This window comes from Spongiibacter sp. UBA1325, from assembly GCF_002306875.1.
Taxonomy (GTDB): Bacteria; Pseudomonadota; Gammaproteobacteria; order Pseudomonadales; family Spongiibacteraceae; genus Spongiibacter; species Spongiibacter marinus.
This window is the reverse complement of sequence record NZ_DBTD01000004.1, coordinates 75847-133517: the sequence shown is the minus strand read 5'-3', so window position 1 is coordinate 133517 and position 57671 is coordinate 75847. Positions and strand designations below refer to the sequence as shown.

Sequence of the window (57671 nt, the reverse complement as noted above, 5' to 3'; positions counted from 1 at the left end):
TGGCGCTGAGCGCACGGTCGATGGCCAACAATAACCCAAACGCGATTATGTTTGATCGGGAAATGACACGCGACGACTACTTCAACGCGCGCTGGATATCTCGCCCTTTGTGTCTGTTCGACAATTGCCTTGAGTCCGACGGTGCGGTGGCCGTTGTCATGATGTCTGCAGAACGCGCAAAAGATTGCGCGCAAAAACCGGTGTATGTTCACGCATTCGGTCAGGGTTGCGCGCAGCAATCGCACAGCATGGTGGATTTTTACTCTGAGGACCCAACGAAAAACAGCTCCCACGCCTGCGCGCGCAGCCTGTACAAACACTCAGACATCCGCGCCGCCGATATCGACACCGCTCAAATCTACGATGCTTTCACACCGCTTGTACTGTTTTCGTTAGAGGCATACGGCTTTTGCGGCCTCGGCGAAGCGCCCGGTTATATTGATGATCACGGTCTGGGTATGAATAGCCCACTACCGATTAACACCGCGGGTGGCGGCCTCTCCGAAGCTTACATACATGGCTTTAACCTGATCAGCGAAGGGGTTCGTCAAATGCGTGGTAATGCCACCAACCAAGTCAGCAACGCCTCCAGTTGCCTGGTCACCGGTGGCGGTTGCTCTCCCACCAGCGCGATTATCCTGAGGAATTAACCATGAGCAGTGATAGCTTGTTACCGACTCTCGACGACACGACCACGCCCTTCTGGGAAGGCTGCAAACAGCACAAACTACTGATACAACGCTGTGTTAACAGCGGCCGCCTCATCCATCCACCACGTTATAACAGCCCCTGGCATACCACCGGAGAGCTAGACTGGGTGGAAGTGTCCGGACGGGGGAAAGTCTGGTCAATCATCGAACCCCACCCACCACTAACCGCGCAGTTTGCCGCACTAGCGCCCTATAATTGTGTGATCGTTGAGCTGGACGAAGATCCGACAGTTCGGCTGGTGGGAAACCTGATTGCCTCAGCTAACAGCGCCATCAATTCTATATCCTTCGACGAGATTTCAATTGGCGACGCTGTCCGCGTGGTTTTTCAGAAGGAGGAGGACGGCCTGGTAATGCCTCGCTGGGTAAAAAGCGAAACCTAGCTGGCTAACGGCAAAATAACGTTAGTAAGAAAAAAGATCGGCTTGAATCCTTCAAGCCGTCAACAACGAAAGTAAGCGCGGCTTCACCACCTTGCCGCTGGCATTGCGGGGAATTTCGTCAACAAACTCTATGCGTTCGGGACATTCCTGCTTGAGCAACCCCTGCTGCAGGCAGTGATTCGCCAGTTCACCGAGGTCGAAGCCCTCGCACCCTGCCCGCAACACAATAACGGCGCAGGCGAGCTCGCCTCGCTCGTCATCGGGCACGCCCACCACGGTGACTTCAGCCACGACAGGATGAGAGGCGATAGCATCTTCCACTTTTTTCGCTGAAATATTCTCACCCTTGCGAATAATAACGTCCTTCAGACGTCCCGTTACGGTAAGCCAGCCATCGCTGTCGAGAACACCGAGATCGCCGCTGCGCAAATAGCCTTCACTATCAAACGCAGTTTTATCCAATTCGCTATCGATATAACCCAGGCACAGGTGGGGGCCCTTAAGGCATATTTCGCCCTGCTCACCAGCATTGAGCCGCTCGCCATCGGCATTAACGATCTTGACCAGCATACCCGGCATTGCCCGCCCCTCTGTCGCCGCCAGCCGACCGTCAGGATCGCGCACCGTGCCCATGGTCGCGATGGGGCACTCTGTCATACCGTATCCCGACACCATACCCACGCCGCCCAATTCCGCCTTTACCTGGGCATGCAGTTGTGGCGGCTTCGTCGAGCCACCTCCCGTGGCACAGCGTAAGCGGGGGAATAATGGCTGTTCTGGCTGCTGCCGCTGTACTTTTAGATAGGCCTGAATAAAGGTCGTCCCCGCGCCGGCAACACTGATACCAGCAGCCGCCATGGAGGCAAATTTATCTTCAGAGAAGCGCTCAAGCAGCAGCGCTTCGCCGCCACAAAGAACCAGGCTGGCTAACCACACCCCCCCGCCAATATGAGTGAAGGGAAATACCATGGGTACGACATCCTCGCCGCACAGCTCCAGAGCCGCGACCATACCAAATGCCGTGGACAGGATCGCATCATCGCAATGGCGCGCGCCCTTTGGATCAGAGGTTGTGCCTGAGGTATAAAAAATCCAGCTAACATGCTCAGGCGCAGCAGGTGCGATATACTCGGCCAGCGCGTCAACGCCATCTATCGCCGAGTCCGCCGGCATGACTTGTAAGCGCAAATTGGCATTGTGCTGAAGCAGGACTTCACCCATCTCTGCATAATCAAAGCCTCCCCACACACCGGGCAGCAACAGCAAATCAACCCGAGATTGCTGACAAATAAAGCCCACTTCCCGCTCTCGCAAAAACGGCAGTATGGGTACCTGTACTGCCCCCAAGCGACAGAGGGCAGCCGCCACAATCACCGATTGCAGGTTCGTGGGTAGTTGCCAGGCCACGCGGCTGTTACAACCAATCCCCAGTGACTGTAACCAGCTGGCGTAACGCTCGGTCGCTGAGTGGTAGTTGGCAAAAGTGAGGCACTTGCCGTGTTCATCGCGGAGAAAAATTTTATCGGGGGTTTGCTGGCAACGGGCGTCAATACGCTGCCATAACGTCGGCTGTCTGTTCGCACTCAACATATTCACACCCGACTTCACAGATAAAGTAGCGACATATTGTAGACCAGCGAGGGCTTGTCATTACCGACCGCATGAATGGCCATTTCGCTTGTCAGTAACGTGCCCTTTGGATGCTCCTCGACGGCGATCAGTTTTTGACGGGAGTGGATGCTTGAACCGGCCAGCACCGGCGCCAAAAATCGCAGCCCCTTGGAGCCGTAATTGGCCACACTCCTGTGATTGACCACTTCAAATGCCTGTGGCGGCCTCACCTGCGGCATTACCGCTAATAACAAGAAGCCGTGGGCGATAGTTGAGCCATAGGGGCCCGACTTGGCACGCTCAATATCGGTATGAATCCACTGCCTGTCGCCCGACAGATCCGCGAACTGGTCAATCACCTCTTGCGATACGACAAACGGTGATGACCACTCCCCGTATTCGTCGCCGATTTGGGCACGCAGTGCGGTTAAATCCTTGTAATCAATCTTGTTCATAAATGCTGTTCCGGTCGGTCTCTTCATGTGATGAGGCCAGTATCGCTGTTCCCGCACACCAGTAAATGGCTATATCAACCAAACGCGCTTGACGGATACTTCTTTGTCCAACTATGACGCTGCACTTGGATATACCCCTCCGAAAGATTCGCCAACACTGTAGAAAATAATGAACGTTGCGAGACCTACTCATGGATTACAAAGACATTCAGATCAGCCGGCAAAATACCACGACGGTGATCACACTGAACCGACCAAAAAAGCTCAATGCGTATACAGTGAGAATGGGCGAGGAAATTGTCGATGCTTTCGAGAAGCTGCGAGGGGATGACGATTGCCGGGTCATTATTATTACCGGCGCCGGCAGAGGGTTTTGCGCAGGGGTTGATTTAGAAAAATTGAAAAGCGGCCCCACAGAAGAAGACCGCGACTTACCGCCATTAGGTAAAGAACGACTGGTTCAGGACTTTGCCGACACGTTGCTCAACTATCCAAAACCTGTGATCGCAGCCATCAACGGCGCCGCTATTGGTGTGGGTGTCACGCTGAGTTTGCCCTGCGACATCCGCATTGCCTCCGAGACCGCAAAGCTGGGTATCCCCTTCGCTAAACTCGGCATCGTGCCGGGGCTTGGCAGCACCTGGTTGCTTCCGCGCCTGATGGGGCCAGGTAGAGCAAAATTACTGGCGTTAACTGGCCGCACATTAACCGCCCCCGAAGCAGAGCAATACGGTCTGGTGGACGGTGTGGTAGCCGCCGAATCACTGCTGCCGAGCGCATTGGCTATTGCGGAAGAGATGGCGCAAAGCAAGCCCGCGATTCTCAGCCTGATTAAGGAAGCTCTCAATTTCGGACTGGGCGCCACAGCAATACGTGAGTCCATGACCTTCGAGCACGAACAAAACGCGCGGCGCTAGCGCTGCCCTGTGTCAAAAATAGTCTTTCCAGGTGGGCGTGACGCGCCTTCTGTGTATGAGTGATATCAACGTTGTGAGCGCTTTAAAATGAATAAAAATTTTTCGCACGGCTGGGCTCAGGTGTTTGTCGCCCTGCTTGTTCAGGGTGTCAGTATCGGTGCCGTTTACTTCACTTACGGATTGGTGGCCGTCTCTTTCGGCGAAACCTTCCAGGCCGACCGCATGGTGCTGATGCTGGGTGTTACCTGCATTATGATTACCTCGGGCATCATTTCACCCTGGGCTGGCGTTTGGCTGGACCGCTATCCGATCAAACGGCTGATGCTTATTGGCGTGCTGTGTCTTTCCGGTGGATATCTGGCGTTATCTTTCGTTACCGCCATGTGGCAAGTCCTTATTATTTACGGAAGCCTGATTGCGGTGGCGACCACGTTGGCGGGCCCGCTAGCCGCCAATACATTGCTGGTGCGCTGGTTCCACCAACGCCGCACCCTGGCACTGGGCATAGCCGCTGCGGGCACCTCTTTGGGAGGCCTCGCCTTCCCGCTTCTGTTGCAATGGTTAATTGATAGTTTCGAATGGCGGGCGGCTTTCCAGATCCTGAGCGCGATTATCCTCGTTTGCAGCGCACCGTGGATCATCCTGCTGATTGTTAACCACCCCGCCGACCGCGACCTGCATCCCGATGGCGCGGCTGCCCCGGTTAGCCAGGACTCGCTGCAACAGCACCAGGCATTACACTTCTCAAATACCAAGGCATTTATGAGAAGCAAGAGCTTTTGGGCAATCGCGTTTGTCGCCGGGGCCTTAACCGCAGTACAAACCGCCATGCTGGCCAACCTGGTGCCCTTCGTTACAGACAGCGGCGCCACGGCCAGCAGTGCCGCACTGCTGCTGTCACTGCTGGCCGCAACCAGTGTGCTGGGTAAACTGCTGTTTGGTATTGTCGGTGACCGTATCGATCTACGAGTGGCTTTCGCCGGAACACTGATTGTTCAATGCATTGCGCTAGGTTGTTTTCTCAGCAATCAGCAATTTGCCGTTCTCGCGCTGGGCACGGTGCTTCTCGGGCTCGCGTCAGGCGGTATGCTGCCTATCTGGGGCGGTATCGTAGGGCAGGTGTTCGGAGCCGATAACTATGGCCGGGCAATGGGCCTGATGACCCCGATCATCACCCTTCTGGCGCTTACCGCGCCGCCGCTTGCTGGCTACGCGTACGACGTAAGCGGGAACTACTCACTCGCGTTTTCGGGTTTCATCGTCGTATTGGCGCTGGCCACACTAACACTGCCACTGATTCGCATTAAACACCGCGAGCCGGAAGGCACTGAGCTAAGTGAGGCAACCACAGCCTGAAGCGCAGTATGGCTGAAATAAAACCACAGATACGAAAAACCCCAGGCAATAACCACCTGGGGTTTTTTGTGCAGACTAAAAAGGCCTGCAACGTTTAGCTGGATGACTAGGCGGTTTCCGCGGCGACTTTTTCCTGCACAAAAAAGTAGTCTTCGCTATTGCCGATAGCGGGCAGGTAATCCCAAGCCACTTTCTGCTGGTAAAGCGCTTCGACCTCCGCGTCGGAATAGCCTAACTCCTGCAAGATTACACGAGTATGCTGGCCGACTTTCGGCGCCGGTTGTAGTTTTCGGTAGTGCCGATTATCACCGCAGCGCACCCACGATGGCAGCGGTAATACCAGCGGCTGGCCACAGGGGTGATAGCGGTGGCACACAACATCGAAGGTGGCTTCCCTGGAGATGGTCGCGGCGTGATTGTTAAGTTCTGCGAGAGGCTCGGCATGACAGATCTCATCGATATCCACCACGATGTGGCAACCGATATCAGCACGCTGAAGCAGGCGGCACCAGTGCTGCGCCTCCTTACTCGCAAACGCGTGCGCCAGATCCGCTTCACTCGCTGTGGAGCCTCCGGCCACCAATTCACAGAGATGCGACTCGTCACCGGGGCGCACACCAACGAATATCCACCGTTGATCGGCGCAGGCATACATGCGCTGCCCCAGGGATTCGCCCACCGCAAACCAACCCGAGTGCCTTGTGCTCTGTTCATCACGACCGAGAATCATCTGCGGCATCTGGTAGTAATTACAGCCGCGCGCCAGCGAGCCCGTGGCAAAACCGGAGAAGCCAGTCTCATCGCGCTGACGCAATGCCACCAGTGCGCCAAAAGCCAGGCTTAATCCCCCCATCAAATCGGTAAGGACCTCCATCATCTGGCTGGGTGATTCCACACTGCCACGCGAGGCCTCCAGCCCACTGGTCATATTCGGGTTGGGGTCATATCCCGGCTGCTGTTCCCAGGCATTGTTCAGGCTTGCGCCAAACGCACTGACCTGGCAGACAATAACTGCAGGGTTAATGCGTTTAAGCTGCGTCTCTGATAACCCCAACTGTGCGGCGACGTCGTCCAAACGGTTATGAAGCACAATATCGGCATCTCGAACCAAGCGGTCAAAGACGGCTTTACCCGCTTGGCTTTCAATATCCAAAACCATACTGCGCTTGCCCTGGTTCACCTCGAGCGTCCAGCTAAGGTGCATGGGTAAATTAAAGCTCTTAGGGGGTTCGACACGAATGACCTCGGCACCGTATTGCGCAAGCGTGTATGCCGCATTTGGCCCCGCCACGACATTGCACAGGTCCAGAACTTTTACCCCTGCAAGCAGCTGATGTTTTTCCCGCGCAGTGGCCGCCGATAGCCGGCTCGCCGGCGCGAGATCCGTCTCTGCGGTCAGTTGCTCCCAGGTCAGTGATCTCGCTTCGCGAAATGCGGAATCATCCAGCGCCATCTGGCCGTCCGGCCCGGTCACATCGACTACCCGCCCCGGCGCACGCAGAACTCTGTCATCGCTGCCCATGTCGACAAACATACCCGCTCGCACAAGCGCTGCGATATTCATCCATTCATCGCGGGTACGCACGTACGAGAAGGGAATGCGGGCCTCAAGCATCGCCTTTTGGCATTCCTCTGCGGTCATCTCACCAACTAATGCCTGAATATGATCTATTACCGACTTATTGTGTTCACCCAGCTCCCACGCATTGGCGAGATTCTTAACATTCGCTGGCACCGGGGATTGCCACGGCGAAAGAATTTCATAACCCTCTGAAACCAGGGTTTGAGTTAAGCCGAGGTAATCAAAAAAGCGCTGCGCCATTTCGGGCTTAATGGGCATAAACATCATTAGCCGCTGATCTTTCGACCGGTAGGCATGTGTCACGAAATTGTTTGGCAAGAACTGATACAAGCCCGCCAATTTCTTTTCACTAATCTCCGCAGAATCAGACTCGTCAAAGGCCATTACTTTCATGGAATCCGGCAAGGGCTTATTGGACAGCACAACATCGCCAGTGCGAATTTTTTCACCGCGAAACACGAAACTGCGCGCACATGTAGACAGCCCCGCCGCCGCTAACGGCGCTTCGATAAGCTGGCCAGCCGCACCGCTCTGACGTGCATGCAATGCCGCTAATACCGCGACGGCACCATGCATGGCACCAAACGTGGAGCAGGGAGCCAAAGACATATAGTGCGGCGGGAAATTAAACTTATCCCGCAGCATATCCATCCGATACAAACTCGTTGCCGCACACAGCACGCCCTCCCAGGCTTGTATCTCGCGACGTGCGACGTCGGCTGCTGAAAACCCCGGCAAGGAAAGGTAGATCAAGGATGGATTGACCGCTTTTAACGATGCCCAACCCAGGCCCAGACGGTCCATCACCCCCGGCCGAAAATTCTCGATAACAACATCTGCCGCTGTTGCTAACTGCCGTGCTCGGGCTTTACCCTGCGCGCTTTTCAGGTCGAGCTCGATCAGCGTTTTATTGCGATTAACGACGCGATACTGCTCGTCCGGCAACTCTGGCGACCCCGGCTGGGTCACGCGAATTACCCGTGCTCCCTGGTCAGCTAACAGCATTGCCGCCAGCGGTCCCGCATAGTAATGCCCAAAGTCCACAACGGTCAGGCCGACCAAGGGGCCACTATTGGTGCTTGTACGATTCATCAGCTGTCCAAATAAGGTGTTTATCAGTAGGGAAAATAGCTGCGGGTTTCGAACTTCCAGGACTCGCCGTCATGCAGATAGCGGTCCTCGTAGTAACCGCCATTTTTACTGGACAGCGCGTCCGGCAAGCCACGAATCTCCACTGAGCAACGCCCGGTCGCTCTGTCGCCATCAATGTCGATCAGGTGGTTGTGGATGAATGGTTTGGGCGCCAGCGCGACCATATCCTTATAGAAGGCTCGCATGGCTTCCCTGCCTTCCACTTTGCCAAAACTGCCTTTGCCATCATCAACATTTACATTGATGTAGGCCTGTTCGGCAAACAACTGCATCAGGCTATCCAGATCGGCGGCTGCAATCGCATGGCAGTAGCTAGCCACCAGATCGCGAATTTCCTCTTTCGCCTGCAGCCGCGCCAATATCGCGTTATCACTCATACATACTCTCCCCTGTTATGCATCGAGCATAACAAGTTGGCCCTACCACGCTGTATGGGCTAAAACGTCGAGATTTCCTGTCATATGGAACCAGAGCCAGCCGAACGAAATACCTGACCAGTGCTAACCGTGCGTGATACCGGGCTCGCCGACTCAATTGGGTATACCCGGGCCGTCCGTTTACCTGCCGACACATACCGCGCCCGATACTCGCTTGGCGCTAACCCCGTCCAGCGCTTGAATGAACGTGTAAACGCACTCGGGTCATCAAAACCCATTAAAAAGGCGCTGGTGGTTACGCTTAGATCACTGCGTTTTAAATACGCCATTGCCGCTTCTCGGCGCGCATCGTCTTTAATTTTTTGGTAGGTGGTTCCTTCACGCTTTAACTTGCGGCGCAAGGTGGACGCGGACGTATGCAAGCGATCGATAATTTCATCGAAGCTTGGCATCGGACGGGTAAAGTCTGAACCGATTAGATAGCGAATCTTGGCAGTGATGCTGTCATCCTTATCCTGCGGAGCCAGTAACAGCTCGTAGGGGGCCGTTTCCACAAAATCCATCAAGGCTTGTTCGGAGTGCACCATTGGCGCATCGAGATAACTACTATCAAATACCAGGCTATTCTCCTGCTGATTAAACCGGATCTCGCAGTCAAATAGTTCACGGTAGGCATCCAGGCTATGGCAGGGATTCCTCACCAGGTTTACCTCGCGCAAATCCATGTACTGACCACTAAGCCATGCCCAGAACCGATGCAGAATGTACATGTAGTGGACGGTTTTAAATTGCGGAGCCGTCCCCATATCCTGGGTACATATACTCAGCGTTGCACGGTCGCCGTCGCGGCGAAGAGTAAAACCCCAGCCCGGCAAACCATACAGGCTGTAAAATTCTGTCGCACGCGCAATGGCTTGCTCCAGCGTTCGGCAGTGGGCGACTATCCGGCACAGCATACGGAACCCGCCGACGGGGTCGCGCTCAGTGCCCGGTAGCCCGAACCAATGTTTATGAGTGGCGTAGGCGACTTTTTGCAGCAGCTTACAGTAAAGGTCTGCGGGCACCGCCAAATCATGGGGGTGCAGCTCATCTTGCCTGGGCAATATAAGCCCCGTTGATTCCAGCAACTCATCAACATCGGCGCCATATTTGTGTGCAGATGCGAGCAATTTTTGCGCTTGCTCAGCAGGCATAGTTCTTATAGACATTATCTACCTCCCGACTTTTTTATTTTGTGCCGTCGTCCCGTAAATTCTCCCGTTTACTACTTATACTTTGTGAAACAATCGGTTCTCGATTAGCATCACGAAGATATTGATCGCTTTTTCCGCCGAGCCAACCTGGCGCCCTCTCTGCCGCCAAATAATTCCCATCAATGCCCCCAGGAATGCCGAGGCGATGTCCTCGCTGTCGAGCTCGCGCGGTAATTCACCGCGTTGTTTTGCCGATTCAAATACGCTCACGAGCCTGTCGTTCAGCGTACCGTTGCGATGTGAAAACATTTCACGCAGCTCGCTGTCCCGGACAATATCGATTGTTGCGCCAGCGAGGAAAGGCGAATACTCCGGGTGCGATGCATAGCTATCCAGTGTCTCTGTCATCAAATTGCACAGCTGATCCCGCAAGTGGCCCCGCTGTGAGAACACACGTTCGTAGCGCGGCCTTAGGTCATCAAAAATTTCATCAAACAACGACACATACAGCGCGAGCTTCGAATCAAAGTACTGATACAGCGTGGCCGGCGTTACATGAATGTCTTTGGCAATGTCCTTAAAGGAGGTCGCGGCATAGCCTTTCGCCGTAAAAATATGCATCGCACTGTGTCGAATACGCGCAATGGTTTCCTCTCGTCGACTGCCCGCCGGGCGCCCCACTCGGCGCCCTTTCGGGGCGGGGTCGCGCTGGCCAGCGGTCTGCGTATCAGTCGTTTTATTCAATGCTTCGGCTACCTAATTACGTGACTCATTCTCGTGTCGCCACCGGTTAATTTCATAACGACACTTATATAACTTACACGTTAGTTAGTTTTTTGCAAGTTAACTTTCACGCCTCCACAGGGGAGCATCGAAAATAGCGTGAACACGCTTATACAGGCGTTGAAATTTCGCTACGACACACAAAAAGCCCCGCCTGACGGCATGCCAGGCGGGGAATCGCAGGAATAGAGGGGCGGGGAATCAGGCGTACTGAGATTCCCGCGCATTGACGAATAAATAGCAGCCAGAGTCTTTGGGAATCTCTTTTAGTGGCTGGTTAATCATCTCCGCGGTTGGGCCGTATTTCTGAGCGAGCGGCTTCAGTTTTTCAAGATCGAACTTGTACAAGCGCGCCGCGTTTTCAGCAAAAATTTTCCGGCGGTCGCTTTCCGATACCTCAGGGAAGGTCAGCTGCAACGATTCAATGTTGTAGGGGAAAGTACCCTCGTAATGCGGATAGTCGTTGCCCCAACAGATTTGATCAACAGTGACATGCTCGCTGCCCTGTAGCTCTTCAATACTGGGGAAGCTGGCGCCGTAATAACAATTGCGTTGCGCGTAATAGCTGGGCGGCTCTTTAAGTACCCAATCTTCTGACTTGAACTCCACCTCGCCAAGCGACCCCGCCTTCGCACCGTAATGTATCTTGTCCAAAAGGCTCAGTACGGCCGGCGCCCATGAGCAACCGGATTCGGTCAATATATACTTCAGGTTAGGGTAGCGCTCGAACACACCGCTAAGCAGAAGGTGGCTGTAACCGCGCTTGCCGAAGTAGGCCACTTCAGACATCCACACGGCACTGGCCACAGCGCCCTTACCATAGTTCGGCAAACCCTGGCCTGAGTGCTGGTTCATAACCAAATCACAGTCCTGGATTGCAGCGAACAAGGGGTCCCAATCCGGGTGATAGAGTGGCTTCAACCAGGTACAGTCCTCGGGAATTAACGGCAGCAGAATACCGCCACGCAAACCCGCTTTTGCAATCCACTCTACGTCTTTGATTGCCTCTTCAATACTGTTCGGCAATATCAAACCCACGCCCGCTCTGCGATCTGGGTCTTCATCACAAAAGTCTTTCAGCCAGCGGTTATGGGCACGGATACCCTGCAGGCAGTACTCGAAGTTTTCTGGGCGCGGCGGCTGCGCGGTAACAATACTCTCACGGAAAAAGGGTGGCAGCGTATTTGGATAAATTACCTCGCCAACAACGCCCTGCCCGTTTTGGTCGGCGTTACGCTCCTCGCCGTCCCAGTTTTTGTTTTTCTTTTTCCCAACGTGGTTACGCGACGGGTTTTTATAGCCACTCCGCCACTCATCGAATGCCTTTTGATATTTCGGCTCAAGGTATTCTCGGTATTGATCTATGCTGCCACCCGCGTGGCTGTCTGCAGTAATGAGGGTATACGGCTCAAGACTCATCTTCGTACTCCTGGTTTAAATGGTTGACCACGCGTAGTGGCTCGTCGAGCCACTGCCGGAAACAGGTCTATTAAAAAACTTTTCTGAATTCGATCCCGTAAACGCGTGGTTCACCGGGGGTAACAACAAAATTACCGAGGGTTTCTGCTGTCGCCGAACCTCCCTCGGGGTAGGCTTCATCAGTGAAGTTGCGAACATAACCCGTGACGCTAAAGTCACCGCTATCAGAGAACCAAGTAACCATGGCATTGGCTACGGTACTAGATGGGACGCCTCCGCGACTCTCGTCACGCTTGTAGGCCTCCCAGGACTTACGGTCTATGCCGTAATAAATTTTATCTTTGTAGCTAACATCAACCCTTGGCACGATGCGGCCGTAGTCCGTCTTAAATTCGTACTGAACACCGAAGTACGCCGTCTGCTCGGGCACAATTGCAAAACTTTCGTCGGAGCGGTCGACAGGCACTCTGGTACCATTAATTGCCAGGGGAATTAATTCAAGGTCGGTGAACTCGTCGTAGCTATAGTCATTACGACTGTAGCTAAACTGCATCATCAGTCGCGGTGTCGGCAGCCAGGTCATCTCCAGCTCCACGCCTTTGATCGTCGCCGCACCGGCATTGTCCATGGTGACTTGAAGGTTGTTATTTCTATCGGTGGAAATCTGCAGCAACTGAATCTGCTTGTAATCCATATTGTAAATCGACAAGTTGCTGCGCAAGCGACGACCAAACCAGTCAGACTTAATGCCCAACTCAATATTCTCCACTTCCTCTGGCTCGATAAATTTCAAACCGTCGGCGCCTTTAGGCTCGAAGAAGCCCGACTTAAATCCGTTACTCCATGTCGCGTATGCCATCAGAGAGTCGACGACAGAATCTTCCATCCATTCTCCGTCGAACACATAGGACAGTGACGTCATCGGCGAGAACTCCCGGAAGGTGACTTTCTCTTTTTGCACTACGGCATTGTCCCGATCCATTGGGAAGTCGATGATTCCATCGCCGTCCTCATCAGTGAACAATGACGCGGCGATGCTGACAGGATCTTGCGCCCACGACCCCAAAAACGGATGGAAGCCCGGCGCAACGGCTGGGCCAAATTGCGGTGAAAGCGCAATACGCGCACTGATGGCATCTATGTCTGAGCCGGTGAATACCTGGTCAGTAGAGCGGGTTTCAACGGTATAGCGGCCACCAAATGTCCACTGGATGTTCTCTGTTACATCAAAAACACCTTGAAAATAAGCGCCATAGGTCTGGTTATCTAATTCAAAGACAGACTCAGCAAGCGGGCCCGCCAGCACACCGACAACGGGCACCGTTCCCATAGGCGTGGGCTGTGATGGACGCTGCCCCAGCCCCATTGCGCCGAGTGTTTGGAGATCAAGGCCAACCAGGCTAGTGAAATTAACAAAGCTGTCGTTGAGAGACTCGACCATCGCGTAAAGCCCAGTCGAGTAACTCATGCGCTCGTCAAACATGGTGCCTGTTAGCTGTAACTCGAGGCTGTTTACGTAACGCTCACTATCATCAATAGTGAATGCTTCAAGGAACTCCGCTGGCCCCGCGTCGGAATCACTGACCTGGTGAGGCTCCTCTACCGAGTATTGGCTACCGAGAATAAACTTGAGCACATCTCCAGAGTCGAGCTCTAACTCCAGAGTGTTCCCGAGCATCACAGAACGGAAGCGATATTCATTGGGCGCATCACCCAGCGACACCGTGTCGCGCCCCAAACGGTCAATCGAATTTTCCAAACAATTTTCATTCCAGGCGGTGGGGTTACTTGGGTCTGTGTCGCCGGGGAACATGACATACAGGCCGCGAATAAAGAGGCCGTTATCATCAGACAAATTACAGTGCCGGCCAGGCCGGGTTTCATTGATATTGCCGAAGTACAAGAAAGTGTCGTTCAGAAGATTATCAGCCGGTGTCCAGCGAAGCTGGCCAATAAGCGACTGACGATTATTCGTGGAAAACTTCTGGCCGTTAACATCTTTCAGGTAGCCATCGTCGGTAATGGCCGACAAGGCTAGGCGGGCGTGAAGGTTTTCCGACAAGGTAAAGCCATTGACCACCTTGCCTTGCACGCGCCGGTGGGAGGCCGCACCAAGTTCAACAATGGTTTCATCTTCGTCACTGGGCTTGGCGAGCGTCAACAACATCGCTCCGCCGGTGGTGTTCTTACCAAATAGCGTACCCTGGGGTCCGCGCAATACCTGAATGCCGCCGAGCTCAACGGCATCGAACAGCTGGCCGTCTACCCGTGGGATATAAACGCCATCCAAATACACCCCGACACTTGGATCAACACGGGAAAACCCCGTTCGCTCGCCGATACCGCGAATGTATATTTGTACCGAGCCCGCCTTTCCTATTTGCAAGCTAGGAATACTGCGGGTCAGGTCTTTGGTATTTTTGATACCCTGCTCACGCATGCTTTCGGCGCTTACTGCACTCACTGCAATGGGCGTTTCCTGCATATTTTCCGAGCGGTGACGCGCTGTCACTATCACCTCTTCTAAGGCGCCAGCCTGCGCCAAAGTGTCGCCCGCTATCATGGCCATCCCGGTTCCCATCAATATGCGGCCAGCCTGTCCGATTCGCATGCAAAGGTTCATAATCTTTCTCTCACTGTCGTATTTTTATATTTCTTAATTTTTTTTATTGAAAGGTAATCACGCCGCGCGCATTTACCCCACTTTTCATATCTTCGAAAGCCTGAGGCGCTTCATCGATGGTGTACCGCTTGGTCACCATGTCGTCTAGATTCAGCTTGCCAGCGGTGTATAAATTGATCAGCCGGGGAAAATCGACAGGAGGGTTGGCATCACCGTAAAAGCAGCCCTTCAGCGTTTTTGCACCCATGGAAAGCATTAGTGCATTCAGTGAGACATTCTCAGTCAGCGATCCAACACCAACAATAACGGCCATACCACCGCGTCTTACACAGGCATTCGCTTGCTCCATCAATTTGGCGATACCGACAGCTTCGAAAGCATAATCGGCACCACCGCCTGTTAGCGCTTGAATGGTGGCCACGGGATCGTCGCTGGCACTGCAGACACCGTGAGTCGCGCCGAACTTTTTCGCCATTTCGAGTTTGCTCTCTGAGAGATCCACCGCGATGATTTTTTCTGCGCCAGCGAGACGTGCACCCTGAATCACGGACAGACCAACACCGCCACAGCCGAACACAGCAACACTCGAACCCGGCACAATCTTCGCGGTATTAATCGCGGCGCCAACACCGGTCATTACCCCACAACCGACCAAAGCGGCTTTATCCAGCGGGATAGACTTATCAATCTTAATTGCACTTGCCTGAGGAATAACGGCATACTCCGCCATGCAACCGAGATACTGCATAACATCGATATCCTCGTCGCCAGCGTGCACGCGGGTGGTGCCGTCGAGCATTTTGCCCATGCGCAATCCGGTGTCACACAGCGATGGCCGATGATTGTGGCAATGGCTGCATTCACCGCAAGCAGGCACAAAGGACATGACAACGTGATCACCGGCTTGCAGATGCGTAACGCCCTCGCCCACTTCTTCCACCACGCCGGCGCCCTCGTGACCGAGGACAATGGGCATCGCAACCGGGAATCCGCCATTGATTATCGAGAGATCGGAATGGCACACGCCCGTCGCCACCATACGCACCTTTACCTCTCCCGCTTTGGGAGGGTCCAGGGTTACCTCTTCTACAGCGATCTCTTCTATTCCTCTACAGACGACTGCTCGCATTGCCAACTCCCCACCTCGTAAATGTTCGAATTCCAGCTTAGTCAACCGTGCCAGCACTGAACATGTAATAACCTCTCAATAGTTCCTAACATTTCACTCCACCCGCAAACGTCTAGCCAAGTTGGCGGAAAATGCCCTGTGGATGGGAGATACAGCGCTCTAACATAGCCTGCGAAAATCGATTCAGAGGACCATATTGTGCAAACCGAACTATGTAAAAAGCTGGGGATAGACCTGCCGATCTTTGCCTTCACTCACTGCCGGGATGTGGTAGTAGAAGTCTCCAAAGCTGGCGGCATTGGTGTATTTGGCGCAGTCGGCCTCTCCCCCGAGATGTTAAAAATTGAACTTGACTGGATTGATGAACATATCGGCGACAAACCTTACGGTCTCGATATTGTTATTCCGGCCAAGTATGAAGGCCAAGGCGAAATGGACCCGGAAAAGCTCGAACAGCAACTGCGAGCCATGGTGCCCCAGGAACACTACGAGTTTGCCGACAAGGTGCTAGCCGAGCACGGCGTACCCGAGCTGCCAGAGAAGCAAGAAGCTAGGCTGCTAAGCTGGAATGAGGCCATTGGTTCACAGTTGGTTGAGCAGGCGCTACATCGCCCAAACTGTCGCCTGGTTGCAAACGCTCTGGGCACCCCACCAGCAGACCTGGTTAAACGCATTCAGGACAGCGGTCGCCTTGTCGGCGCGCTGTGCGGCCGCATTAAACAAGTAGAGGCCCATCGCGATGCGGGCCTGGACTTTATTGTTGCACAGGGCGGTGAAGGCGGTGGACATACCGGCGATGTCGGTTCGATCGTCTTTTGGCCACAGGCCGTGGACGCGGCGGGAGATGTTCCAGTACTGGCCGCCGGCGGTATCGGTAATGGCCGACAAATGCTCTCCGCGATGGCAACCGGCGTTCAGGGCGTGTGGACAGGCTCGCTATGGCTGGCCGTTGAAGAAGCCCATGCCCAGCCTGCGCAAAAGCAATCCTATTTTGATGCGAGCTCCGAGGATACCGTGCGCTCTAAATCGTGGACGGGAAAACCCTGCCGCATGATCAAGAACGACTGGACCGAAGCATGGGGCTCGTCCGATACGCCGGACCCACTGCCTATGCCACTGCAGGGCCTGGTGTCTTACAACGCCATGATCCGTACAAATCAATATGCCGACAAAGGTGATTGCCAGAAGGTGGCATTCAATCCGGCGGGACAGGTTATCGGCCAGGTCACCCATGTTGAGTCGTCCCGGAATTTGATTATGCGTCTACTCAATGAATACGTGGAAGCCCTCGAGTACATCAACAATCTTACGGCGGACTGACCCCACCCCACTTGCGCCTCTGCGATTTAACCGTCAAGCTTTACCGGTTGGATCGTAGAGGCCTACCGTGAAAAGAAAAAGCAGCCATACAGCCCCGGATAAAACTATCGGTCGACCGGTCGGTAGCAAGCGCGAAGATACGATTGCCAGAATTCTCGACAGCGCACTGGCCTGTTTCACATCCCATGGCTACGCCAGTACAAAATTCAAGGATATAGCGGTTGGGGCAAATATCACCAGCGCAGCGATCTATCAGTACTTTGACTCCAAACCCGCGCTATACATCGCCGTCGTCGACCATATTTATCAAGACATCTACCCGCGCTTTCAACAGGCAATTGAATCATCGACCCGTCTTAAGGAACGTATACGCAACCTGGTAGAGGCCATGGTTAGCCTGCACGAACAGTCTCCATTAAAAAGTGGATTCCTGTCATCCATTCCACTGGAAACTCAGCGCCACGAAACACTCAAAGAAATATTCAGCCACCGGGAAAATGAAATGCGCGCCTTACAGGCCCGCATATTTGAAGACGCCATAAAGAATGGTGAAATCAACCCTGAATGGAAAGTCGACAACCTGGTAATGATGTTCTTTGGCAGTATGTCGGGCATGGCTAACTACCAATTAAGTGTGGAAGGCACCTCATTGCGCCAGGCTGCCGACATTTATCTGAGCATGATGGAATCGCACCTACTGCGTTAATGCCTTCACTAACGCGCCGAATTTTTCTCGCCGACAATACCCGCCTTTGGCATCTGGTCGTTACACTCTTCTAACGACCTCACCGCCGTAAAAACCTCTCGCGCCTACCCAAAGAGGTGCAGGTTTAATCAATCGAATACGGATTGAAATGACATTTATTGCGTCAATCTGTCTCTCCTACAATGGTTTTGCTGTGAAGCCAGCCACACGTTTGGCCGTTGCATTGAGGCCATCGCTCTGTCCGTATTCGCTTCGCTTAAAGACCCCGGGAGAATCTAATGACAAATATCGGCTTTTGGCACTATGCAGAAAAGGACCCCGCTCCACTCGCATTGGTCGCACCAAATGGCGATGAAATTACCCGTGGGGCACTTTTAAAAGAGTGTAACCAACTGGTACACGGCTTACGCCAGCTAGGTATGGAACCTGGCGACGTTGTTGCGGTGATCATGCCCAACTGCAAAGAAATGATCGCTATCAACCTGGCGATACTTCAAGCCGGCTTTTACATGGTGCCCATCAACTGGCACCTGGCAGGTTCTGAGGTTGCCTACATTCTGGAGGATAGCGGCGCGAAGGTATTTATCAGCCACGAGCGCATCAAAGACGCTGCAACACAAGCGGTGGCCGAGGCGAACTTCGATACCCAGCGCGCTTTCGCTATTGGTGACATTCCGGGCTGGCGCCCCTATTCGGACATTATTGCCGAGCAACCTCATACGCTGCCAGACAACCGCAGCGCTGGCGCCGTAATGAACTACACCTCTGGCACCACTGGCAAACCCAAGGGCGTACGACGACCACTCACCGGCCTGTCACCGGAAGTGGGAGCACAAATGAGCTCAGGGATTTTGTTAATGCTGGGCACGCTGCCGGAGGACAATAATGTCAACATCACTGGCTCGCCGCTTTATCACACCGCGGTAATGGCCTGGGCCAGCGGCTCTCTGCATTTAGGCCACGCCGTGGTCTTGATGGACAAGTGGGAACCGGAAGAGATGTTGCGCTTGATCGAGAAGTATCGCGTCACCACCTCCCATATGGTGCCAACACAATTTATCCGACTGTTGAAGCTCCCTGAGCAAACGCGCGAGAAATACGACTGCTCCAGCACCCGTCGCATGGTGCATGCAGCAGCGCCCTGCCCGCCTGATGTGAAACGCGCCATGATCGAGTGGTGGGGCTTATCCATTTACGAATACTACGCCGCAACCGAAGGCGGCGGCACCATCGTGTCACCCGAAGAATGGCTGAAGTATCCCGGCACCGTCGGTAAGGCCTGGCCTGAAGCAGATATCAAGATCTTTGACGACGATGCCAATGAACTCCCAGTGGGTGAACAAGGCACGGTGTACATGCGCCTGACCGAGCGCGGCAACTTTGAATACAAAGGCAATGCAAAAAATACGGCGGAGAACCGTATTGGCAATTACTTCACTGTTGGTGACATCGGCTATCTCAATGAAGAAGGCTATCTCTTTCTGTGCGACCGCAAGATCGACATGATCATTTCCGGCGGCGCCAACATTTATCCAGCAGAGATCGAAAACGTACTCATCCTGCATGAGAAAGTAGCCGACTGCGCCGTCTTTGGTGTGCCGAATGACGAGTGGGGGGAAGAAATTAAAGCAGTTGTACAGCCGGCCGAAGGCGTCGGCAGCGATGACGCCACCACCCAGGAAATTATGGACTTCCTCGCGTCACGGATAGCAAAAATGAAGCTGCCACGCAGCATTGACTATCTCGATGCCCTGCCCCGTGACCCAAATGGAAAGCTCTTTAAACGCCGCCTGAGAGATCCCTACTGGGAGGGTCGACAGCGGCAAGTGTAACGCCAGCAATCAACGCAGAATACAACGATAAGAGAAAAGATCATGGACATAAAAAGCTACGATAAACTGTTTATCAACAATGAGTGGGTGAGCCCGTCTTCGTCTGCCACCCTGTCGGTGATCAACCCCGCTACCGAGGCCTGTATTGCCACGACACCGGAGGGTCAAAAAGCAGACATTGACGCAGCCGTAGCGGCAGCGCGCGAAGCATTTGATCAGGGGCCGTGGCCACGAATGAGCGCGAGTGAACGCGCTGATTGCATGACAGAACTCTCCCAGGCCTTACAAGAGGACATTCCTGGATTAGCCAGCCTAATTACTCAGGAAATGGGTAGCCCTATGAGCTTCTCCACGCGCTCTCAGGCTTTCAGCCCGATTATTGTACTCGACTACTACGCCGGCTTGGCGCGCCAATACGCCTTTGAAGAAAAGCGCCAAGGGATGGTTAGCCCAGTCGTTGTGCGCGGCGAGGCAGTGGGTGTCGTCGCCGCAATCACGCCGTGGAACGCCCCCCTCTTTACGCTGATGCTCAAGCTGGCACCGGCACTGGCGGCAGGGTGCTGCGTGGTGATTAAGCCCGCCACAGAAACACCATTAGACGCCAATGCCCTGGCCGAGGCGGTAGCAAAAATCAGCATCCCGCCCGGTGTAATCAACATTGTTCCCGCAGACCGAGAGGTAAGTGAATATCTGGTATCCCACCCCGGTGTCGACAAGGTGTCGTTCACTGGCAGTGTTGCCGCCGGTAGAAAAATTGGCGCCATTTGTGGCGAGCAAATCAAGCGCCTAACACTCGAGCTTGGCGGCAAATCTGCAGCGATAGTTCTGGACGATGCAGACCTGAACAAAACCATCCCGGAGATGGTAATGGCAGGCCTGATGAATACAGGGCAAGCCTGCATAGCACAGACACGTATCCTCGCGTCGAAGCAGCGCTACGCAGAGGTTGTTGACGCCGTTGCCGCCTTCGTTGAGAAGCTGAAAATCGGCAACCCATTAGAGGAAGATACGGCTATCGGCCCGCTTGTTTCCGCCAGGCATCGAGAGCGGGTGGAGAGCTATATCAGCATTGGTCGCGAGGAAGGCGCACGCGTGGTCACCGGTGGCGGCCGACCAGGGCATGCGTCGCAAGGCTGGTACGTTGAGCCCACCGTGTTTTCCGACGTGGACAACAATATGCGTATCGCCCGTGAAGAAATCTTTGGGCCGGTACTCTCTGTGATTCCCTACGGCGACGATGCCGATGCCATACGCATCGCCAATGATTCGAACTACGGCCTATGCGGCACAGTATGGACAGAAGACGCTGAGCGAGGCCTGGCTATCGCGCGTGGTGTTCGCACAGGCACCTATACCGTCAACGGCATGAGCATGGACTTCACCAGTCCTTTCGGCGGCTTCAAGCAGTCCGGAATGGGGCGTGAACTCGGCACGCCAGGCCTGGAGGCCTATCTGGAATTCAAGACCATCAACATGCCCACTGACTATCCGCTTGGCTGAACGACAACCCAGCTTCCAAGCGGCCATTGCGCCGCGCCATTAAATTTTTAAAAGAGAACGAAAGATGACACACAGTGTAAAAGTCATCGGGGTGGGAATGATCCCCTTCACCAAGCCCGGCCAAAGCGACACCTACGACATAATGGGCGAGAAAGCCGCCCGCCTAGCGCTGGCGGACGCCGGTATTGAATACAAGGATATTGGCCAAGTATATGCCGGCTATATCTATGCCGACTCTTGCGCCGGACAGGCGGCGGTGTATCCACTTGGGCTCAGTGGCGTGCCGGTTTTCAATGTAAATAATAATTGTGCCACCGGCTCCTCGGCGTTGTTTTTAGCACGGCAATCCGTCGAAACCGGCGCTGTGGATTGTGCTCTGGCGGTAGGCTTTGAACAAATGATGCCAGGCATGCTCGGCACCTTATTTGACGACCGCCCAGGCCCGGGAAACAAGGTCTTTGCCGAGATGGTAAAGATTCAGGGCTACGAACCGAAAGCGCCGCCCACTGCTCAGCTGTTTGGTGGCGCAGCGCGGGAATACAGCGATAAGTACGGCACCAAGCCAGAAACCTTTGGCAAAATTTCAGAGAAGGCGCGGCGGCACGCGGCAAACAATCCCTACGCGGTGTTTCGCGATCCGCTTAGCCTGGACGAGATTATGCAATCGCCGGAACTCTACGGCGTGATCACGCGATATCAGAGTTGCCCACCCACCTGCGGAGCCGCAGCCGCCGTGGTTTGCAGCGAAGCATTTGCCAAAAAGCACGGCTTACTTAATCAGGCTGTCAGCATTAAAGGACAGGCCATGACAACGGACCTGCCAGGCCTGTTTGATTCACCCGATATGCTGCAGATCGTTGGGTATGGCATGGCGAAGGAGGCCGCCGACAAGGTCTATAACCAGGCCGGGGTCGACCCAAGCGATATTGACGTTGTCGAGCTGCATGATTGTTTCACCGCGAATGAGCTTATCAGCTATGAGTCTCTCGGCCTGACCCCCGAGGGCAGCGCAGAACAGTTTGTCTGGGATGAAGACAATACCTACGGCGGCAAGGTCGTGGTCAATCCATCCGGGGGCCTGCTGTCCAAGGGCCATCCATTGGGTGCCACGGGACTCGCGCAGTGCACAGAATTGGTATGGCAGCTGCGCGGAACCGCGCAGGGCCGGCAAGTTAGCAATGCGCGCCATGCACTTCAGCACAACCTCGGCATAGGTGGTGCCTGTGTCGTTACGCTCTATGGCCGGGACTGATATCACAGCCCTGCCTCCACTTAATCAGGAGTCACACCAATGCAACTACACAACCGCGTCGCAATAATTACCGGCGGCGCCTCCGGACTCGGGAAAGCAACAGCACAACAACTCGTCGCCGCTGGCGCCAAAGTCGCGCTCTTTGATATTCAAGCCGAAAACGCCCAACGCCTTGTCGAGGAACTGGGCGCCGAGCACTGCCAGGCCTTCACCGTCGATGTCACCAATGAAGAGTCTGTTGCCGCAGGGATTGAGGCCACGAAGGCAGCCTTTGGAAATATCCACATCTGTGTTAACTGCGCCGGCAGCGGCGATGCCATTCGCACAGTAGGCAAAAAAGGCCCCTTCCCGTTAGACCGTTTTGAATGGGTAGTAAAGCTTAACCTTATCGGCACATTCAACGTGTTACGCCTTTGCGCTGCAGAAATGCAGCACAACGAGGCGTTGACCGAGGATGGCGAGCGCGGCGTCATCATCAACACGGGGTCGGTAGCGGGTATCGACGGACAAATCGGCCAGGCAGCCTACGCCGCCAGCAAGGCGGGCGTAATCGGCATGACGCTGCCAATTGCGCGCGATCTCGGGAAACTGGGTATTCGCATAAACACCATTTGCCCCGGCGTTTTCAAAACTGAACTGATGGCGATGGCCCCGCAGGAAATGCAGGACAACCTAGCCGCAAATGCGCAGTTCCCTCCCCGTCTTGGCAAGCCGCAGGAGTTCGCCAAACTGGTGAAGCACCTGTGTGAAAACGAGTACATCAATGCCGAAACCATCCGACTAGACGCGGCAATGCGCATGCCACCGCGCTAACCGCCCCCATTGCACGGGCGGTTCGGCGTTTCGCACCGCCCGCCGACGAGGAATCGCCCATGCAAAATAATAACTACCCTCCCAGCAGCGAACGCCCCACACCCTCGCTGAACAATCCCGAAGAAGTCCGGCTGGCCCTGCAAGAATGGCTGCCCGGTGCACTGGCTGTAGACCGCGTTGATGTTTCTGCCATCGACATTCCGGAAGGCAATGGGATGTCCAACATCACCGTCCTGTTCTCGGTCGACTGCCACAAAGACGGCAAAACAGAGCGCCACAACGTAGTTGGCCGATTGCAGGCAAACGGCGACAAGCTCACCTTTCCCGACTACAACCTGGCACTGCAATACGCCTTTATGGCCTGGTTGGAAAAGCAGCCCCAGTGCCCCGGTCCGGCGTTACTGGCCGAGGAAACCAGTGGCCGAGTACTGGGCACGCCTTTTTACCTTATGTTGCGCACCGACGGCCGCGTTCCCACGGATACACCGTCCTATCATCGCGACGGCTGGATGGTGTCACTGAGCGCCGAGCAACAGCGCGAGATGTGGCTAAACGGCATTGATGCTATGGCATCGCTCCATAACCTGGACACAACCACCCCCGATGCCCAGGCGCTCATTGCCTCGTATGCGTTCCCCAAGTCACTCAGCGAGCAGCTGGATTACTGGGAAAACTACTGCCGCTGGGCTTTCGACGACAAACCCACTCCGTCAGTAATAGCGCGAGCCTCTGCCTGGCTGAGAGCACATCAACCACCTGAGCAAAAGCTCGCCTTCTGCTGGGGTGACTCACGCATGCCCAACGTCATATTCGACACTGACAACGCTGACGTCGCGGCCTTGCTCGACTGGGAAATGCTGGCTTTGGGTGACCCCCTGCAAGACCTCGCCTGGTGGATCTATCTCGATGAGCTCTTTAGTCATGGCCTTGGCAGTGCGAGGCTGCCAGGCCTGCCAGATCGCGAAACATCGTGTGAACACTGGGCGGCGGCTACCGGGTTGGACCTTGGAAATTTGGACTACTACCTGGTCTTCGCCGGCCTGCGCTTTGGCCTGATCTTCGCACGGATCATGCGCAATATGGGCGCCGATGATGTGGCGTTAGATAACTTCGTCAATCAATACCTGGAACAACATTTGCCCTGACCGCCAACGCAAGGAGCGACCCAGCATGCTATCCAAGCTCGATGACTACCCCGTCCACCAGACTCCGGAACCGCTAATCCATACGGCCAGCAGTGACCGAAACACCTACGATCGCTTTTGGTATAACGGTCACGACAAAGAGGGCCAATATTACTTCGGCATTGCCCTATGCCGATATCCGAATTTAGGTATCACCGATTGCTCATTGAGCCTGGTCACCGAAGGTAAGCAGTACGCTTTTCATGCTTCACGTCGATCGTCAAACGAACCCTCCGACCTCACCGTTGGCCCATTCCAATTACAAATTCTTGAACCGATGGGAAAACACCGGCTGGTGATTGATGACAACGACACCGGCATCCGTTGCGACCTGCTATTCACCCCCACCACCATCCCCTTCCAGGAACAGCGGCAAACGACTCGCAACGCCCGCCATATTGTGATGGATGCCACCCGGCTGGATCAGTTTGGTCAATGGGAAGGCGCCATTCATTTTGACGGTAAGCGCCTGGACATCGACGCACGCAATAGCTGCGGTCTGAAAGATCGCTCCTGGGGTATTCGCCCCGTCGGCGAGCCCTATACCGGGGGCACCCCGCTGGATCCCCGCCGCGTCATGCACTTCATGTGGCTGCCACTGCATTGGAGCAATCAATGCACCCTGGCCGGAATGTTCGAGTACGAGGACGGCTACCAGTGGCACAGCGATCAAGTCATTCTACCCGCCTATAACAAGCCAGACCTCATTCCCGGAATGACGGACTCGGGCAGCCAACACTGGCAGGGGATCGTCAATCATCGCTTACAATTTGAGCCCGGCACCCGCTTTGCCAAATCAGGCTCCCTGACAATGAACAATCGTCACGGAGAAAGCATGGAAATCAGCGTAGAACCGCTGTTGCGACACCACATGAAGGGCTTGGGATATCAAAACCCAGAGTGGGGGCACGGCCGTTGGCAGGGAGAGCTCAAAGTCGGTGCGGAATTTTGGAAACTCGATGAACTTGACCCACTGGCCTTTGAAAACTTACACGTGCAACAGGTAGTAAAAGCGCGCTGTGGTAACGACATCGGCTACGGTGTATTAGAACAGTTCCATATGGGGCCTTATGAACCCTATGGCTTTACCGGGTATTTTGATGGTTACAAAGGCTAAAAAAATAAGGCCGCATATAGCGGCCTAAAGATGAGCGCCCCGTTCTAGGAAGCCACTTCCGGATCAAACGTAATTTTCATAGAGCGGATACCGTTAATAAAATAGTCGCGCACATATTGCACCGGCTCTGCAAATTTTGGGTTGCGAAGGCGGGGTAGAATTTCTTCGAACATAACTCGCATTTCCAGCCGCGCCAAATGCGAACCCAAACAAAAGTGCTGACCGATACCAAACGCGCGGTGCTCTTTATATAGATCGGGCATACGCTTGAAGCGAGTGATATCGAAGGTCATCGGGTCGTCAAAAATTCGCTCGTCGCGATTGATACCGTGCCAAAACAGCACCACTTTATCGCCCTTCTTAATTTGTTGGCCGCCCAGCTCTACATCTTCCGTCGCTGTTCTCCGCATTGACATAAATGCCGCATTGTAACGGAGCATTTCTTCGCACGCTTCGGGAATGGCATCCGGATTTTCGACCAACCACTGCAGCTGATCTGGGTTTTCCATCAACAATCGCATGCCATGGCTTGTCACCGTACGGGTACTCTCGTTGCCGGCTGCCACCAACATCAGGAAGAAAGCAGAAAATTCATCCGGCGTGAGCTTCTCGTCGTTTACCTCACCATCAAGTAAGGCGCCTACAATATTATTCAGAGGCGTTTCAGCATGTTTTCGAGCCAGGTCAGCGGCATACAGATACATGTTCATTCCAGCGTCACGCGCTGCCGCGAGATTATCCTCACCGTCGCTCATGTTGTCGTCTTCTGGAAAGAACATCGCGTTGGTCCATTTAAAGAACTTCTGGCGATCTTCAATCGGCACACCGCATAACTCCAGAATGGCGATCAGTGGGAGTTCTGCTGCCACTTCTTGAACAAATTCACATTCGCCGCGCGCAGCCACGGTATCGACAATTTGCTTGGCATAGGTGCGGAACCGTTCTGTGTAACTATCCACAGCAGAGGGGGTAAAAGCGTTGCGAGCGATGCGGCGATACTTGTTGTGACTGGGCGGATCCATGTTGACGATCATAAGGCGGTTTCTCGCCAATGCCTCGTCATCCAGCTCCATGGACATTGCGCCGCGTTCAGCGCTGGAGAATAGCTTCGGATTTTTACATACAAAGTCTACTTCTTCTCGGCCCTGTACCGCCCAATAGGGAATACCCGTGATGGGGTCATCTACCTTGACGACCACGCCACCCTTGGTGCGAACATCGCGCATAACCTCGTGGTGATTCCCGTCGACATACAGGTCGGGATCGAGCAAATTAGCATAGGGGCAAGCAGACATGACAGATACCTTTTCTTCAGCAAGCGATTAGAGTTTTTTGAGATGCTAAAGAGATGGTAGATTCGTCACCCCGCGCCGACCATAACAAAGCCCACCGAGTTCACTTTACAAAACCGCCCGCTCTTAGAGGGTCTCTTCTGCAAGAAAACGCATGGTTTCGTATTTATCCGTCAGGCTCCCGTAACACCCTATGAGTAAAGACGTGACATCAGATTTCTTCCAATCCTGCAGCCGTTCTCGAATCCGGTCTTTCGGGCCGCTCAGGGATATTTCATCAGCCAACGCATCGGGCACAGCCATCACGGCTTCCTCGCGTTTGCCGGCATAGAACAACTCCTGCACTTTTTCGGCGGCATCGCCAAATCCCATCCGCCCCATTAAATTCTTATGGAAGTTCATATCCTTCGCCCCCATACCACCAAGATATAAGGCCAGGGTGTATTTCACCGGCAGCAGTGCGGCGGCCAGGTCATCGTTAATGTTCACCGAACAGTAAGCAGCGATCTCGTGGCCTTCGCGGCGGTGTTGCAGGGAGTCAGCGAAAATATCCATGCGGTAGGGCGAGACGAATACAGGCATCCAGCCATCGAACGCTTCAGCCGCCAGCTGGACGTTTTTTGGCCCTTCGGCGCCCAGGTACACGGGGATATGGCTGCGCAGCGGGTGCGTGATGCTTTTCAGCGGCTTGCCTAGCCCCATTCCGCCTTGTAGCGGCAGCTGATACACCTTGCCATCAAGGCTGACAGGCTGCTCGCGGGCGATCACCTGGCGAAAGATGTCCAGCCATTCACGCGTGCGGGTTAGCGGTTTGCGAAAGTCCTGGCCATACCATCCCTCAACCACCTGCGGCCCGGACACCCCGACCCCGAGGATGAGTCGACCATTAGTGAGGTGGTCAATGGTGAGCGCCGTCATGGCAGCGCAGACCGGCGTGCGCGCCGATAACTGCATGATGCCCGTGCCCAGCTTAATGGTTTTGGTATGGGCGCCCAGCCAAGTCAGGGGGGAAAAACAGTCCGATCCGTAGGCCTCAGCCGTCCAGACGGAGTCAAAGCCAAGCCGCTCCGCCTCCTGAGCGAGCTCGACCATATTGGGAGTGGGGTCTTGTTGCCAGTAGCCGAAGGTAAGTCCCAGTTTCATTGCTTTTCTCCGCTGTGCGTGATGGTGGGCAAGTGCCGCAGGCCTGCACAGCCAGGCGGCGGGCGAGGGCGAAATTTTAGAACGCTAGTAGCCACTTAACCGAGCGAAGCGGTCACTGTGGTAACTACTATCACCGAGGGTTTGTGCGGTGACTCGGGCCCGTTTTAAGAACAAGCCGATATCAAGTTCATCCGTCACGCCGATGCCGCCGTGCATCTGCACCGCCTCATTCGTCGCCAGTTTGGCAATATCATTAAGGCGACTTTTTGCGAGGCTGGCCAACAGCGGCACCTGGTCAGACCCGCGATCTAGGGCGACGAGCCCCGCCCGCACTGCGGCGCGACATAACTCAACCTCGGCGAACAACTTGGCAGCACGGTGTTTTAGCGCTTGAAAGCTGCCTATTTTCACACCGAACTGCTCGCGATCTTTCAGGTAGGCCACAGTGCGATCAAAGCATTCCGAAATGCCACCGAGCATTTCAGCGGCCAGGAGTATGCAAGCGGCGTCCAGCACCGGTGACAACACCTTCCAGCCCTGATCAACCTCGCCGAGGACGGCACTCCGCTCAACACGTACATTACTAAAGTCGATCTGCGCCGCGCTGCGTTCGTCCATCAGGGTCAGCTCGCGGCGTGAAATACCGGCTGAGTTAGCATCAATGAGAAAGAGCGTCAGGCCGTGTTCCTCACCCGGGCTGCCTGCACTGCGCGCCACAACGATTAACTGATCTGCGCTACCGCCATCCAGAACAAACGTCTTTCTTCCGTTCAGCACGAATCCGTCACCGTCAGTGCGCGCCGACATGGCAGTTTCCAGAGGGGCATGGCGCCCCCCCTCATCGAGGGCAAGGGCCAGTGTGCACTGCCCCTCCACCACCTTAGGCAACACAGATTCACGCTGACGACGGCTGCCACCGATTTGCACGCATTGCGCACCCAGAATCACCGTGGCAAAAAGCGGCGAGGCCAACAGGGTTCGACCGGCCTCTTCCATAATTCCACCTAAGCCGACATAGCCGAAATCCATACCACCACAGTCTTCGGGCAGTAAAATACCTGGCCAACCCAGCTCGACCATTGTCCGCCAATGGGCTGCTGAATACCCCGTCCCTGATGGTGCATCACGGAGCTTGCGAAATTCTCCAACCGGACATTGTGACTGGATAAATTCGCGTGCGGTGTCTTTCAGTAATATCTGCTCTTCACTTAATACCATCGTCATTGTTTCGACCGCCTTTGCATCCAGGACCTGCTTTTGTAAGGAGTTTGTTCCGAGAGCGAGTAATCAACAATTGTCAGTCCGGCAGCTGTAATACGCGCTTCGCGACCACGTTCAATTGAATTTCGGAACTGCCACCGGCGATCGTCAAAATTTTCGAATGCGCCCAATGCCTTGCTTCCATAAGTTCATCGCTATCGAAGCCTTCGCCTTCCCAGCCCAACCCCTGGGTGCCCATCAAGGCCAGTTTTAACTCACTGCACCTCTGGTCTAATTCCGTCGCGTAGTACTTAAAGAACGAAGTGGTATTGGGATCAAGCGTACCCTGCCGACCTTCCTCAAACGCCTTTTGCTTAGCCAGGCCCATCACCATGGCATCCATATCGTACTGCGTGAGTTGCTGACGCAAGTTACCGTCTAGCAATTTACCGTCGGCCATGGGCAAATACCGACGAGCGATTTCAGAGGGCGAATACCTGGGGCCAACGGCCAATTCTGACAGCTCGGACATCAGCGTCCGCTCGTGCTGCAACAACCGCTTGGCGACACCCCAGCCCTTATTCTGCTCACCCAACATATTGCGCTTTTCAACTCGCGCGTTATCGAAAAATGTTTGACAGAAATCGGAGTCACCCGATATTAGCTCGATCGGACTAACGCTCACTCCCTGCTGCGCCATATCCATTAGTACAAAGCTGATTCCCTCATGCTTTGGGGCTTCTGAGTCAGTTCGTACAAGACAAAATATCCAGTCAGCGGCATCGGCGTTTGACGTCCAAATTTTGGTGCCATTTACGAGAAAGTGGTCACCCTTGTCCTCGGCCTTGCATTGAATATTTGCAAGATCAGAACCTGCCCCAGGCTCGCTGTAACCCTGACACCAACGCACTTCACCACGGGCTATTTTCGGTAGGTGTTCGCGTTTTTGTTGCTCAGTACCATACTCGAGCAATGCCGGGCCCAGCATGGCAAGCCCCTGACCGGCCGCCAGCGCCGGGCGGCAGCCGAGGCGCTTCATCTCCTGCTTGAGAATTTTGCTCTCGTCTTTGTTGAGACCCGCACCACCGTATTCCTCGGGCCAATCCGGCGCGGTCCAGCCCCTGGCCAACATACGCTCAAACCAAAGACGCGCGTCCTCACAGGGGAACTCCCCTTTACTGCCACCGTTGTAGAGGTCTTCCGGGCGGGCGGGCTCTCGCATCGCCGGCGGGCAATTTTCCTCTAGCCAGTTGGCAACTTCGCGCCTAAATGTTTCCTGATTTTCCATAGCCTGCCTTATTCGGTTTGGTGATGGGGCAAGTCACGCCCGTCGGCGCGTTACGCCTTGGCTTTTCGCTTAGGTTGGAAAAAAGGCGTGCCCGCTGTGGAGCCACCATCGATAATGAATTCACCACCAGTGCTATATGAACTGGCATCCGAAGCGAGAAACGTCACCATCTGGGCAACTTCCGACACCTCGCCGATGCGAGCAAGCGGCAACATACCCGCCACCATATCGCGCTGCTTATCGGGTATTTCGTCCCACTTCACCATCGCGGTGTTGATCACACCGGGGTGCACCGAGTTGACCCGAATGCCATCGCGACCCAGTTCTATAGCCGCCGTTTTTGTCATGCCTCGAACGGCCCACTTAGAAGCTGAATAAGCAATACACTTAGTCACCCCGCGAAAGCCCGCCGTCGACGAGATATTCACGATGGAGCCTCCACCAGCTGCTCGCATTGCCGCGACAACCGATTTCATTCCAAGAAAAACGCCCAGCTGATTAATCTGGATCATTTTCATGAAGCCTTCTTCGGTTTCATCCTCAAGGAATTTTCCGCCCGAGATCCCCGCGTTATTAACCAGCACATTCAGCTTGCCAAACTTCTCCAGAGTCAGCGCCACAGCAGCCTGCCAATCCTGCTCAGACGTAACATCCAGTCGGCAAAAGGCCGCATGGGGGCCTATTGAACGGGCGACTTCTTCACCCTCTTCACACAGCAGATCACCGATCACCACCTTTGCACCGAGACTGGCAAATAGACGCGCCTCCGCTGCCCCTTGTCCCCGGGCACCGCCGCTAATCAGCGCAACTTTGCCATCCATATCAATCACGTTATTTCCCTCGCAGTTCCCAACAGAAAACCCGCCGCCGGACCATTCCCGCGGCGCAAATCACTTAAGCTGTAGTTTTATCAGCCCCCACGCGAGCAACCAATGCCAAAAGCCTCCAGAGTTAATTTGCATATACAGCCAGATTTTTTCGCTGCCGCCGGGGGCTCGCAGGCGACATTGCGCTAAGGCGGAGATTGCGCTTGCGTAGGCGAATTACGGTATTGAAGAGACGGTATTGCTGGTTAGTAGTTCGTCGATGTCACTATCGCCGTAACCCAACGACAACAAGATATCTCTGGTGTCACGTGCAACACCTGTCGGCGAAGACTGAACCCTGCCAGGCGTGCGCGACAACTTGGGGGCAGGTGCGGGCTGTAAGTGGCCATCGAGCTCTATGAAATTACCCCGCGCTTGATTGTGCGGATGATCAGGCGCTTCGCTCCAATCCAAAACAGGGGCGAAACAGACATCGCTTCCCTCTAATAAGGCGCACCACTCGTCTCGGGATTTCATTGCAATGCGCTGAGCGATCTTTGCTTTGTACTTTGGCCATTGCGACCGGTCGAAATGAGCACCCGGTTCACCAAGGTCAATCTCAAGTTTTTGAGCAAGCAGGCTGTAAAACTTTGGCTCTATTGCGCCCAGGCTGATGTACTTGCCATCGGCGCAGAGATAGTTGGCATAAAAGTGAGCGCCGCCGTCGAGTAAGTTGTCGCACCGCCCATCCTGCCACATAGCCATCGCTTTAAAGGCATGGATCGCGGTGGTCAATGAAATTGTGCCATCGCATATCGCCGCATCGACCACCTGCCCCTTTTCCGAGTGGACCCGCTCCAACAATGCCGACAATATGCCAACGACCAGATACATCGCCCCACCGGCGTAATCGCCCAATAGGTTTAGCGGTGGCACTGGGCCTGATTGCTCGCTGCCTATCGCATCCAGCGCACCGGTAATCGCGATGTAATTGATGTCGTGACCGGCAGCCGAAGACAGCGGGCCACTCTGCCCCCATCCGGTCATTCGCCCATAAACGATGCCGGGGTTTCGAGCAGCACAGGCATCAGGGCCCAAACCCAGTTTTTCCATGACACCGGGGCGAAACCCCTCGATGATGACATCGGCGCTCTCCACCAGCTTTAATACGACTTCAATACCTTTGGTGTCTTTTAGATTAACGGCGATGGAACGGCGTCCTCGCGCGACGAAGTCTCCACTGTTTGCCGGAGCTTCAGCGCCGACCCTATCGATGCGGATGACATCGGCACCGAGGTCCGACAACAACATACAAGCGAAGGGGGCGGGACCAATACCCGCCATCTCGAGAACCTTGAACCCCGCCAGCGGCCCGCAAGTCATGTCTATCGCCCCATAAACTTGGCGGCGCGCTTTTCCTTAAATGCGCGCATGCCTTCCTTTGCGTCCTCTGACGCAAACACTGGCCCCGCCAGCTTATCGGACGACAGCATTGCCTCTTCTTCGGAAACATCGGCCTGCAGTTGGCGCAGCGATTTCATAATCGCTTTCAACGCGATCGGTCCCGTCTTACCGATCTCCTCCGCCAACTTCTTCGCTTCTGCAAGCGCCTGGCCGTTAGGCACCAGTCGGTTGATCAGCCCCCACTCAAGGGCCTCTGTGGCGGTCACGTGGCGCCCGGTAATCAGTATTTCAGCGGCCAGGCAATACGGTATTTGTCGTGGCAAGCGGATACTTGCACCGGCCATTGGATACAACCCTCGGGCGACTTCGGTAACACCATAGGTCGAGCCTTCAGCGCCAAAACGAATATCGGTACCCGCCAAAATTTCTGTCCCACCGGCCAATGCATAACCTTCAACCGCCAGAATAATGGGCTTATTCGGCCGGTTGTCACGCAGCAGGGCTTGCCAATGCATGTTGGGCACAAGGCGCTGGGTTTCCTCTATTTCCGCTGTGCGACCCGGCGTATCATCGGGGCCGGCCTTTAGATCCATACCCGCGCAAAAGGTGTTTCCGTTTGCCGTGAGAATCGCGCACATTAGCTGGTCATCCTCGTCGAGGCGACGCCAGGCGCGATACAAGCCATGAAGCATTCCCAAACTAAATGCGTTCTTCGCTTCCGGCCGGTTAAGGGTAACGATCAATGTGCTACCTTCTTTTTCGATAACGCAGTTATCGGTGCTGATATCCAATTCTTCTACCACAGTACTCTCCGAACTCTCTGTACTCAGGCTCTTTCCGAGCCAACAATCCACATGGAATAAAACTGAGCGCCGCCACCGTAGGCGTGGCCCAATGCGGTTTTTGCGCCATCGACCTGATAGGCGCCTGCCGTTCCGCGCACCTGCTGGGCTGCCTCTGCAAACCGAATCATTCCCGACGCACCGATGGGGTTCGACGACAGCACTCCCCCTGAGGGATTCCACGGAATGTCGCCGTTTTCGATGGCCGATGTCGCGCCACTCATGGTCAACTCCCAGCCTTTGTTCTGGTCTGCGAAGCCGAGGTTTTCAAGCCACATAGGCTCGTACCACGAGAAGGGAACATACACTTCGGCGCAATCCAGCTCTCGGCGTGGGTTGCTGATACCTGCCTGTGCATACACATCTTTGGCACAATCACGCCCTGACCGGGTATCCACGTTTTCGCGGCCCGCGAAAATTGCCGGCTCGCTGCGCATGCCGGTGCCGCGAATCCACGCCGGCTTTCCGGGCGACTCGTCAACCAAGGCCTCGCTAGATATCACCATCGCGCAGGCACCATCTGAAGATGGGCAGCTCTCCAGAAAGCGCAGCGGCTCCCACAGCAACGGGCTCGCTTTCACTTCTTCTGTTGTGATGTTGGGTAATTGCAAGTGTGCCAGCGGATTGCGCGCGCCATTCAGGCGGTCTTTCACGGCAACGTGGACACCTACGTCGTCAGGTGCGCCGGAACGGCGAATATACTCGCGCATGATCGGCGCGAAATAACCGCCAGCACCGGCATTTAGGTGCAGAGAAAACGGCTGAGGGTTTGACAGCGCCCACATCGCATTCGACTCCGACTGCTTTTCGTAGGCAACCGTCAATACCCGATCAAAGACACCACTTTGCACATAAGACGCTGCGACAATGGCCGTTGATCCGCCAACAGAGCCGGCGGTATGTACCCGCAACATCGGCTTGCCATTGCAACCCAGCGCATCAGTCAGATACAGCTCCGGCATGGTCATGCCTTCGAACATATCAGGGGCTTTGCCAATAATTACGGCATCAATGTCGCCCCACTCTAAGCCTGCATCGTCAAGGGCCCGCCGCGCAGCCTCTCTTACCAAACCGGCAATGGATACATCGCCACGCGTCGCCTGATATTTGGTTTGCCCTACGCCCACCACAGCCGCCCAATTCGCCATTACGCCCCCTCCAACACGACAACCATGTTTTGTTGTAAGCACGGCCCAGAGGTGGCATGCGCGAGCCCTCGTCGAGCCTCACCACGAATGATGCGCATGGCAACTTCACCAATGCGGCTTAGGCCTGCGGCCATCATTGGGTTACCGGCTAACACGCCGCCCGAGGGGTTAACAGTGGTGTTTGAATCGAGACCCAAAGCGCGCTGCAATAAAATATGCTGATGACTAAAAGGCGCACAAATTTCCGCGATATCAATCGGCCCCTCGCAGGCCCCGGCCTTCTTGGCGGCGATTTCTGTTGATACCGAACGGGTCAAATCACGGGCACCGATATTGTGGGTCTCAATTCGATGATCGATGCCACGAATAAGCGCATAGGGCCTGCCCCATTCTTTTGCCTTTTCAACGGTACAAATGATCACCGCGGAAGCACCGTCCGATACCGGGCAGCAGTCGTGCCGACGCAGGGGCGCAACAAACTCGGGCTCATCAAGCAATGTTTCGACTGCCACATCACCCGCCAACTGTGCATACGCATTACTTTTGGCTCGCTGACGGGAATCGGCGACCACGCGTGCCATATCCGCTTCGGTCGCATCGCCCTTATCCAACATGGCCCGCGCCTGCAAAGCGGCCAGGCTTACTGAGTCCGGCCAAAGTGGCTGGAGGTAATAGGGGTCGAGCTGAAGGCTCAGGACTGAGGGCAAGTCACCCTGGGACGATTTGCTAAAACCGTAGAGCAGCGCCGACGATACTTCACCAGTCTGAATTTTCAGCCAGGCTTCATAGAGTGCCCAGGCACCATCCATTTCAACGTGCGATTCTTTTATGGGCGGCACCGCGCCCAATGCATCGAGCCCCGAGACAAAAGCGAAGGCAGCGCCCTGCAAATAGTCACAGCTCCCCGAGCAGGTAAAACCCACATCCTGAACACTGTCTAACCCGGCTTGATCGAGCGCCTCTCGAATAACAGGAGCGATCAACTCCACTTCATTGCAGCTGCCAGCATCCCGGCGAATGGCACTTTGGGCGAAGGCAACGACGGCGACCTCGCGCTTACTATTGGCTACCATCAGTCCAACCTTCCTATCGATTCCCGCGGAATATCGGGCTCGTCAATGGGCGCGTAATACTGAATATTTTCCATGGAGTAACTCCATTGCGAGCGATCACGCCACCGCGCCTCGATGCGCATACCAATGCGTACATCATTGATATCGCAGTCGCTGACAAGGTGAATAAAGGAAACGTTCGCACCATCAGGCACAATGTTTGCGACAACAAAGGGAGGTTTGATCGGGTTTCCCGGTAGTGGAATATGCACCACGGTGAACGACTCAATTGTCGCCTTATTAGATAACTCGACGTCTTCCGCCATTGGCACACCGCATGCCGCACACAGGCCTCGAGGAGGAACGTAGACATTGCGGCACGACGGGCAACGCTGCCCCACCAACCGACCTTTTTTAATTTCTTTCAGAAAACGGCTGGCCGCATGCCCCGCTGTGAAGTTGTAATCGAGGTAAATCGGCTCTTCAACGCAGGTAACAGGAGGCAGTGTGGCAGTATCGTCTAGCTTGGCAGTCATTGGGCAAGCCTCACGCTGGTTCGAAAAAAGCTATATCGGAAATATGTCCGCGCGGCTCTGCCGCCCAGCGCGCTTTTACCCGCATTCCAGTTCTTACTGCCGACGCATCAAGCGCTGAGAGCATATGCAACATGGGAACATCCGCTCCATCTAACTGGACTTGAATCCATGCAAAAGGCCTTTGCAGAAGGTGCTTCTTACGCGGCTCGCTTACCCAGCACCAACTTTTGACAACGCCGGTTTCCGCCACCTCGACAAACTCATTCAACGCTTCAGCAGTGATAGGGTCATACTCCATAGGCGGTACAATGACCCGACCATCGCTCCCCTTAATACCCACGATTTTTTTACCGCGCAAAGCGCTAAAGAAATGCCCCACCACGGGCCCTGTTGAGCGGGTATAGGTATAGCCCAGCGTAAACGCTTGACTTAAGATGTCCGGCTCCGACGCCATAGCATCCCCCCTTTTTGGAAATCAGCGCTTACGGAAAATCTATTGTGATTGGGGGGTAAAAACAGATAAATGGCATATGGCGCCGTTTAATCTTGACCAAAGCTGGCAAGAATACGTCGACGCACTGAATAGCAGTGCTTTATATCTACGAGTTGAGGCCGCTACTGTATCGGCGTAGGAAATTGAGTAACGTTGTATTGCACAACGTAAAATAGCAGTGGAATCAGGCCGGTGCGCATTCCGTCTTTATTAGCACAAACACACCGACGAAGACCGAACAGCAAAAGTATAAAGAGGGGAGAAAGGGCAAACCAAGTTTAATTGGCCTTCCACTCGTTTGCAGAACGCCAATCATTTCACTCGCTAAAACTACGAGGTTTCAAGCTTTATAAGGGCGCTGCTTGGAGCGCGACACCAGCCAGTCAGCCGCAGGCGCCCATACGCTTTCCAGTGCACTTTTTCCAAGGATTACCCCCATGTGTCCTCCCGGGGCGATGTGGAATGCTTTATCATGATTCCCCACATCCACACCGACTACGTCCATGATTTTTTCGGCGATGGGCGGCTTCACTAACACATCTCCCGCACCGGCGAAGGCGAGCAGCGAACTTTGAATATTCCCCAGTTCAGCCACCCGCTCACCAACAACAATGCGGCCACTTGCCAAGTCATTATCCACAGCGACTTTAATGGCAAAGTCTCTCAGCATGCCTGCTGGATACATAAGCATATTGTTCAGATAATTTGCGGTGGTCGAGTGCGCAACCACAAACTCGCGGTCCCATGAGCGCATCAACAAATCCCAATAGGTTGTGACGCTTCCAATCGGGTCGGTGAGCTTAAAGATGACTGTCGTCGCCCAAGCGGGCAATTGAAGCTTGCTGGGGTCGAGGTTTTCGAGGCGAAAATCAGAGTAGCGCCGAACGATTTGCGCCGGCGCATTGATGGCCTGTGCGGCCCCCGCCACAATTCCACCACCGCGCAAATTTATCGGACTGGCAACGGTAATTAAGTTCCGAATTCTGGGGTCTTGCTGCAATCCAAGGTGGATCAATGACAACAACCCACCCATGCACCACCCCATTAACGATAAATCCGTTTTACCCGAGTGTTTTCGAACTTCGTCCAGTGCGGTAGTAAACATCTCGTCCGCGTAGTCAAACAAGCCCAGGTGGGCATGGCGACGCTGAGGTTCCCCCCAATCGATCAGGTAGGTTTTAAAACCGCGCGCCGCCAGATATCTCACTAACGAGCGCTGCGGCAGCAGGTCAAATGTCTCTACGGTGACGCCCAAAGGCGGCACCAACACCAGGGGAACACTGTGCTGACGGCGACGCACCGGCATCCGGCTGCCATCTTCCAACTCGATCTCGTCTTCATCGACGAGGGAATAGTAACGCACCTTCATTAGATCCCCCGCGTAAACCGTTTCATACTCGGTCAACCCGGACTTCACCAATTGCTTGGGGCGCAATACCCAGTCATAAGTATTCACGGCAGCCTGCACCGCCCGCTGATTCATCAGCAACGCCTGGCTACGCAGTTCCGCTAATAGTGGCCGTTTGTTTTTCGACGTTTTGGGCTTAGACATGAACACTCTCTCCTGAGGGAAGAGGAATTTTACCAGCGAGGATAACGCGGTAGTGCACAAAGCTCGTGAGTATTTAACACGTTTTACGCACCCTGTGCTGCGTGTTTAATAGGGCTGGGGCCCTTTACCCGCGCAGGCACTCCAGACAACAGCGTCAAGACCCAACACTATTTCAGAAGGCAAAAAAAAGCCCCGGCGGATTCCCGCAGGGGCTTTCGAAAAGAGCTAGCCAGCGGTGTTATTTCGCTGCTTTTTTCTCTTTCTCTTTGGCAATAACTTCTTCAGCTACGTTAGCTGGGCAAGCCGAGTAGTGCGAGAACTCCATAGAGAACTGGCCACGACCTGAGGTCATTGTACGCAGCGTGCTGATGTAGCCAAACATTTCAGACAGAGGCACATCGGCTTTAACGCGAACACCTGTTACACCCGCTTCCTGACCAGAAATCATGCCGCGACGACGGTTAAGGTCACCGATTACGTCACCGACATTGTCTTCAGGGCTGAACACGTCAACTTTCATTACCGGCTCAAGCAGCTGTGCGCCCGCTTTCGGCATAGACTGACGGAAAGCGCCTTTCGCCGCGATTTCGAAGGCCACTGCCGAGGAGTCAACCGCGTGGTAGGCACCGTCGTGAACGTTAATGGCAACATCCAACACGGGGAAGCCAGCCAGTGGGCCGTTGTCCATCATCGACTTGAAGCCCTTCTCAATTGCTGGGAAGAATTCCTTAGGTACGTTACCGCCCACAACCGAGGTGCTGAAGGTGAAGCCAGAGTTAGGCTCGCCAGGCTCCATGGTGTAGTCGATCTTACCAAACTGACCAGAACCACCAGACTGCTTCTTGTGAGTGTAGCTGTCTTCGATCTTCTGAGTGATGGTCTCGCGGTAGGCTACCTGAGGCTGACCCACTTCCAGTTCAACACCGTAGGTGCGCTTGAGGATGTCGACTTTGATGTCGAGGTGCAGCTCACCCATACCTTTAAGGATGGTCTCACCAGAATCTTCGTCTGTCTCAACGCGGAATGAGGGGTCTTCTGCAACCATCTTACCGATAGCAATACCCATTTTCTCAGTTGAACCCTTATCTTTCGGGGTTACCGAGATAGAGATAACAGGCTCTGGGAATACCATCGCTTCCAGTGTACATGGATGGTCAACATCACACAGTGTGTGACCAGTCTGTACGTTCTTCATGCCCACGATAGCGATAATGTCACCCGCTTGAGCGCTGCTCAGCTCGTTGCGCTCGTCGGCCTGCATTTCACACATACGACCGATACGCTCAGTCTTACCGGTGAATGAGTTAAGAATGGTGTCGCCTTTGTTCAGCTTACCGGAGTAGATACGCACGAAGGTCAGGGCGCCAAAACGGTCGTCCATGATTTTAAATGCCAGCGCGCGCAGTGGCTCATCGGCAGAAACAATGGCGTACTCACCAGTAGGCTCACCTTCTTCATCAGTCAACGGCTGCGGGTTAACCTCGGTGGGGCTTGGCAGGTAGTCAACAACGGCGTCCAGCAGCAGCTGCATACCTTTGTTCTTGAAGGCCGAACCACAGTAGGTGGGGAAGAAAGCCAGTTCCAGCGTACCTTTACGGATACAGCGCTTGATGTCATCGATAGAGGGCTCTTCGCCTTCCATGTAGGCCATCATCAAGTCGTCGTCCATTTCCACAGCTGTTTCGATCAGCTGCTCGCGATACATGGCAACGTCTTCTTCCATGTCCGCAGGAACGTCGGTCACTTCGTAGTTCTCTGGCTGGCCAGAGTCATCCCAAACGTAGGCTTTGTTGCTCAGCAGGTCGACAACGCCGGTAAACTCATCTTCACGGCCAATAGGCAGCGTCATGATCAACGGGTTGGCGCCGAGCACGTTTTTCACTTGATCGGTCACACGCAGGAAATCCGCACCAACGCGGTCCAGCTTGTTCACGAAGATCAGGCGAGATACTTTTGATTCGTTGGCATAGCGCCAGTTGGTTTCAGACTGGGGCTCAACACCACCAGAACCACAGAATACGCCGATACCGCCGTCGAGAACTTTCAATGAACGGTAAACTTCTACGGTGAAGTCAACGTGTCCCGGGGTGTCAATAACGTTCAGTCGATGGCCATTCCACTCACAGGTAACAGCCGCTGACTGAATGGTAATACCACGCTCAGCTTCCTGCTCCATGAAGTCGGTCGTCGATTCACCCTCGTGAACCTCACCAAGCTTGTGAATTTTACCCGTGAGCTTGAGGATACGCTCAGTGGTGGTGGTTTTTCCGGCATCAACGTGGGCGAAAATACCGATGTTGCGGTACAAGGATAAGTCAGTCACGGCAGTCTCTGAATAAGCTGTGGTTGAAAATGGTTGGCTACGATACTGGAAGTGAGAAAAAATTTCTCTCTTATTTTGCGGAATTATGCTAAATCTGGTGGAATTTTTCCAAAACGACTGAAAAATCCTGCCAAGAACACGGCCTTAAGCGCCATATTCAAGAATACAAACTGCCTTCAGCCCCCCCCAATTTCGGGTGTTTCGCTTAAATGGGACGCCGGGAACGCTTGCAGAAAACTCTAAAAATTTCATTAAAATTCAAATAATTACAAACCAGAGACACCCACCTACCGTCATTTTTCGGCTTAGCAGCACGCCCTCAACCCCCAAAAGCAAGTTTTGCCACCGAAACTCCTCCTGTCGATAGTCATTCGCTATTAAGTCAGTAGAAAAAATCAACACGCGTCAGATCAATAAGTGAACTATGTTGAATAGGGCGAGGTTACTGGCGCCTGCCTGGGATGCACAATTGCCCCGACGCTGGAATCACGCTCGACATACCCATAATTTTCGCGCTAGCTAGGAGAATCCAATGCAAAAACAAAAATTTCCACCTCTAGCCGCAATAGCACTGAGCGCAGCAATCGCAACAACATTCGGCGCCAGCGCTTTCGCAGAGAATATGTTCAGCGGTAAAGCGAAACCCAACAGTTTCTGGTGGCCAAACCAAGTTGATCTATCGGCACTGCGTGACCACGATCGACAATCGAGCCCCTACTCAGAAGACTTTGACTACGCCGCCGCTTTCGAAAATGTTGACCTTGACCAACTGAAAGCAGATATCGAAGCAGCACTCACAACCTCGCAAGATTGGTGGCCCGCAGATTGGGGGCACTACGGCGGCCTGATGATTCGCATGGCCTGGCACAGTGCGGGCACCTACAGAATCCATGACGGGCGCGGTGGCGCAGACGGTGGTCAACAGCGCTTTGAGCCCCTAGGCAGTTGGCCAGATAACGCCAACCTCGACAAAGCGCGGCGCCTGCTATGGCCGGTAAAACAAAAGTACGGACGGAACGTCTCTTGGGCTGACCTAATGATTCTGGCGGGTAACGTGGCGCTTGAGTCGATGGGCTTTAAGACACTGGGCTTTGCCGGTGGACGCGAAGACGATTGGGAAGCTGACCTCGTTTACTGGGGGCCGGAAACAGAGATGCTTGGCAACGACAAGCGATTTAATAAAGAAGGGAAACTGGAGAAACCGCTCGCCGCCGTTCATATGGGACTCATTTACGTAAACCCAGAAGGGCGCAACGGCAATATGGACCCCAAAATGGCTGCGGAGGATATTCGGCAGTCGTTCTATCGCATGGCCATGAATGACGAGGAGATTGTCGCGCTAATCGCTGGCGGACACACCCTCGGAAAAATGCACGGTGGTAGCAAAGGCTCGTGCGTTGGCCCAGAGCCCGCGGCAGCACCGATAGAGCAGCAAGGACTGGGCTGGAAAAACAAATGTGGCAAAGGCCACTCCGAAGACACCATGACCAGTGGCCTAGAGGGCGCATGGACACAAACTCCCACTCGCTGGTCGATCCTCTATCTCGACAACCTGTTTCGCAATGAATGGAAAAAACACACTTCCCCCGGCGGCGGAGAAGTCTGGGTTCCGGTAAATGAAGCCCTTCACAAAAGCGTCCCAGATGCCCATGTAGAGGGCAAGCGTAACCCGCCAGTCATGCTCACTACCGACTTAGCATTGAAGGAAGATCCAGCGTTCCGAAAAATCGCAGAACGCTTCTGGAAAAACCCCAGCCAATTTGATGAGGCTTTCGCAAAAGCCTGGTTCAAACTCACTCACAGAGACCTGGGGCCAAAAACACGATATCTGGGCGACAACGTTCCCTCTGAGACATTCCTCTGGCAAGACCCTGTTCCAGCCGGCGAAAAAATAGGTAAACGGGAAGCCCGCAAACTAAAAGCCAAGATTCTCGACTCTGGGTTGACCGTCTCTGAGTTGGTTCGCACAGCTTGGGCCTCAGCCTCAACCTATCGCTACACCGATATGCGTGGAGGCTCCAACGGCGCCCGAGTGCGCCTAGCCCCGCAGAAAGACTGGCCCGTCAACAACCCCGACGAACTCGCAAAAGTGCTGGCTACTTTGCAGAAAATCAAAGAGGACAGCCGCAGCGATATTTCGATGGCCGACTTGATCGTACTTGGCGGTGCTGCCGCTATCGAAAAAGCCGCGAAGGACGCCGGGCACAAAGTTGATGTGCCCTTTGATTCAGGCCGTGGCGACGCCACTCAGAGCATGACCGACGTCCAGTCCTTCGCCGTACTTGAACCAAAGGCTGACGGCTTTCGCAACTACTACAGTGATGGGGCTTACTACAAACCCGCGGAGATGCTCATAGAAAAAGCAGACCTACTCGGTTTAACGGTGCCGGAGATGACCGCATTAATCGGCGGTATGCGCGTTCTCGATGCCAATGCAAATGGCTCGAAGCACGGCGTACTCACTGACCGGCCAGGACAGCTGAGCAATGACTTTTTCGTCAACCTCGTCGATATGTCAACGCAATGGAAAGCGAAGTCAGACAACCTTTACGAGGGTGCCAGCCGTGATACCGGCAAGGTAAAGTGGACGGCTACGACTGTAGATCTTGTCTTTGGGTCCAACTCAGAACTTCGCGCCATTGCTGAAGCCTATGCGGCGAAGGACGGCGATAAGCTCTTTATCAAAGACTTTGTAAACGCATGGCATAAAGTGATGAATGCCGGACGTTTTTAAGGCTGGGAACCTTATAGATACCTACGTTCATTCGAGCGTAGGTATCTGCTTAGGCGAGGATCACCCAACACTGTTGCTCTAATGCGCTAATTTAAGCGTTGCCACCCCGGCCACAATCAACGCGATTCCCACATAGCGCAACAGGCTGCTAGCGTCACCGAAAAAAAACACCCCCACCAGAAAGGTTCCCGCCGCGCCTATCCCGGTCCACACGGCATAGGAGGTGCCAATGGGTATCTGCTTCTGCGCCAACCACAGCAACATACCGCTAACGCCCATAAATACGACGGCAACAACTACCCCCAGGAGTCGCGTTTTATCCTCCTGCGCAAGTTTTAGGCCGACCGGCCAACCAATCTCAAACAAACCCGCTAACACCAGATAAACCCAAGCCACAACCACTCCTTATCGATCGTTCATTTACTGGGCGCACTTCTCCCCGCGGCCTCCTCCAGATGGAGGTGTTCAAGTCGCCACAGCCTGTTCATAGTAGAGGCTGATGGAAGTGTGCACCACCGATAACAATTCAAAAGCAACCCAACATCAGGAGAGAATATGTCTATCCCCGAGGCCATTCACCCCGAGGCCATCCACATCGGCGCCGACGAAATGCCTTTTATCGACATCGGCGACGGTAGTTTGTTGCGCGTATTGCAGGTTAAACGCGGCGAAGGATTATGGATTATCGAGAATGTCTTCAAGGCAGGCTACGAAGTAGAAACCCATAAGCACACCGGGCCAGTCTGGGGCTATACCACCTCTGGCGCCTGGAAGTATAAAGAGTACGACTACGTAAACCGGGCTGGGTCGTTTCTTTACGAGCCCGCAGGTTCTGTACACACCCTGCAGTGCATCGAGGACAACACCCGGGTTTGGTTCCAGATGTATGGCTCCAATATCAATCTGGATGCCGAGGGCAATATTACCTCTGTGGTCGACGGGCAAATGACCCTCGATTTTTACCTGGCCATGTGTGAGGCAGAGGGCTTACCCACCCCCAAGGTGCTGGTGGAATAGCTCAGGAGCCAATGATGAACATAGATGTATACAACCCTGACAACTATCTACAGGGTATTCCCCACGACCAGTTCCGGTGGCTGCGCGAGCATGCCCCCGTTTATTGGCACCCTCATCCCGGTGGCAGCGGCTACTGGGTCGTTAGCCGCCATGCTGACGTAATGGCTGTATCGCGGGACTTTAAAACATTTTCGGCAGAACAGGGCTTTGTGCTGGTTGACGACCTCCCTGAAAGCACCCTGGAAATGACCCGTAACCAGCTGCTCGGCATGGACCCGCCGCGCCACGCCAAACCCCGCCGTGCGGTGATTAGCCGTTTTACGTCAAGCCGCCTCAAAGCGCTAGAGCCACAAATTCGCGAGATTGCCCAAGACATTATGCGCTCCGCGCGCGAGCGTGAAGAGGTCGACTTCGTTGAAGACCTGGCCGGCGACTTGCCCACCGCGGTTATCTGCCAGCTGATGGATATTCCGCGAGACATGTGGACGCAAATTCGCCAGTGGTCAGACATGCAAACCTCGTCCTCGGACCCCGACCTCGGCGGCACTGAGGAGGAGGTTTTGCAAGCAAGCATTGAAATGGGCACCTACGGCTTTGAGCTTGCCTGTGAGCGCAAAGATAAAAATGGCGACGACTTAATATCACTGCTCATCAACCAGGAAATAGACGGCGAGCTTGTCAGTGAAGCAGAGTTTGCCAGCCTGTTCGTGCAAATTGCGGTTGCCGGTAACGAGACAACACGCGGCCTTATCAGCTCCGGCATGCATGAGCTGTTGCAGCGCCCGGCCCTGTACCGTGAACTGGAGGCAAGCCCCGACAAACTCGGCAACGCCGTCGAGGAAATGCTGCGCTGGACATGCCCGTTGCACTACTTCCGGCGCACCGCCACCTGCGACACAGAAATTGCGGGTACCGCGATCAAGGCTGGTGACAAAGTGGTTATGCTGTACAGCTCAGCCAACTTTGACGAGTCGGTCTTCGAACAAGCAATGACCTTCGACATACACCGCCAAAATAATCCCCACATGGCCTTTGGTCACGGCATACATTTATGCCTCGGTGCGAATTTAGCGCGTATGGAAGCGCGGATATTCTTTGAGGAATTCTTCAAGAACTTCTCAGCAGTTGAGGAAACGGCACCTCCGCGTTACATCCGCTCCAACTCCATCCACGCGTTTAAGTCGATGCCTGTGCGAATCACTTCGCGCTAAGCGCTCTGTCAACCCCAATGCCCCTGATTTCAGGGGCAATTTGCTCCACGTGAGTTCGACTACAGATTTTTAAATAAATATCAAGATAGAGTAATCCCCACTAACGCAGCCGCCTTCGCTCGGCTGAAATAATGCTATTCACCGCGATGTCATGGAGACCTTTACTATGCGGACAGGGAGATATTTGGCTATTTTCAGTGTATTCGCGCTCTCTAGCGCCTGCGCAATGAAACCCTACACCCCACCTACCGACGGCCCCCTAGCAACCGTTACATTTGACGGCCCATACATGCCAAACGCGCTACCGTTTTTAGAGAAGCGCATGAATGTTCAATTATTCGATGATTGCTACGGCGGCCAACCTAATGTCGACGGCGTACTTGGCCGCCTAATGGTAAAGGAAGATGAGTTCAACAACAGAGAGATCGCTATTCCCGCCAACGCGCCACTCTTCGTCTCCTTTGGAATAAATGATTTTTGCATGATAAACGTCGGGTTCACTCCAGTTGAAGGCGCGAAGTACAAAGGCATCTATGACACCGTTTTCGCAGGATGCCGCGGAGCGCTCATTCGGGTAGACAGCGAAAATGAACGCATCCCAGATCTGAAAAGTTACCGCCTAACCACCTTCGAAAGTGTAGTTGGCACAAAAGACGCATGGCGACACTGCAAAAAGTTCGAATCAGAATAAAGCTCGCCGCCACTGTCCACCATTAGCTTACTGCCGTGAAGCGCCGCAAGGCGCACCCTCATACCCAGCACCTCTCGACACACCCTTCGCATAAAAGTAACCTAGCCACTAAGGCGCTATAACTCATTAACGGTTAGTCGCGAAAAACTCGCGAGACAGCGTGTATATATCCAGCCTGAGCAAGCACATCCGTAAGGCTGTCATAACAAAAAGAAAGGGACTCTCTATGTGTGCTAATACGCCACCGGCAAGGCTTATCGCTATTGCTCTTTCCTTACTGATAGCTGGCTGCGGAGGAAGCAGTTCCAGCAGCAAAAATTCACCGGCAAGCGAGCAGGTGAACCGTTTTGTCGACGCAGAGCGAGCGCAATGTATGCGCGATAGTGAGTACTTAAAAGTCGGGGAAGGCATCGACGCTCCCAGCAGGACGCTCGCGATTACCCCAGCGGCCGCAGGCACCGCTACCGGCAAACCCACCGGGAGTTGCGCTGACAATAACGAGTACCGCTTCGGTTCGGGTATTCACGACATCACCGGGCCGGTTGCCAATACCAGCGGCATGGGCTGGGAGAGCCCTACCCAGGTTCTCAGCGGTCTGCATCAGCGCCAGTACGCTCGCGCTTTCGCCATCGAGTCCCCCTGCAACGGCAAGCGCGTATTATTCATGTCCACCGACACCGGTATGGTGTTCGGCTCCATGCGTCAGGCTGTGTTGCGCGAAGTTGCCCAAGACCCTGAACTGTCTCAACACTATGGGCCCGACAATATCATGCTGTCAGCGACTCACACCCACCAGGGGCCGGCGGGGTACTCCCACTACGAGGGCTTTAATACCTTCCACTTTGGCTTTGACAAGCTGGTGCTCGACACGATCGTCGACGGTATGATGGCCGCACTGAGAATGGCCCACCAAAATATCCAGGCGCACCCAGAGACCGCCCCTATTCAGTTAGCGGTAGACGAACTCTTAAATACCAATATCAACCGCTCCTTGATTGCCTTTGAGCAAAACAGCCAGCAAGAGCGTGAGGAATTTATCAATACCCGCGGTGAAGAGATCACTGTCGACAAGCGCGTCGTGCAGCTGAATATGGTGCGCAAAAGCGGCTCAGCTGTCGGTGTTATCAACTGGTTTGGCGTCCACCCAACCGTGCTCGGCTCAGAACTGGACTTAGTCAGTTCAGATATCAAGGGCTATGCATCGCTCGGCTTCGAACGCATCATGAATACTCGCTACGGCGACACCGGCAATGGCGAAGACAACTTTGTCGCGGCCTTCGCTCAAAAGGATGAGGGCGATGCCTCGCCGAATATCTTTATTGTCGAACGTCCCCACCCCGACCCAACGCGTGGCGGCGGCGCCGACCCCTACGAGTCCAACGCCATCTCGGGGACAAAACAGCTCGCCAAAGCGCTGGACCTTTTCCAAACAGGCAAGGCGCTGAACGGCCCTATCGACTACCGCTTTTTCCACGTAAAAATGGACGAGGTCAGCGTTACTGACCCAGCCGTTCTCAATGCGCTTAACCACCCAGCGGAGCTGGATGCCGAAGAAATTCGCACGTGCTTGGCGGCAGTTGGCCCTGCATTTGGTGCGGGTGCCGAAGACGGCCCCGGCTTCACTCGCGAAGGAATTAGCTGCGACGGCGACCCCGACCTCATCGCGGCAGCACTTAGCGATATCGCAACGGCAACACAGGGCTTGATACCGCCAACACTGCTATCCAATGCAGTGCTCTGCAACCTTGACCAACTGCCTCTTCTCGATCTCTCCTGCCACGCCGAGAAGCCCATCCTTATTCCACTTGGCCCACCACTTTCCGCTGAGCCCAGCATCGTTCCTTTCCAGCTCTTCCGCATGGGGAATCTAGCGATTCTCGGTATTCCCTGGGAAGTGACCACGATGTCGGCGCGACGCATTCAAAAACAACTATTCCCGCTGTTGGCGCCAGTGGGCATCGACACCATTGTCGTCGCCGGTTTGGTCAACGAGTACTCCCACTACCTGACAACCCGCGAGGAATACTCAGTTCAACAGTATGAAGGTGGATCCACCATCTTTGGCCCGTGGTCTTTGGCTGCGGTGGAACAAGAAAGCCGGCGTCTGGCGCGCTCACTTGCCGAGGGCCAGGCCTCGCCCGAGGGGCCAAGCTACGTTGATGGCTCGCCAATTTTGATTCGCCTGCCCTATATTCCCAGTGACTTACCGGGCCTGGGCAAAAGCTATGGCGATGTTGTTACCGACACGCCCAGCAGTGCGGCGCCCGGCGACACCGTTACCGCCAGTTTCCAGGCCGGCCACCCACGCAATGATCTGAAAATACAATCCAGCTACGTGTATGCCGAACGCCTGGGAGAAGACCAGCAGTGGCAGGTTGTCGCTACCGACAAAGACCCCGAGCTGCTGTTCTCGTGGCAGCCTCTATTGCCCTCGCCGCTACCCATAGAGTTACCGGAAGTCGGGCCCTCTACGGCTGAGGTCACTTGGCATATTCCCCGCAACACGCCCGCGGGTACGTACCGCCTGCGTCATGAAGGTGCGGCACAAACCCTAGTACTACCAAAACAAGCCTACTCAGGGGTGTCGAGCAGTTTCACCATCTCCGAACCTATCTCAAACTGCCCCTAAGCACTTGCCCGGTCTCTATTTCCAAAGAGGCCGGGCATCGCCGTGATATTGATCCGAAAGGTACGTTGGCGCGCTATTTCATCAGTGGCAACATGGCCTTGAACTCTGGCCGCGCCGAATCCTTCAACAGCTCGTAAACCGCCATCTCAACGCTACTTAGCCCCGCACCATGCTCATGCATTTTTTGCAAAGCGAGCTGGTGATTACTAGCGGCTCGAGAGGATACTGCATCACTAATAACCTCTACCTGATAACCCCGCTGCAACATACCCACCACGGTTTGATACACACAGATGTGTGCCTCAATGCCACACACCATCCACTGCTTGCGACCGGAGGCTTCAAGGGGCTGAAGTGTTGATTCACAATCGCAGACACTAAACGTCGACTTAATGTGCGGCCTTAAGTCTACGAGTAATTCCGATAATTCCTCGACGGTTTCACCAAGCCCTTGTGGGTACTGCTCTATCCAAACAATAGGCACTGACAGTATTTGGCAGGCGCGAATCATCCGCCTTATATTGGCGATCATCGCTTCGCTGTCGTGCATCATCCGTGCAAGCTTGCCCTGCACATCAATAATCAATAAACCGGCATCGTGCTCATCCAACATGGGCGCCGTCTCCTCTGGCATGTGAATACCACAGGGTAAGGGTTTTCAACGCCCAGTTCAGCCTGACTAGACCAAGGTCTAATCCATTGCCATCGACGCTGGCTGGAAATTATTGCAGTAGTCGCGGGCACCGCTATCAAAGAAGCGCAGCGGCATGCTTGGGTAGGCAAAACTGGCCACCTGCGCAGCAGCCTTATCACTGATGGCTAAGCCCCACATTGCCAGGTATTCACGCATATCTCGCGAGGTACTCTGTGACAGCGCAATGGCCAACCAATCATTATTTGAAAGTGCGCGCGCCTCGGCGCGGGAGTAGGAAGAAAAGCCCAAGGCCTCACGCTCTGCCAGCCAGCTTTCGTCACTGTTGTCAGCACGATTAAAAATGCGATCCATAATGTGTAGGCGAGCCAGCAAATGCCAGCCATCACTGAGCACACCTTCTGCCTGAGCCGACATCATCATTTGTATTGTTATCGCCACGCCCTCAGACCAGCCGTTCAATTGTCGACGCTGCATATCTGCGAAGGGGTCCGCGCTGGCGCGGCTTTCAAGCAAGGCTTGCTTTAACGAATCAAACGGCAATGCCTGACACCCAGGGTCCTCACCCGTATCGAGAAAATACTGAGATTTAGCATAGTAGGAGTAGGGATTAGTGCTGGCATGGCCGTCCCAACCCGCGAATCTAAAGCGCCCACGCTCTAGGCCGTGGCCCAATTCGTGTAGGTCACCATGCCCTATCGGATTGAAAGACCAGTACGCATCGTAGGGATTTCCGGAACAACCGTAGCCGCACGTCGCTTGGTCGGCGTTCATATGCTTCACCACATCGATGGTGTCTAGCTGCCAACCCCGTTGCTCAGCGAATTGGTGAATCTCGCTGACACGGTCTATTCCCTCTCCTTGAAAGCCCGCCAGTACATGAGCGAAGTTATACATATAGCGCTCCGTCGCTTGGGCCAGCTCGGCGGCGCTGTGCCACTCGGCGATAGAGCTGCGCATTTTTTCCAGCTTGGAGTGAACTTCAAAGCCCGGTGTGGAGAGTTCTGCCCAGTCATAGTCGCCACGTGCCATCGCGGCGGCAAAATCAGCATTGTCACCCTCTCCCGCCCAGTAAGGGTGCTCTCCCACCTCGCTGAATTCAAACTCTACCTGTTCGTCATTGCGATCAAAGCCAATTTGGATAGGGCCCCCGTAGGCAGAGGTAAATCGCAAGGTCTGACCAGGCGCCAGCGCCAAAGCCTGACCCCGCAAAAATTTCGGACGCGAATAAGCATTCTCATTGAAGGGGTGGGTCGCGCCACTGCGCAGGGTATTCACAAAAATGGTGGTGGCCACCGCAGCGCTATCGATTCGCCTAACTGTCACCGTTCTGCCAGGCAACGCGTAGACACCCGCCGCACGAAAGTGCCGCCGACTAGTTAGCTTCACCCTGCGGCTAACTGGCCGAATGTGGCTGAAGTCACTGCGGCTAAAGTTCCCCATATCAGCGGGTACTGGATTAATATCCCGGCGCTGATACTGAACATGGTCGGCAAAATACGCCTGCAAAAACACCGGTGTCGGGGTGGTCAGTTTATCCATGGGAAAGCGCACTGTCTGCCGATAGCTATCAGCCAATAACAACAGCGACTTGTAATAACGCATTCCACCGCGATCAAAGAGCGGCTGAGACTGGCTATCCAGTTGCCGGAAAAACTGCTGCGCATACTCCGCCGCCTCACCGAACTCCTGAGCATACCCGCTCTCGACAGGGCAGTTTTTATCTGCACAGAGGCCCAAATCCACGCTGAAATCACCGGATTCAAACCGGGCAATGAGGCTATTAATCGCCTCCACTTCTACTGGAACACGATCTAGTTGCCCCCTCACGTCATAGCCCTCAACACTGAGCCGCCGCCAGTAATTATCGCCCGCATAGGTCACACCAAGCTGCTCGAAGATCGCCTCTCCCAGTGGCTTAAGGTCGCCATCGTGATGCATATATAAAAGTGGCTTACCTTCCGCCAACCACTGTTCAATCGCTCTGCGAGCGTCGTCGCCCGCCGCTCCTTCAGCAGATACTTGCGAGACAATCAGTAGGTCGGGCTGCGCTGCCAAACAGCCTGCCAGTGCCGAACCATCGCAGCTTTGGGGCGCATTGTAGGCCACTTGCTCGGGGTAGTTTTCCTCCAGCCACTGCCGGGTAGCAACGCGGTCCGGGAAATAGTAGCTTTGACTCATCTGGGCAATCACTACGTTAAATGTCGCCCGCTTGTCGCCGCCCCGCAACCAGTCCACGCTGTTGCGCAGCCATTGCTGCATCTGGCTATTTACCGCTGCGCTATCGCGATAGACATTGCGCATTGGATTACTCGCCAGCGCGACGAAAGCGGCATTGCGGTTCTTCCCCGCCTGCTTACCCGCGACAGCCAAGCCCTGCGATTGCACCGTGTAATCTGAGTGCGTTACCGAATTGCTAAACAAGAGCGTCGTATTCTCACCAAACGTGGCGGTCAGCAGCCCTGCATCGTGAGTCGGGTTCCAAGACACATCCGTCAAGCTACTGCCATCGCTGCGCGCCTGCCCGTGAATGTCTAAGTTAAACAACTGTTGGCGCAGTATCGCGCCTTGCGACACAGCGTCATTGGATGCCGCCTGCATGCTGTCAATAAAACGCTGTGGCCGGTCAACATAGCGCGCATCACCGGTACGCAGTGCCTGTTCCAATGGCTCAAAGGCAACATCAATCACAAACTCTACTGTCGCGGTCGCGCGGCCATCGCTCGCGGTCAAGGTGATCAATTCACCGCGCCCCACATCGCTTGCGGTCGGCACACCGCTCAAGACATACGTGGATTCGTCAAAGTTCAACCACCCGGGCAGTCCCGCAGTCCTTACCGTCACCGCATCACCATCGGGGTCGATCACCGTGGGCGAGAAGGAAAAAGCCCGCCCCTCTTGAGCGATGCCTGGCTGCCCCTGAATCTGTGGGGGCTGATTACCCGCTGCCGGTGCAGGCTGGCCGCCGTCACTTCCACTGGAGCCACCACCGCCACATGAAGCGAGTGTTAGTAGCATCAGAAAAATCTGTGGATTGAACTTCACGGCGAAACGTCTCCAAACACGCAGCACAGCACAAGGGCCGCAATGCTAAATTTATTTTATTGTGCTTAAGCCTAGCGGAAATGCGTTTGAACAACTGCGACATGTCACCCAGTTCACATCGAGCCGGCGCACCAAAAGGTGGCATCCACAGATAGGTGCGGTATATTCACAGGCTTTGCCCCGGCAGGGACGTTTTACCAGAGGGATATTTATGCGCGACGAAACCATTGCACTGCATCACGCCTACGAGCCAGATAATCAAAATGCCGTTGCCGTGCCGATTCACCAAACCTCGTCTTACTCGTTTGACAGCGCCCAGCACGCGGCCGACCTGTTCGACCTCAAAGTGGCTGGCAATATCTACAGCCGTATTATGAACCCGACATGCAGTGTGCTTGAGCAGCGTATTGCCGCCCTCGAAGGCGGTGTCGGCGCCCTGGCAATGGCCTCAGGCATGGCAGCGATTACCGCCGCCATCCAAACCATCGCTGAAGCTGGTGATAACTTTATTACCATTAGCGAACTGTACGGCGGCACCTACAACTTATTTGCCCACACCCTGCCTCGCCAGGGCATTGAAGCGCGCTTTGTCGACAAGGACGACTTCGATGGTATGGCGGCGCAAATCGATGCGCGCACCAAGGCCATTTACTGTGAGTCCATCGGCAACCCGTCTGGCAATATCGTTGATATTCGCCGCCTGGCTGATTTAGCTCACGCCCACGGCCTTCCCTTAATTGTCGACAACACAGTGCCGTCACCCTTTGTGTTGAAGCCCATTGAGCATGGTGCCGACATCGTTATCCACGCCGCTACCAAATACATTGGCGGTCACGGCACCAGTATTGGCGGCCTGATTGTCGACTCAGGCAAATTCCCCTGGGCTGAACACGCCGAGCGCTTCTCACTGCTGACGACACCTGATGTGTCGTACCACGGCGTAAATTACGCCAAGGATGTTGGCGAAGCGGCATTCATCACCCGTGCCCGCGTAGTGCCGCTGCGCAATATGGGCGCCGCGATGAGCGCCTTCAATGCCTTTCTGTTTTTACAGGGGCTGGAGACGCTGGCGCTGCGCATGGAACGCATTAATGACAACACGCTAGCCATTGCCCAATTCCTACAGGACCACCCCAAGGTCAACTGGGTTAGCTACGCGGGCCTACCCAACCACCGCGATCACGCGCTGGCCAAGCAGTATATGAAGGGTCAGGCGTCGGGCATCCTCAGCTTCGGCATTGACGGTGGCCGCGAAGCCGGCGCGCGTTTTTACGATGCCTTGCAACTGATTATCAGGCTGGTAAATATCGGCGATGCCAAGAGCTGTGCGGCTATTCCCGCCTCTACAACTCACCGCCAGCTCAGCGACGAAGAGTTACTAAAAGCCGGTGTTAGTGCCGACATGGTGCGCCTGTCGATTGGTATCGAACACATCGACGACCTGAAGGCCGACTTAAGCCAGGCACTAGAGCACGCGTAGCGTGCTCAAGGCGGCAGACATTGACACAAATTATAAATACTGTGCAATAATCATCGGCCAGTCATTTTAATAATAAGCAGGGCGCCTACGCGCCAGGCAAACAATGGTGGCCGCCTATGACGTTTCTTCGATGTAGCGCAGCGATTGCTGCGCTCCTTGTCGCCGCTTGCAACAACAGCAGCGATAGCCAAACCCAAAGTGACAATGCGATTGTCGAAACCTTTGTCACAGCGTCTCAGCACACAATAAGTCCCCTGGATATCAACCCTTCGTGCGTCCCCGACAGCGCGTCGAACTCGCCACTGCCTGAAGGGCTGCTGGTATTTAAGCGCGGCGAACAGCCTACCCGGCTCGTGGTGTTTAGCCATGGCATCGGCCACACCGTCCAGGCTAGCTGGCTGCCCCACATGCGGCGCGAATTGCGCCTAGCCCAGCACTATGAAAACAGCCCTGGCGGCGTTGCTTTTGTGGCCACCGACTACCGCGACAACCTGGGCTTTCCCACGCTACGCGGAGCTTACGACACCATTGCCGCCACAGAGTATGCTCTGGAAAAATTCCCCTCCATCGATACGGTATATCTATTTGGCGTGTCGATGGGCGGCGCGGTTTCGGGCACCGCCATCGTCGAATCAGCCGCCATCAGTGACGACGGCAAGGCGCTGTATGACTATTGGATTACCGCAGAGGGCGTCAGCCAACTCGTCGAAACCTACGGCGAGGCAAAAGCCGCCGCAGAAGCTACCGGCAACGCCACCGCCATGGCGGCGGCAGCGGGAATAGAACGCGACACCGGCGGCACCCCGGCAGAGTGCCCACTGGCCTATCAACGTCGCTCCCCCGCCTTGCACGCGGCGCAAATGCAACTGGGTGGCGTACAGGCCGCTACGGTTATTCACCCGGTCAACGATGGCTTAGTGCCCCACAACCAGGGCCGCGAGATGGCAGGTGCTTTGACGACGGCGGGCATCGCTACACAGTTTTTCACGGTGGTGGGCATTCCCGAGGGCCAAGACCCCGGCACAACCGGCACAGGCACTCTCGGCGCGGGGGAGGCAGATGGTACGCTCAATTTAGCCGGCCACGGCAGTGAGGCCGATGCCACCCATCCCGTGATGCGCACCGCCTTTGAGCAACTGCGCAAAATGCTGGACGGCCAGTACAACGCTGAAGTGCCCTATTTCGAGTGTATCGTCGACCATCGCGCCCCTGAAGACAGCTGTCACGTCGATCAATTTTAGTCCGCCCCCACCAGTGAGCAGGCCTCACAGCATCGGTGCGGATGTCGCCATGTGTTTAAGCAGGCGATAGCAGCTTTCACCAGACATTCGATAAGCATTGAAGTCGCTCACCGGCGAGAACTGCCGATAAAGGTCGCGTGTTTTCTGCGTCTCTGCGATGTAGCCCATTTGCCAGGCGCTAAAATCCCGCTCGGCAATTTCACGATAATCGAGCAAAACCGGGTTTGTGTGACGCGAGTCGTTGAGAATACGGTGGTAGATTGCGTTGATATTACTGCGGGAGCCTTCCAGGCACTGCAAGAAATAACGGCTATTAAAAAACAACACCCCCGTAACATTCAGTGCCGCATTGCGCTCGCGGGCCACACTCAAGATACTTTCAATATCGAGTTGGTCGAAGCCTTCAACAACCTCACTGGTATAAATCAGACGGGCTAAAAACATAATAGCGCTCCGCAGTCAGAGCCTCTTATGAAGACACAAGCGGTGATGCAGGTTGATACGTAGTTACCGTCACTGCTCGCGATACTGCGAAGGGGTTTGCCCCGACCAGCGCTTAAAGGCCTTTGCAAAGGCGCTCTCATCCGAGAAACCTAACTCCTCGGCTATGCCCGACACCGGCTCACCACGTTGCAAGCGCTCTTCCGCCATTTTTTGTAACAAGCTGCTGCGCAACAGCTTGAAAGTGACGCCCTCATGCTGGAGCTTACGTACCAAGTGGCGACCACTCATACCCAGTGCTTCGGCAACTCGCTCCTTACCCCACTGAGGCTGCTGGCGAAGCATTCGCTGCACGGCCATGCTGTATTCGCCCCGCTCCATGTCCTGCAACAGTTTATCGGCCAGCTTTTTCAGCTGGTCTCGAATCTCAATATTTGCCTGGATAAGCGGCGTGGCAACTAAGGCGGGGTCGAAAACCAGCGCATCCTCGGGGGCGTCAAACTGCAGCGATGCACCCAGCATGCGCTGATAGTCGGCCATAGGCGCGGCAGCGGCCGAGGTAAATTGTAGACACCGCACCGCAAACTCCCCACCACTGACCCAGCGCGCTAAATTCAGTACGCAGGCCAGCACCGCTTCCACGCGCTGGCGGCGGCAAGTTTGATAGTGGGGCTGATAGATTAACAGGCAGTTGCCACCAGCGTGACGCAGAGCAAAGTCGCCCCCTTCGCCCACAATGGGGTGATATTCCAGCAACAGGTCGAGTGCCTCGCCGAGGGTTTCGCAGCTCATCAGAAGCATGCCGACAAGGTCCAGGTGGCCGACCTGTAATCCCAGGCCAAGCTGTAAACCGACTAAGGGGTCATCAACGGCATCGCAGTAGGCCTGCCACAACTGATCTTGCACCGCCAAAGGCGTGCGCCCGGTTTCCGGCACACGGCGACTCAACGCGGGGGGAAGCTCAATACCCCGGCGCTCGGCGGCCTGCAACAAGCCTTGGGTAAACCGCAATGTGACGGTGGGTTCGGTCATAGTCCTGAATTGGCAGATTGCCGTCCTGAAAAAGCCGTTACGCGCAATAGCTGTTCAATTAAGCTGTATTGCAATAATGATAACAAGAGTATGTGCTATGTACGCATTAATTGGCGCTGGCCCGATGGGCTTGGCGGCTGCCCGGAATTTACAAAAGTACGACATCCCCTTTACCGGATTTGAGCTGCACAGCGATGTTGGCGGCCTGTGGGACATCGACAATCCACACAGCACTATGTACGACTCGGCCCACTTGATCTCGTCGCGCCACATGACCGAGTTCAAAGAGTTCCCCATGGCAAAAAGCGGTGCACCCTATCCGCATCACAGCGAACTGCGCCAGTATTTCCGAGATTTCGCCCAGCACTTCCGCCTCTACCCTCACTACCGATTTAACACCAAAGTGATTGATGCTAGCCCGCTCGACAATGGCGGCTGGCGGATCGTTAGCGAACAGCATGGCAAGCGCCATATCGAAGACTTCGACGGCCTGCTAATCGCCAATGGCACCCTGCATCACCCCAACGCACCAGCGCTGCCCGGTGAATATACCGGCGAGCTAATGCACTCTGCTGACTACCGCAATGCGGAAGTCTTTGCCGGCAAGCGGGTATTAATTGTCGGCTGTGGCAACTCCGCCTGCGACATTGCCGTGGATGCCGTGCACCGCGCGAGCGCCGTCGACGTGTCGGTGCGACGCGGCTACTACTTTCTTCCCAAGTTTATCGCTGGCCGCCCCACCGATACGCTGGGCGGTCTGATCCCGCTACCGAGGCCAATAAAACAGCGCCTTGACGCGTTGATGATTCGCCTTGCGGTGGGCAAACCCTCGGACTACGGCCTGCCCGATCCCGACTACAAAATGTATGAGTCACACCCGGTGATCAACTCACAGATGCTGCATCACCTTGGTCATGGCGACATCACCGCCCGCGGCGACATTGCCAACACCAACGGCCTCAGCGTCGAGTTCAGCAATGGCGAATGCGCCGACTACGACCTGAT

47 protein-coding genes (2 of these 47 only partly in view) are annotated in these 57671 nt (G+C 54.8%); 20 read left to right on the top strand and 27 right to left on the bottom strand.

Translation table 11 applies throughout. The features are described 5' to 3' along the window. Positions 1–650, top strand: partial view of a thiolase C-terminal domain-containing protein gene (locus B3K78_RS03525; RefSeq protein ID WP_286694312.1) — the 3' portion only. Its footprint begins 502 nt before the window's first position; 650 of the gene's 1152 nt are visible here — the last part of the coding sequence; its start codon lies off the left edge, out of view; the stop codon is at positions 648–650. A 2-nt stretch (positions 651–652) separates the two neighbouring features. Then, the gene (locus B3K78_RS03520; protein ID WP_286694311.1) at positions 653–1093 is read left to right on the top strand and encodes a Zn-ribbon domain-containing OB-fold protein; all 441 of its coding nucleotides are present in this window, start codon (positions 653–655) and stop codon (positions 1091–1093) included. A gap of 51 nt (positions 1094–1144) precedes the next feature. On the opposite strand, the gene B3K78_RS03515 is transcribed toward B3K78_RS03520, so the two are convergent. Together B3K78_RS03515 and B3K78_RS03510 are read right to left on the bottom strand one after the other, a co-directional pair. Beyond that, on the bottom strand, positions 1145–2683 hold the full coding sequence (locus B3K78_RS03515; protein WP_286694310.1) for a class I adenylate-forming enzyme family protein: 1539 nt from the start codon (positions 2681–2683) through the stop codon (positions 1145–1147). A gap of 14 nt (positions 2684–2697) precedes the next feature. Then, positions 2698–3159 (bottom strand): MaoC/PaaZ C-terminal domain-containing protein, encoded by a 462-nt coding sequence (locus B3K78_RS03510; protein ID WP_286694309.1) that lies wholly within the window; start codon positions 3157–3159, stop codon positions 2698–2700. Between the two features lie 191 nt (positions 3160–3350). On the opposite strand from B3K78_RS03510, the gene B3K78_RS03505 reads away from it, so the two are divergent. Beyond that, positions 3351–4076 (top strand): enoyl-CoA hydratase/isomerase family protein, encoded by a 726-nt coding sequence (locus B3K78_RS03505; RefSeq protein ID WP_286694308.1) that lies wholly within the window; start codon positions 3351–3353, stop codon positions 4074–4076. 87 nt (positions 4077–4163) lie between these two features. Beyond that, complete coding sequence (locus B3K78_RS03500) at positions 4164–5432, top strand: MFS transporter (RefSeq protein ID WP_286694307.1); 1269 nt, start codon at positions 4164–4166, stop codon at positions 5430–5432. 106 nt (positions 5433–5538) lie between these two features. On the opposite strand, the gene B3K78_RS03495 is transcribed toward B3K78_RS03500, so the two are convergent. The 7 genes from B3K78_RS03495 to B3K78_RS03465 all read right to left on the bottom strand — a co-directional run bounded on the left by B3K78_RS03495 (position 5539) and on the right by B3K78_RS03465 (position 15690). Further along, positions 5539–8106 carry a CoA transferase gene (locus B3K78_RS03495; RefSeq protein ID WP_286694306.1) on the bottom strand — a complete coding sequence of 856 codons (2568 nt, stop codon included), beginning with the start codon at positions 8104–8106 and terminating at the stop codon, positions 5539–5541. A 23-nt stretch (positions 8107–8129) separates the two neighbouring features. Beyond that, positions 8130–8543 (bottom strand): nuclear transport factor 2 family protein, encoded by a 414-nt coding sequence (locus B3K78_RS03490; protein WP_286694305.1) that lies wholly within the window; start codon positions 8541–8543, stop codon positions 8130–8132. 80 nt (positions 8544–8623) lie between these two features. Beyond that, the gene (locus B3K78_RS03485) at positions 8624–9751 is read right to left on the bottom strand and encodes an AraC family transcriptional regulator (RefSeq protein WP_286694304.1); all 1128 of its coding nucleotides are present in this window, start codon (positions 9749–9751) and stop codon (positions 8624–8626) included. A gap of 60 nt (positions 9752–9811) precedes the next feature. After that, complete coding sequence (locus B3K78_RS03480) at positions 9812–10480, bottom strand: TetR/AcrR family transcriptional regulator (protein ID WP_286694303.1); 669 nt, start codon at positions 10478–10480, stop codon at positions 9812–9814. A gap of 240 nt (positions 10481–10720) precedes the next feature. Beyond that, entirely contained in the window at positions 10721–11938 is a 1218-nt protein-coding gene (locus B3K78_RS03475) for an amidohydrolase family protein (protein ID WP_286694302.1), read from the bottom strand. 70 nt (positions 11939–12008) lie between these two features. Continuing rightward, positions 12009–14549: a TonB-dependent receptor gene (locus B3K78_RS03470; protein WP_286694301.1), complete on the bottom strand. Its 2541-nt coding sequence runs from the start codon at positions 14547–14549 to the stop codon at positions 12009–12011. 55 nt (positions 14550–14604) lie between these two features. After that, entirely contained in the window at positions 14605–15690 is a 1086-nt protein-coding gene (locus B3K78_RS03465) for a zinc-binding dehydrogenase (RefSeq protein ID WP_286694300.1), read from the bottom strand. A gap of 198 nt (positions 15691–15888) precedes the next feature. Here B3K78_RS03465 and B3K78_RS03460 point away from each other — a divergent pair, with 198 nt between their 5' ends. From B3K78_RS03460 to B3K78_RS03425, 8 genes are all read left to right on the top strand, one after another. Beyond that, the gene (locus B3K78_RS03460; protein WP_286694299.1) at positions 15889–17010 is read left to right on the top strand and encodes a nitronate monooxygenase; all 1122 of its coding nucleotides are present in this window, start codon (positions 15889–15891) and stop codon (positions 17008–17010) included. 67 nt (positions 17011–17077) lie between these two features. Beyond that, a complete protein-coding gene (locus B3K78_RS03455; protein WP_286694298.1) occupies positions 17078–17716 on the top strand; it encodes a TetR/AcrR family transcriptional regulator in 639 nt (212 codons plus the stop codon). A 278-nt stretch (positions 17717–17994) separates the two neighbouring features. Next, the gene (locus tag B3K78_RS03450; RefSeq protein WP_286694297.1) at positions 17995–19548 is read left to right on the top strand and encodes an acyl-CoA synthetase; all 1554 of its coding nucleotides are present in this window, start codon (positions 17995–17997) and stop codon (positions 19546–19548) included. Between the two features lie 42 nt (positions 19549–19590). Then, a complete protein-coding gene (locus tag B3K78_RS03445) occupies positions 19591–21048 on the top strand; it encodes an aldehyde dehydrogenase (RefSeq protein ID WP_286694296.1) in 1458 nt (485 codons plus the stop codon). 64 nt (positions 21049–21112) lie between these two features. Then, a complete protein-coding gene (locus B3K78_RS03440; RefSeq protein WP_286694295.1) occupies positions 21113–22300 on the top strand; it encodes a lipid-transfer protein in 1188 nt (395 codons plus the stop codon). Positions 22301–22339: 39 nt separating this feature from the next. Beyond that, positions 22340–23113: an SDR family NAD(P)-dependent oxidoreductase gene (locus B3K78_RS03435; protein ID WP_286694294.1), complete on the top strand. Its 774-nt coding sequence runs from the start codon at positions 22340–22342 to the stop codon at positions 23111–23113. A 59-nt stretch (positions 23114–23172) separates the two neighbouring features. Then, positions 23173–24258: a phosphotransferase family protein gene (locus B3K78_RS03430; protein WP_286694293.1), complete on the top strand. Its 1086-nt coding sequence runs from the start codon at positions 23173–23175 to the stop codon at positions 24256–24258. A gap of 25 nt (positions 24259–24283) precedes the next feature. Further along, a complete protein-coding gene (locus tag B3K78_RS03425) occupies positions 24284–25414 on the top strand; it encodes an Rv3169 family protein (protein ID WP_286694292.1) in 1131 nt (376 codons plus the stop codon). A 44-nt stretch (positions 25415–25458) separates the two neighbouring features. On the opposite strand, the gene B3K78_RS03420 is transcribed toward B3K78_RS03425, so the two are convergent. The 13 genes from B3K78_RS03420 to fusA all read right to left on the bottom strand — a co-directional run bounded on the left by B3K78_RS03420 (position 25459) and on the right by fusA (position 40493). Then, positions 25459–26709, bottom strand: coding sequence for a cytochrome P450 (locus tag B3K78_RS03420; protein WP_286694291.1), 1251 nt, complete (start codon positions 26707–26709; stop codon positions 25459–25461). Between the two features lie 123 nt (positions 26710–26832). Further along, positions 26833–27849: an LLM class F420-dependent oxidoreductase gene (locus tag B3K78_RS03415; RefSeq protein ID WP_286694290.1), complete on the bottom strand. Its 1017-nt coding sequence runs from the start codon at positions 27847–27849 to the stop codon at positions 26833–26835. Between the two features lie 84 nt (positions 27850–27933). Beyond that, a complete protein-coding gene (locus B3K78_RS03410; protein ID WP_286694289.1) occupies positions 27934–29073 on the bottom strand; it encodes an acyl-CoA dehydrogenase family protein in 1140 nt (379 codons plus the stop codon). Positions 29074–29146: 73 nt separating this feature from the next. After that, a complete protein-coding gene (locus tag B3K78_RS03405; RefSeq protein ID WP_286694288.1) occupies positions 29147–30337 on the bottom strand; it encodes an acyl-CoA dehydrogenase family protein in 1191 nt (396 codons plus the stop codon). Positions 30338–30387: 50 nt separating this feature from the next. Beyond that, positions 30388–31158 carry a glucose 1-dehydrogenase gene (locus B3K78_RS03400; protein WP_286694557.1) on the bottom strand — a complete coding sequence of 257 codons (771 nt, stop codon included), beginning with the start codon at positions 31156–31158 and terminating at the stop codon, positions 30388–30390. A 222-nt stretch (positions 31159–31380) separates the two neighbouring features. Further along, positions 31381–32526: a CaiB/BaiF CoA transferase family protein gene (locus B3K78_RS03395; protein ID WP_286694287.1), complete on the bottom strand. Its 1146-nt coding sequence runs from the start codon at positions 32524–32526 to the stop codon at positions 31381–31383. Between the two features lie 2 nt (positions 32527–32528). Then, entirely contained in the window at positions 32529–33350 is an 822-nt protein-coding gene (locus tag B3K78_RS03390; protein ID WP_286694286.1) for a crotonase/enoyl-CoA hydratase family protein, read from the bottom strand. Positions 33351–33373: 23 nt separating this feature from the next. Beyond that, positions 33374–34537 (bottom strand): thiolase family protein, encoded by a 1164-nt coding sequence (locus B3K78_RS03385; protein ID WP_286694285.1) that lies wholly within the window; start codon positions 34535–34537, stop codon positions 33374–33376. Further along, positions 34537–35610 (bottom strand): thiolase family protein, encoded by a 1074-nt coding sequence (locus B3K78_RS03380; protein WP_286694284.1) that lies wholly within the window; start codon positions 35608–35610, stop codon positions 34537–34539. Before B3K78_RS03380 ends, B3K78_RS03385 begins: the two co-directional genes overlap by 1 nt. After that, entirely contained in the window at positions 35610–36125 is a 516-nt protein-coding gene (locus B3K78_RS03375; protein ID WP_286694283.1) for a Zn-ribbon domain-containing OB-fold protein, read from the bottom strand. The genes B3K78_RS03380 and B3K78_RS03375 overlap by 1 nt, the downstream gene beginning before the upstream one ends. A 10-nt stretch (positions 36126–36135) precedes the next feature. Then, on the bottom strand, positions 36136–36579 hold the full coding sequence (locus tag B3K78_RS03370) for a Zn-ribbon domain-containing OB-fold protein (RefSeq protein ID WP_286694282.1): 444 nt from the start codon (positions 36577–36579) through the stop codon (positions 36136–36138). Between the two features lie 379 nt (positions 36580–36958). After that, the gene (locus tag B3K78_RS03365; protein ID WP_286694281.1) at positions 36959–38170 is read right to left on the bottom strand and encodes an alpha/beta fold hydrolase; all 1212 of its coding nucleotides are present in this window, start codon (positions 38168–38170) and stop codon (positions 36959–36961) included. 238 nt (positions 38171–38408) lie between these two features. Then, entirely contained in the window at positions 38409–40493 is a 2085-nt protein-coding gene (fusA, locus tag B3K78_RS03360; RefSeq protein WP_286694280.1) for an elongation factor G, read from the bottom strand. A 532-nt stretch (positions 40494–41025) separates the two neighbouring features. On the opposite strand from fusA, the gene katG reads away from it, so the two are divergent. Continuing rightward, positions 41026–43227 (top strand): catalase/peroxidase HPI, encoded by a 2202-nt coding sequence (gene katG / locus B3K78_RS03355; RefSeq protein ID WP_414711280.1) that lies wholly within the window; start codon positions 41026–41028, stop codon positions 43225–43227. 78 nt (positions 43228–43305) lie between these two features. Here the strand turns inward: katG and B3K78_RS03350 are convergent, their stop codons facing one another. Next, the gene (locus B3K78_RS03350) at positions 43306–43623 is read right to left on the bottom strand and encodes a DMT family transporter (protein WP_204995089.1); all 318 of its coding nucleotides are present in this window, start codon (positions 43621–43623) and stop codon (positions 43306–43308) included. A 159-nt stretch (positions 43624–43782) separates the two neighbouring features. On the opposite strand from B3K78_RS03350, the gene B3K78_RS03345 reads away from it, so the two are divergent. The 4 genes from B3K78_RS03345 to B3K78_RS03330 all read left to right on the top strand — a co-directional run bounded on the left by B3K78_RS03345 (position 43783) and on the right by B3K78_RS03330 (position 48775). Next, positions 43783–44244, top strand: coding sequence for a 2,4'-dihydroxyacetophenone dioxygenase family protein (locus B3K78_RS03345; RefSeq protein WP_286694279.1), 462 nt, complete (start codon positions 43783–43785; stop codon positions 44242–44244). 14 nt (positions 44245–44258) lie between these two features. After that, positions 44259–45455, top strand: coding sequence for a cytochrome P450 (locus B3K78_RS03340; protein WP_286694278.1), 1197 nt, complete (start codon positions 44259–44261; stop codon positions 45453–45455). Positions 45456–45777: 322 nt separating this feature from the next. Further along, complete coding sequence (locus tag B3K78_RS03335) at positions 45778–46146, top strand: hypothetical protein (RefSeq protein WP_286694277.1); 369 nt, start codon at positions 45778–45780, stop codon at positions 46144–46146. A 226-nt stretch (positions 46147–46372) separates the two neighbouring features. Next, positions 46373–48775, top strand: a complete 2403-nt coding sequence (locus B3K78_RS03330; RefSeq protein WP_286694276.1) for a neutral/alkaline non-lysosomal ceramidase N-terminal domain-containing protein — start codon at positions 46373–46375, stop codon at positions 48773–48775. Positions 48776–48848: 73 nt separating this feature from the next. On the opposite strand, the gene B3K78_RS03325 is transcribed toward B3K78_RS03330, so the two are convergent. Next, the gene (locus tag B3K78_RS03325; protein WP_286694275.1) at positions 48849–49388 is read right to left on the bottom strand and encodes a hydrolase; all 540 of its coding nucleotides are present in this window, start codon (positions 49386–49388) and stop codon (positions 48849–48851) included. Between the two features lie 78 nt (positions 49389–49466). Beyond that, positions 49467–52472, bottom strand: coding sequence for an ImpA family metalloprotease (locus B3K78_RS03320; protein ID WP_286694274.1), 3006 nt, complete (start codon positions 52470–52472; stop codon positions 49467–49469). A 211-nt stretch (positions 52473–52683) separates the two neighbouring features. Between B3K78_RS03320 and B3K78_RS03315 the strand changes: the two genes are divergently transcribed. Further along, positions 52684–53952, top strand: coding sequence for an O-acetylhomoserine aminocarboxypropyltransferase/cysteine synthase family protein (locus B3K78_RS03315; RefSeq protein ID WP_286694273.1), 1269 nt, complete (start codon positions 52684–52686; stop codon positions 53950–53952). Between the two features lie 116 nt (positions 53953–54068). Next, positions 54069–55193: an alpha/beta hydrolase family protein gene (locus B3K78_RS03310; protein WP_286694272.1), complete on the top strand. Its 1125-nt coding sequence runs from the start codon at positions 54069–54071 to the stop codon at positions 55191–55193. A gap of 24 nt (positions 55194–55217) precedes the next feature. Here B3K78_RS03310 and B3K78_RS03305 read toward each other — a convergent pair whose 3' ends face one another. Together B3K78_RS03305 and B3K78_RS03300 are read right to left on the bottom strand one after the other, a co-directional pair. Further along, entirely contained in the window at positions 55218–55637 is a 420-nt protein-coding gene (locus B3K78_RS03305; protein WP_204995082.1) for a BLUF domain-containing protein, read from the bottom strand. 69 nt (positions 55638–55706) lie between these two features. Next, positions 55707–56666 carry an AraC family transcriptional regulator gene (locus B3K78_RS03300; RefSeq protein WP_286694271.1) on the bottom strand — a complete coding sequence of 320 codons (960 nt, stop codon included), beginning with the start codon at positions 56664–56666 and terminating at the stop codon, positions 55707–55709. A gap of 97 nt (positions 56667–56763) precedes the next feature. Here B3K78_RS03300 and B3K78_RS03295 point away from each other — a divergent pair, with 97 nt between their 5' ends. Further along, positions 56764–57671, top strand: the 5' portion of a protein-coding gene (locus B3K78_RS03295; RefSeq protein ID WP_286694270.1) for a flavin-containing monooxygenase. It continues 415 nt past the right edge of the window; the window shows 908 of its 1323 coding nt (coding positions 1–908); its start codon is at positions 56764–56766; the stop codon falls past the right edge of the window.

Excerpts from the sequence above, each read along its gene's own strand:
- B3K78_RS03410 (WP_286694289.1), bottom strand. The coding sequence starts at position 29,073 with ATGACGATGGTATTAAGTGAAGAGCAGATATTACTGAAAGACACCGCA.
- B3K78_RS03490 (WP_286694305.1), bottom strand. The coding sequence starts at position 8,543 with ATGAGTGATAACGCGATATTGGCGCGGCTGCAGGCGAAAGAGGAAATT.
- B3K78_RS03510 (WP_286694309.1), bottom strand. The coding sequence starts at position 3,159 with ATGAACAAGATTGATTACAAGGATTTAACCGCACTGCGTGCCCAAATC.
- katG (WP_414711280.1), top strand. The coding sequence starts at position 41,026 with ATGCAAAAACAAAAATTTCCACCTCTAGCCGCAATAGCACTGAGCGCA.
- B3K78_RS03435 (WP_286694294.1), top strand. The coding sequence starts at position 22,340 with ATGCAACTACACAACCGCGTCGCAATAATTACCGGCGGCGCCTCCGGA.
- B3K78_RS03445 (WP_286694296.1), top strand. The coding sequence starts at position 19,591 with ATGGACATAAAAAGCTACGATAAACTGTTTATCAACAATGAGTGGGTG.
- B3K78_RS03500 (WP_286694307.1), top strand. The coding sequence starts at position 4,164 with ATGAATAAAAATTTTTCGCACGGCTGGGCTCAGGTGTTTGTCGCCCTG.
- B3K78_RS03315 (WP_286694273.1), top strand. The coding sequence starts at position 52,684 with ATGCGCGACGAAACCATTGCACTGCATCACGCCTACGAGCCAGATAAT.
- B3K78_RS03305 (WP_204995082.1), bottom strand. The coding sequence starts at position 55,637 with ATGTTTTTAGCCCGTCTGATTTATACCAGTGAGGTTGTTGAAGGCTTC.
- B3K78_RS03345 (WP_286694279.1), top strand. The coding sequence starts at position 43,783 with ATGTCTATCCCCGAGGCCATTCACCCCGAGGCCATCCACATCGGCGCC.
- B3K78_RS03340 (WP_286694278.1), top strand. The coding sequence starts at position 44,259 with ATGAACATAGATGTATACAACCCTGACAACTATCTACAGGGTATTCCC.
- B3K78_RS03375 (WP_286694283.1), bottom strand. The coding sequence starts at position 36,125 with ATGACTGCCAAGCTAGACGATACTGCCACACTGCCTCCTGTTACCTGC.
- B3K78_RS03425 (WP_286694292.1), top strand. The coding sequence starts at position 24,284 with ATGCTATCCAAGCTCGATGACTACCCCGTCCACCAGACTCCGGAACCG.
- B3K78_RS03405 (WP_286694288.1), bottom strand. The coding sequence starts at position 30,337 with ATGGAAAATCAGGAAACATTTAGGCGCGAAGTTGCCAACTGGCTAGAG.
- B3K78_RS03335 (WP_286694277.1), top strand. The coding sequence starts at position 45,778 with ATGAATGTTCAATTATTCGATGATTGCTACGGCGGCCAACCTAATGTC.
- B3K78_RS03395 (WP_286694287.1), bottom strand. The coding sequence starts at position 32,526 with ATGACTTGCGGGCCGCTGGCGGGGTTCAAGGTTCTCGAGATGGCGGGT.
- B3K78_RS03465 (WP_286694300.1), bottom strand. The coding sequence starts at position 15,690 with ATGCGAGCAGTCGTCTGTAGAGGAATAGAAGAGATCGCTGTAGAAGAG.
- B3K78_RS03420 (WP_286694291.1), bottom strand. The coding sequence starts at position 26,709 with ATGTCTGCTTGCCCCTATGCTAATTTGCTCGATCCCGACCTGTATGTC.
- B3K78_RS03380 (WP_286694284.1), bottom strand. The coding sequence starts at position 35,610 with ATGGTAGCCAATAGTAAGCGCGAGGTCGCCGTCGTTGCCTTCGCCCAA.
- B3K78_RS03495 (WP_286694306.1), bottom strand. The coding sequence starts at position 8,106 with ATGAATCGTACAAGCACCAATAGTGGCCCCTTGGTCGGCCTGACCGTT.
- B3K78_RS03400 (WP_286694557.1), bottom strand. The coding sequence starts at position 31,158 with ATGGATGGCAAAGTTGCGCTGATTAGCGGCGGTGCCCGGGGACAAGGG.
- B3K78_RS03330 (WP_286694276.1), top strand. The coding sequence starts at position 46,373 with ATGTGTGCTAATACGCCACCGGCAAGGCTTATCGCTATTGCTCTTTCC.
- B3K78_RS03470 (WP_286694301.1), bottom strand. The coding sequence starts at position 14,549 with ATGCGAATCGGACAGGCTGGCCGCATATTGATGGGAACCGGGATGGCC.
- B3K78_RS03505 (WP_286694308.1), top strand. The coding sequence starts at position 3,351 with ATGGATTACAAAGACATTCAGATCAGCCGGCAAAATACCACGACGGTG.
- B3K78_RS03325 (WP_286694275.1), bottom strand. The coding sequence starts at position 49,388 with ATGTTGGATGAGCACGATGCCGGTTTATTGATTATTGATGTGCAGGGC.
- B3K78_RS03300 (WP_286694271.1), bottom strand. The coding sequence starts at position 56,666 with ATGACCGAACCCACCGTCACATTGCGGTTTACCCAAGGCTTGTTGCAG.
- B3K78_RS03385 (WP_286694285.1), bottom strand. The coding sequence starts at position 34,537 with ATGGCGAATTGGGCGGCTGTGGTGGGCGTAGGGCAAACCAAATATCAG.
- B3K78_RS03520 (WP_286694311.1), top strand. The coding sequence starts at position 653 with ATGAGCAGTGATAGCTTGTTACCGACTCTCGACGACACGACCACGCCC.
- B3K78_RS03365 (WP_286694281.1), bottom strand. The coding sequence starts at position 38,170 with ATGTCTAAGCCCAAAACGTCGAAAAACAAACGGCCACTATTAGCGGAA.
- B3K78_RS03440 (WP_286694295.1), top strand. The coding sequence starts at position 21,113 with ATGACACACAGTGTAAAAGTCATCGGGGTGGGAATGATCCCCTTCACC.
- B3K78_RS03450 (WP_286694297.1), top strand. The coding sequence starts at position 17,995 with ATGACAAATATCGGCTTTTGGCACTATGCAGAAAAGGACCCCGCTCCA.
- B3K78_RS03485 (WP_286694304.1), bottom strand. The coding sequence starts at position 9,751 with ATGTCTATAAGAACTATGCCTGCTGAGCAAGCGCAAAAATTGCTCGCA.
- B3K78_RS03310 (WP_286694272.1), top strand. The coding sequence starts at position 54,069 with ATGACGTTTCTTCGATGTAGCGCAGCGATTGCTGCGCTCCTTGTCGCC.
- B3K78_RS03515 (WP_286694310.1), bottom strand. The coding sequence starts at position 2,683 with ATGTTGAGTGCGAACAGACAGCCGACGTTATGGCAGCGTATTGACGCC.
- B3K78_RS03370 (WP_286694282.1), bottom strand. The coding sequence starts at position 36,579 with ATGGCGTCGGAGCCGGACATCTTAAGTCAAGCGTTTACGCTGGGCTAT.
- B3K78_RS03475 (WP_286694302.1), bottom strand. The coding sequence starts at position 11,938 with ATGAGTCTTGAGCCGTATACCCTCATTACTGCAGACAGCCACGCGGGT.
- B3K78_RS03430 (WP_286694293.1), top strand. The coding sequence starts at position 23,173 with ATGCAAAATAATAACTACCCTCCCAGCAGCGAACGCCCCACACCCTCG.
- B3K78_RS03415 (WP_286694290.1), bottom strand. The coding sequence starts at position 27,849 with ATGAAACTGGGACTTACCTTCGGCTACTGGCAACAAGACCCCACTCCC.